The 57,671-nt window shown below is 72.7% G+C and carries 44 protein-coding genes and 2 pseudogenes (1 of these 46 running past the window's edge); 9 read left to right on the top strand and 37 right to left on the bottom strand.

All coding sequences use genetic code 11. From position 1 onward, the window contains the following. Positions 1 to 160: the beginning of a carbohydrate binding domain-containing protein gene (locus FKN01_RS05305; RefSeq protein WP_143616911.1), read on the bottom strand. It extends 2,837 nt beyond the left edge of the window; the window shows 160 of its 2,997 coding nt (coding positions 1-160); it begins with the start codon at positions 158 to 160; the stop codon falls past the left edge of the window. 229 nt (positions 161 to 389) lie between these two features. Further along, a complete protein-coding gene (locus FKN01_RS05300; RefSeq protein WP_143616909.1) occupies positions 390 to 989 on the bottom strand; it encodes a TetR/AcrR family transcriptional regulator in 600 nt (199 codons plus the stop codon). Between the two features lie 158 nt (positions 990 to 1,147). Between FKN01_RS05300 and FKN01_RS05295 the strand changes: the two genes are divergently transcribed. Beyond that, complete coding sequence (locus FKN01_RS05295) at positions 1,148 to 3,439, top strand: glycoside hydrolase family 3 N-terminal domain-containing protein (protein ID WP_143616906.1); 2,292 nt, start codon at positions 1,148 to 1,150, stop codon at positions 3,437 to 3,439. 134 nt (positions 3,440 to 3,573) lie between these two features. Here the strand turns inward: FKN01_RS05295 and FKN01_RS05290 are convergent, their stop codons facing one another. The 6 genes from FKN01_RS05290 to FKN01_RS33680 all read right to left on the bottom strand — a co-directional run bounded on the left by FKN01_RS05290 (position 3,574) and on the right by FKN01_RS33680 (position 11,616). After that, positions 3,574 to 5,889 carry an arylsulfatase gene (locus FKN01_RS05290; RefSeq protein WP_143616904.1) on the bottom strand — a complete coding sequence of 772 codons (2,316 nt, stop codon included), beginning with the start codon at positions 5,887 to 5,889 and terminating at the stop codon, positions 3,574 to 3,576. 52 nt (positions 5,890 to 5,941) lie between these two features. Next, positions 5,942 to 7,798, bottom strand: a complete 1,857-nt coding sequence (locus FKN01_RS05285) for an ABC transporter ATP-binding protein (RefSeq protein ID WP_143616902.1) — start codon at positions 7,796 to 7,798, stop codon at positions 5,942 to 5,944. After that, on the bottom strand, positions 7,795 to 8,682 hold the full coding sequence (locus FKN01_RS05280) for an ABC transporter permease (RefSeq protein WP_143616900.1): 888 nt from the start codon (positions 8,680 to 8,682) through the stop codon (positions 7,795 to 7,797). The genes FKN01_RS05285 and FKN01_RS05280 overlap by 4 nt, the downstream gene beginning before the upstream one ends. Before the next feature lie 5 nt (positions 8,683 to 8,687). Beyond that, positions 8,688 to 9,632, bottom strand: a complete 945-nt coding sequence (locus tag FKN01_RS05275; protein WP_143616898.1) for an ABC transporter permease — start codon at positions 9,630 to 9,632, stop codon at positions 8,688 to 8,690. A gap of 1 nt (position 9,633) precedes the next feature. Further along, entirely contained in the window at positions 9,634 to 11,226 is a 1,593-nt protein-coding gene (locus FKN01_RS05270; protein WP_143616896.1) for an ABC transporter substrate-binding protein, read from the bottom strand. 306 nt (positions 11,227 to 11,532) lie between these two features. Beyond that, positions 11,533 to 11,616, bottom strand: a complete 84-nt coding sequence (locus tag FKN01_RS33680; RefSeq protein WP_361031313.1) for a putative leader peptide — start codon at positions 11,614 to 11,616, stop codon at positions 11,533 to 11,535. A 619-nt stretch (positions 11,617 to 12,235) separates the two neighbouring features. Here FKN01_RS33680 and FKN01_RS05265 point away from each other — a divergent pair. The 3 genes and pseudogenes from FKN01_RS05265 to FKN01_RS05255 all read left to right on the top strand — a co-directional run bounded on the left by FKN01_RS05265 (position 12,236) and on the right by FKN01_RS05255 (position 16,707). Next, positions 12,236 to 13,186, top strand: coding sequence for a TauD/TfdA family dioxygenase (locus FKN01_RS05265; RefSeq protein ID WP_143616894.1), 951 nt, complete (start codon positions 12,236 to 12,238; stop codon positions 13,184 to 13,186). A 280-nt stretch (positions 13,187 to 13,466) separates the two neighbouring features. After that, positions 13,467 to 15,101: a ribosomal protection-like ABC-F family protein gene (gene abc-f / locus FKN01_RS05260; RefSeq protein ID WP_143616892.1), complete on the top strand. Its 1,635-nt coding sequence runs from the start codon at positions 13,467 to 13,469 to the stop codon at positions 15,099 to 15,101. Then, positions 15,098 to 16,707, top strand: a pseudogene (locus FKN01_RS05255) (ABC-F family ATP-binding cassette domain-containing protein). The gene abc-f and the pseudogene FKN01_RS05255 overlap by 4 nt, the downstream one beginning before the upstream one ends. Before the next feature lie 5 nt (positions 16,708 to 16,712). Here FKN01_RS05255 and FKN01_RS05250 read toward each other — a convergent pair. The 15 genes from FKN01_RS05250 to FKN01_RS05180 all read right to left on the bottom strand — a co-directional run bounded on the left by FKN01_RS05250 (position 16,713) and on the right by FKN01_RS05180 (position 30,687). Beyond that, positions 16,713 to 17,530 (bottom strand): IS5 family transposase gene (locus tag FKN01_RS05250; RefSeq protein WP_398931107.1). Its coding sequence is split into 2 segments (ribosomal slippage): positions 16,713 to 17,167 and positions 17,167 to 17,530, totalling 819 coding nucleotides; the frame shifts between segments, so codons are not numbered across the junction. A gap of 567 nt (positions 17,531 to 18,097) precedes the next feature. Next, complete coding sequence (locus tag FKN01_RS05240) at positions 18,098 to 18,550, bottom strand: flavodoxin family protein (RefSeq protein ID WP_143616888.1); 453 nt, start codon at positions 18,548 to 18,550, stop codon at positions 18,098 to 18,100. Between the two features lie 63 nt (positions 18,551 to 18,613). Continuing rightward, a complete protein-coding gene (locus tag FKN01_RS32450) occupies positions 18,614 to 19,342 on the bottom strand; it encodes an NADase-type glycan-binding domain-containing protein (RefSeq protein ID WP_260696779.1) in 729 nt (242 codons plus the stop codon). A gap of 545 nt (positions 19,343 to 19,887) precedes the next feature. Beyond that, positions 19,888 to 20,454 (bottom strand): phage tail protein, encoded by a 567-nt coding sequence (locus FKN01_RS05230; RefSeq protein ID WP_143616886.1) that lies wholly within the window; start codon positions 20,452 to 20,454, stop codon positions 19,888 to 19,890. 2 nt (positions 20,455 to 20,456) lie between these two features. Further along, positions 20,457 to 22,415 (bottom strand): putative baseplate assembly protein, encoded by a 1,959-nt coding sequence (locus FKN01_RS05225; RefSeq protein WP_143616884.1) that lies wholly within the window; start codon positions 22,413 to 22,415, stop codon positions 20,457 to 20,459. After that, the gene (locus FKN01_RS05220) at positions 22,412 to 22,846 is read right to left on the bottom strand and encodes a GPW/gp25 family protein (RefSeq protein ID WP_143616882.1); all 435 of its coding nucleotides are present in this window, start codon (positions 22,844 to 22,846) and stop codon (positions 22,412 to 22,414) included. The genes FKN01_RS05225 and FKN01_RS05220 overlap by 4 nt, the downstream gene beginning before the upstream one ends. Positions 22,847 to 22,852: 6 nt before the next feature. Further along, positions 22,853 to 23,134: a PAAR domain-containing protein gene (locus FKN01_RS05215; RefSeq protein WP_143616880.1), complete on the bottom strand. Its 282-nt coding sequence runs from the start codon at positions 23,132 to 23,134 to the stop codon at positions 22,853 to 22,855. 37 nt (positions 23,135 to 23,171) lie between these two features. After that, positions 23,172 to 25,058: a VgrG-related protein gene (locus FKN01_RS05210; RefSeq protein WP_143616878.1), complete on the bottom strand. Its 1,887-nt coding sequence runs from the start codon at positions 25,056 to 25,058 to the stop codon at positions 23,172 to 23,174. Further along, positions 25,055 to 25,852: a LysM peptidoglycan-binding domain-containing protein gene (locus FKN01_RS05205; RefSeq protein ID WP_143616876.1), complete on the bottom strand. Its 798-nt coding sequence runs from the start codon at positions 25,850 to 25,852 to the stop codon at positions 25,055 to 25,057. The genes FKN01_RS05210 and FKN01_RS05205 overlap by 4 nt, the downstream gene beginning before the upstream one ends. A gap of 5 nt (positions 25,853 to 25,857) precedes the next feature. Continuing rightward, a complete protein-coding gene (locus FKN01_RS05200) occupies positions 25,858 to 26,298 on the bottom strand; it encodes a phage tail protein (protein WP_143616874.1) in 441 nt (146 codons plus the stop codon). Positions 26,299 to 26,314: 16 nt separating this feature from the next. Continuing rightward, positions 26,315 to 28,042 (bottom strand): hypothetical protein, encoded by a 1,728-nt coding sequence (locus FKN01_RS05195; protein WP_143616872.1) that lies wholly within the window; start codon positions 28,040 to 28,042, stop codon positions 26,315 to 26,317. Positions 28,043 to 28,070: 28 nt separating this feature from the next. Then, the gene (locus FKN01_RS32445; protein WP_018099790.1) at positions 28,071 to 28,214 is read right to left on the bottom strand and encodes a DUF6760 family protein; all 144 of its coding nucleotides are present in this window, start codon (positions 28,212 to 28,214) and stop codon (positions 28,071 to 28,073) included. Next, positions 28,211 to 28,645: a hypothetical protein gene (locus FKN01_RS05190; RefSeq protein WP_143616870.1), complete on the bottom strand. Its 435-nt coding sequence runs from the start codon at positions 28,643 to 28,645 to the stop codon at positions 28,211 to 28,213. Before FKN01_RS05190 ends, FKN01_RS32445 begins: the two co-directional genes overlap by 4 nt. Then, on the bottom strand, positions 28,645 to 29,088 hold the full coding sequence (locus FKN01_RS05185) for a phage tail protein (RefSeq protein WP_143616868.1): 444 nt from the start codon (positions 29,086 to 29,088) through the stop codon (positions 28,645 to 28,647). Before FKN01_RS05185 ends, FKN01_RS05190 begins: the two co-directional genes overlap by 1 nt. Positions 29,089 to 29,148: 60 nt before the next feature. Continuing rightward, positions 29,149 to 30,687: a phage tail sheath subtilisin-like domain-containing protein gene (locus tag FKN01_RS05180; protein WP_143616866.1), complete on the bottom strand. Its 1,539-nt coding sequence runs from the start codon at positions 30,685 to 30,687 to the stop codon at positions 29,149 to 29,151. A 290-nt stretch (positions 30,688 to 30,977) separates the two neighbouring features. Between FKN01_RS05180 and FKN01_RS05175 the strand changes: the two genes are divergently transcribed. Further along, entirely contained in the window at positions 30,978 to 34,619 is a 3,642-nt protein-coding gene (locus tag FKN01_RS05175) for a hypothetical protein (protein ID WP_260696778.1), read from the top strand. Positions 34,620 to 34,688: 69 nt separating this feature from the next. Then, positions 34,689 to 35,447 carry a hypothetical protein gene (locus tag FKN01_RS05170; protein ID WP_143616864.1) on the top strand — a complete coding sequence of 253 codons (759 nt, stop codon included), beginning with the start codon at positions 34,689 to 34,691 and terminating at the stop codon, positions 35,445 to 35,447. Between the two features lie 42 nt (positions 35,448 to 35,489). Here the strand turns inward: FKN01_RS05170 and FKN01_RS05165 are convergent. The 6 genes and pseudogenes from FKN01_RS05165 to FKN01_RS05140 form a co-directional block, all read right to left on the bottom strand. Then, positions 35,490 to 36,764: pseudogene (locus tag FKN01_RS05165) on the bottom strand (cytochrome P450). Then, a complete protein-coding gene (locus FKN01_RS05160) occupies positions 36,761 to 37,561 on the bottom strand; it encodes an alpha/beta fold hydrolase (protein WP_398931220.1) in 801 nt (266 codons plus the stop codon). The pseudogene FKN01_RS05165 and the gene FKN01_RS05160 overlap by 4 nt, the downstream one beginning before the upstream one ends. Positions 37,562 to 37,698: 137 nt before the next feature. Next, entirely contained in the window at positions 37,699 to 39,756 is a 2,058-nt protein-coding gene (locus FKN01_RS05155) for an ATP-binding protein (protein WP_143616861.1), read from the bottom strand. Beyond that, complete coding sequence (locus FKN01_RS05150) at positions 39,753 to 40,502, bottom strand: DUF4255 domain-containing protein (RefSeq protein ID WP_143616859.1); 750 nt, start codon at positions 40,500 to 40,502, stop codon at positions 39,753 to 39,755. The genes FKN01_RS05155 and FKN01_RS05150 overlap by 4 nt, the downstream gene beginning before the upstream one ends. Before the next feature lie 16 nt (positions 40,503 to 40,518). Continuing rightward, positions 40,519 to 42,588, bottom strand: coding sequence for a VWA domain-containing protein (locus FKN01_RS05145; RefSeq protein WP_143616857.1), 2,070 nt, complete (start codon positions 42,586 to 42,588; stop codon positions 40,519 to 40,521). Positions 42,589 to 42,744: 156 nt separating this feature from the next. Next, complete coding sequence (locus FKN01_RS05140; RefSeq protein WP_143616855.1) at positions 42,745 to 43,371, bottom strand: response regulator transcription factor; 627 nt, start codon at positions 43,369 to 43,371, stop codon at positions 42,745 to 42,747. Between the two features lie 208 nt (positions 43,372 to 43,579). Here FKN01_RS05140 and FKN01_RS05135 point away from each other — a divergent pair, with 208 nt between their 5' ends. Next, positions 43,580 to 44,911 (top strand): hypothetical protein, encoded by a 1,332-nt coding sequence (locus FKN01_RS05135; RefSeq protein WP_143616853.1) that lies wholly within the window; start codon positions 43,580 to 43,582, stop codon positions 44,909 to 44,911. A gap of 7 nt (positions 44,912 to 44,918) precedes the next feature. Here the strand turns inward: FKN01_RS05135 and FKN01_RS05130 are convergent, their stop codons facing one another. Further along, on the bottom strand, positions 44,919 to 45,764 hold the full coding sequence (locus FKN01_RS05130; protein ID WP_143616851.1) for a DUF4157 domain-containing protein: 846 nt from the start codon (positions 45,762 to 45,764) through the stop codon (positions 44,919 to 44,921). Positions 45,765 to 45,990: 226 nt separating this feature from the next. Between FKN01_RS05130 and FKN01_RS05125 the strand changes: the two genes are divergently transcribed. Then, the gene (locus FKN01_RS05125; RefSeq protein ID WP_143616849.1) at positions 45,991 to 46,401 is read left to right on the top strand and encodes a VOC family protein; all 411 of its coding nucleotides are present in this window, start codon (positions 45,991 to 45,993) and stop codon (positions 46,399 to 46,401) included. A 240-nt stretch (positions 46,402 to 46,641) separates the two neighbouring features. Here the strand turns inward: FKN01_RS05125 and FKN01_RS05120 are convergent, their stop codons facing one another. From FKN01_RS05120 to FKN01_RS05090, 7 genes are read right to left on the bottom strand one after another with little or no spacing between them, the layout of a single operon-like run. Further along, on the bottom strand, positions 46,642 to 47,250 hold the full coding sequence (locus tag FKN01_RS05120; protein WP_143616847.1) for an endonuclease: 609 nt from the start codon (positions 47,248 to 47,250) through the stop codon (positions 46,642 to 46,644). A 19-nt stretch (positions 47,251 to 47,269) separates the two neighbouring features. Further along, a complete protein-coding gene (ligD, locus tag FKN01_RS05115) occupies positions 47,270 to 48,154 on the bottom strand; it encodes a non-homologous end-joining DNA ligase (protein ID WP_143616845.1) in 885 nt (294 codons plus the stop codon). Between the two features lie 4 nt (positions 48,155 to 48,158). After that, positions 48,159 to 49,163 (bottom strand): SDR family oxidoreductase, encoded by a 1,005-nt coding sequence (locus FKN01_RS05110; protein ID WP_143616843.1) that lies wholly within the window; start codon positions 49,161 to 49,163, stop codon positions 48,159 to 48,161. Continuing rightward, on the bottom strand, positions 49,160 to 50,944 hold the full coding sequence (locus FKN01_RS05105) for a glycoside hydrolase family 15 protein (RefSeq protein ID WP_143616841.1): 1,785 nt from the start codon (positions 50,942 to 50,944) through the stop codon (positions 49,160 to 49,162). The genes FKN01_RS05110 and FKN01_RS05105 overlap by 4 nt, the downstream gene beginning before the upstream one ends. Positions 50,945 to 50,969: 25 nt before the next feature. Further along, a complete protein-coding gene (locus FKN01_RS05100) occupies positions 50,970 to 52,097 on the bottom strand; it encodes an enolase C-terminal domain-like protein (protein WP_143616839.1) in 1,128 nt (375 codons plus the stop codon). Beyond that, positions 52,094 to 53,899: a thiamine pyrophosphate-requiring protein gene (locus FKN01_RS05095; protein ID WP_143616837.1), complete on the bottom strand. Its 1,806-nt coding sequence runs from the start codon at positions 53,897 to 53,899 to the stop codon at positions 52,094 to 52,096. Before FKN01_RS05095 ends, FKN01_RS05100 begins: the two co-directional genes overlap by 4 nt. Before the next feature lie 11 nt (positions 53,900 to 53,910). Further along, positions 53,911 to 57,030 carry an FAD-binding and (Fe-S)-binding domain-containing protein gene (locus FKN01_RS05090; protein WP_143616835.1) on the bottom strand — a complete coding sequence of 1,040 codons (3,120 nt, stop codon included), beginning with the start codon at positions 57,028 to 57,030 and terminating at the stop codon, positions 53,911 to 53,913. A gap of 294 nt (positions 57,031 to 57,324) precedes the next feature. Here FKN01_RS05090 and FKN01_RS05085 point away from each other — a divergent pair, with 294 nt between their 5' ends. Then, complete coding sequence (locus FKN01_RS05085; protein WP_143616833.1) at positions 57,325 to 57,651, top strand: plasmid stabilization protein; 327 nt, start codon at positions 57,325 to 57,327, stop codon at positions 57,649 to 57,651. Positions 57,652 to 57,671: the final 20 nt, after the last annotated feature.

Genomic DNA, 57,671 nt, shown 5'->3' with positions numbered 1-57,671 from the left:
TCTTCGTGTAGTAGAAGACGGTGGTCGTCGCCTCGGAGGCCGCGACGGGCCGTGCGTCGAGGCCGGAGTCCGGCAGTGCGGTGAGCAGCCCGCACACCGCGGCGGCGGCAGCGGCGGACGCCAGGGTGCGTCTCAGCAGCCGGTGGGCGTTGCGTTTCATGGTGTCTCCAGGGAAGGGCCACGACGGCGGCGAAAGCCGTGGCGTCCGAGGCGCGGGAGGTGGGGCCCGCGCGATCTGGCCGGAGACCCTGACGCGCCTCAAGGTCCGAGCGAGTTCGTAAATCAAGCCGGAATTTTGCTGCAATCTCTTGCAGGAGCGAAGTTACCGGCACATGACAAGCCCGTAAAGAGGCGTGGGGACGTCGTCTCGCGACGCCCGGCGCATCCGCTCAGAACGGCACCGTCAACTGCGCCTGCACATGCGCGTGCAGCACCCCGGCCATATCGGTCGCACCGTCGCTGAGCAGCCACTGGGTCTGCAGTCCGTCCATCAGCGCGATGAGCTGCTGCGCCGCCGCCCGCGGGTCGACGTCCTCGCGCAGCACGCCCTTCTCGCGCGCCTCCGTGTACGAGACGGCGGTGGACAGCACCGAGCACCGGTACCGCTCCACGAAGTAGGCGTGGGCCGGGTGGTCGGCGGAGGTGGCCTCGGCGGACAGCACGCAGAACAGCTCGACGATGCCGCGCCGCTCCGCGTTGAGCGCCGCGAGTCCGACCAGCCGGCGCAGCCGGTCGACGCCGGTGGGGCGGCCCGCCTCCAGCCACTGGCCGTCCACGGCGTCGCGGTGTTCCAGGACGGCGAGCAGCAGGGATTCCTTGGTCGGGAAGTGGTGCAGCAGTCCGGGATGCGAGATGCCGCAACGGGTGGCGATCACCCGCAGCGAGGCGCCGCGGTAACCGGCCTCACCGAACATGGCCATGGCCTGGTCGAGGATTTCGCCGCGTTTGGCCCGGCCCTTCGCGTACCCGCGCCGCTCGTCGCCGGTCACTCTCCACGCTCCCCGGTCGTCCCGGCAGGCCCTGCCGCATATGTTCGCATCCTACTTACTTACCACTAGGTCGGTATTCGGCGTACGGTGGTCCCGGAGCGCACAGCCTCCGCACACCGCCCGATGAGAACGTCGCCGACGTCGTGAAAGGAAAGCCCGTGGGCTCCTCCCTGCCCTATCTCGACCCCCGCCTGTCCGTTCCGGAGCGCGTCCGCGACCTGCTGGGCCGGATGACACTGCCCGAGAAGGTCGGCCAGATGCTCCAGCTGAACGCCAAGGACGGGGTACGGCAGCACATCGAGGACATGCACGCGGGCTCGATCCTGCACGCCTCGCCCGAACGCGTCCTGGAGGCCGCCGAGCTGACCCGCCGGACCCGGCTGGGCATCCCGCTCCTGGTCGCCGAGGACTGCATCCACGGGCACTCGTTCTGGGAGGGTGCCACCATCTTCCCGACGCAGCTGGGGATGGCCGCGAGCTGGGACCCGGAGCTGCTGGAGCGCGTGGCGCGGGCGACCGCCGTCGAGGTGGCCGCGACCGGCGTGCACTGGACCTTCTCGCCGGTGCTGTGCATCGCCCGGGACCTGCGCTGGGGGCGGGTCAGCGAGACGTTCGGCGAGGACCCGTTCCTCATCGGCGAGCTGGCGTCGGCGATGGTGCGCGGCTACCAGGGCGAGGGGCTGGAGGACCCGACGGCGATCCTGGCCTGCGCCAAGCACTTCGCGGGCTACTCCGAGACCCAGGGCGGCCGGGACGCGAGCGAGGCCGACATCTCGCGCCGCAAGCTGCGCTCCTGGTTCCTGCCGCCCTTCGAGCGGGTCGCCAGGGAGGGCTGCCGTACCTTCATGCTGGGCTACCAGTCGATGGACGGCGTCCCCGTCACCGTCAACGGCTGGCTGCTCGACGAGGTGCTGCGCGGCGAGTGGGGCTACACCGGCACGCTGGTGACCGACTGGGACAACGTCGGGCGCATGGTGTGGGAGCAGAAGGTGTACGCCGACCACACCGAGGCGGCCGCCGCAGCGGTCCGGGCGGGCAACGACATGGTGATGACCACGCCCGACTTCTTCGAGGGCGCCCAACGGGCCGTGGCGGCCGGACGGCTCGCCGAAGCGGACATCGACGCGGCGGTCGCCCGCATCCTCACGCTCAAGTTCGAGCTGGGCCTCTTCGAGAACCCGCGCCACCCCGACCGGGACCGGCAGCAGGCGGTCATCGGCAGCGCCGGGCACACCGGACTGAACCTGGAGGTGGCCCGCCGCTCGCTGGTGCTGCTGGCCAACGACGGCACCCTGCCCCTGGACGGCGGCTTCGAGGCCGGGGCGGACGGGCGGGCGGTCGCGGGCGCCGGCGCGGCACCGCGTACGGTCGCCGTGATCGGCCCCAACGCCGATGACGCGCAGACGCAGCTCGGGGACTGGGCGGGCTCCTCCGGCCAGGCGGACTGGCTGCCGGACGGCCATCCGCGCGCCATGATCCGTACCGTCCTCGACGGCTTCCGGGAGCATGTGCCCGCCGGCTGGACGGTCACCCACGCGCGCGGCGCCGGCATCCTGACGGTGGGCCCGGACCCGGAGGGGGCCTTCTTCCCGGACGGGCAGCCGCGCCCCGAGGTCGTCGTCCCGTGCGAGCCGTCCGAGGAGCTGATCGCGGAGGCCCTCGCCGCGGCGGAGGCCGCCGACCACGTCGTCGCCGTGGTGGGCGACCGCATCGAGCTGATCGGTGAGGGGCGCTCGACCGCGACCCTGGAGCTGATCGGCGGCCAGATCGCGCTGCTGGACGCGCTCGCCGCGACGGGCAAGCCGTTCACGGTGGTGGTCATCGCCTCGAAGCCGCTGGTGCTGCCGCCGTCCGCGCACCGCGCGGCGGCGATCGTGTACGCCTTCAACCCGGGCATGCAGGGCGGCCGCGCGGTGGCCGAACTGGTCCTCGGCCTCGTCGAGCCGTCCGGGCGGCTGCCCGTGTCCTTCGCGCGCCATGCCGGACAGCAGCCCACGTACTACAACCAGCTGCGCGGCCAGCACGGTTCGCGGTACGCGGACCTGACCCAGCGGCCCGCGTTCGCCTTCGGCGAAGGTCTCAGCTACACGACCGTCACCTATACGGACCTGGAGGTGCTGACCGACGTCCTGGGCGCGGGCGACACGCTGCGGGCACGCGTCACCGTGAGCAACACCGGCGGGCGGCCCGCGCTGGAGACCGTACAGGCGTACGTGAGTGACGTGGTGACGTCCGTGACGTGGGCGGAGAAGGAGCTGAAGGCCTACCGGCAGATCCGGCTGGCTCCGGGCGAGTCCCGCGAGGTGACGATCGAGCTGCCGGTCGCCGCGTGCGCGCTGGTGGACGCCGGGGGCCGGCGGATCGTGGAGCCGGGGGCCTTCGAACTGCTCGTCGGTCCGTCGTCGCGCGACGACGACCTGCTGCGGGCGGGCTTCACCGTCAAGGGCTGACCCGGCCGCTTCCGCGCAGGCATTCCCGGTCCGGGGCCCGAAGCCGGGCCGCGCCCCGGACCCCGCGCCTCACAGGCCGGCGGGGCCGGGAGTCCGGGGCGGAGGGGCCGGGGCGCGGGGTCTTCGGGGTCCGCTCATTCGAATGCCGCCGCCGCCTCCCTCAGCGCCTGCGCCACCGCCTCCGGTGAGTCCGGGCCCGGGTCGCCCGGGGCGTAGGTCACCGAGCACAGGCGGCCCCGGAACGGGAAGGAGCGGTGGCGTTCGAAGAGGGGCCAGGAGACGGGGGACTTGCGGTCCACGCCGATGCTGATGCCCTGGAAGGGGGCCATGCCGATGAGCTGGTGGACGCTGGGCGGGGTGGCCCGGGTCTCGCCGTCCGCCTCGACGCCGAAGCTCCAGCGCAGGCCGCGCTCGGCGGTGGCGACGAGCCGGACCGTGTGCCCGCCCGGTGCGAGGGGCCCGGCGTCCGTCTCGTGGAGGACGCCGTACTCGTTGTACGCGAAGCGCAGGCGGCCGTCCTCCACGTACAGGCTGTAGCCGCCGCCCTGGTCGCCGTGCGAGACGAGGACGCCCTCGCCCGTGTCCTCGATCGCGACGGTGACCTCGAAGGAGCGCAGGGAGACCAGCCGGGAGGAGCGGTAGCGCTCCAGTTCGGGGGTGCCGGGCAGCAGGGTGAGGGGGCGTGACAGCCGGCCTTCGGCCGGGTTGCGGCGGGCCAGGGCGCCGCTGCCGTCGGAGAGCGGGAAGACGCCGTTGCGCCGGGCGGCCTTCTCCCAGGCCGCCGAGAGCTCCTTGACCAGGCCGGGGTGTCCGGCGGCCAGGTCGTGTATCTCGGTCGGGTCGGTCCTGATGTCGTACAGGGCCCACTCGGAGTCGTCGTACGGGGCTCCGGGGCGGTGCAGGGTGACGAGTTTGCGGCCGTCGCGGTAGTAGCTGCGGTTGCCGGTCATCTCGCAGTACTGCTCGGGGTGGGTGGAGAGGTGTTCCGGGTCGGCGAGCACGGGGGCGAAGGTGACGCCGTCCGGTTCCTGGAGCGGGACCCCGCGCCGGCGCTCCGGGCGTCGCAGACCGGCGAGTTCCAGGAGGGTCGGGGCGATGTCGGTGACGTACTGGTACTGCGGGCGCGTGCCCGGGGTGAGCCGGCCTTCGCGTACTCCTCGCGGCCAGGACAGGACGAAGGGGACGCGCACCCCGCCCGCGTACGTGTGGCCCTTGTAGAGCCGGAACGGGGTGTTGGAGGCCATGCCCCAGCCGCGCGGGTAGTGCACCAGGCTGCGCGGGCCGCCGATCAGCTCGGGGTCGCGGTCGACGTCGGGGGTCCAGTCCTCCGGCAGGGCGGGGTGGTGGACGAAGCGGCTGAAGTAGGAGCGGGTGCCCTCGGCGCCGCCCTCGCCGGTGCCTCCGTTGTCCGAGGTGAAGACGATGACGGTGTTGTCGAGCTCACCGAGTGCTTCGAGGGCGGCGGTCAGCCGGCCGAGGTTCTGGTCGATGTTGTCGACAAGCGCCGCGTACACCTCCATGTAGCGGGCGTACAGGCGTTGTCGCTCCTCGGTGAGGCTGTCCCAGGCGGGCACGTCCTGCCCGGCCTCGCTGTTGCGTGCGGGGAGTTCGGTGCCCGGCGGGAAGAGCCCGTCGGCGATCTGGGCGGCGAAGCGGCGTTCGCGCAGCGCGTCCCAGCCGTCGTCGTAGCGGCCCCGGTGGCGGGCGATGTCCTCCTCCTTGGCCTGGAGCGGGCCGTGCACGGCGTTGTGCGCGAGGTAGAGGAAGAAGGGCTTGTCCGGGTCGTGGGCGCGCAGCGACTTCACCATCGAGATGGCCTGGTCGGTGATGTCGTCGGTGTAGTAGTAGTCGTCGGGGAACTCGTCGATGTCCAGCGGGCTGTTGTCGCGGACGAGCTGGTGCGGGTGGAAGAGGCTGGTGAGCCCTTCCAGCACGCCGTAGTACTGGTCGAAGCCCTTGCGCAACGGCCAGTTGTCGCGGTCGTCGGCGGCGTTGGACGCGGAGTCGCGGACGAGGTGCCATTTGCCGACGGCGTACGTGGCGTAGCCCGAGTCGTGGAGGAGCTCGGCGAGGGTGGGGATGTCGTCGGCGATCTCCATGCCGTAACCGGGAAAGCCGGGGTCGGAGTTGGCGACCATGGCGTAGCCGACGCGGTGCGGGTTGAGGCCGGTGAGCAGGGCGGCACGGGCCGGGGAGCACAGCGGCATGGTGTGGTAGTTGCTGAGCCGTACGCCGTCCTCGGCGAGGGCGTCCAGTACGGGGGTGGGGATTTCGGAGCCGAAGGGGCCGATGTCGCTGTAGCCCATGTCGTCCACGAGCACGACGACGATGTTCGGGGCCTTCTCCCCCGGTGTCCGGCGCGCCGGCCAGGCCGGGTCGGAGGTGGCGAAGGTGCGGCCGATGCGGCCGGGGAAGCCGTCGTAGGGGTCGCGGCGGGTGCTGGTGGTCATCGGCGGGTGGCTCCGTCACGGGTCGGGGCGGGCGGCTGAGGGGTGCGGTGGGTCATGCGAGGGCCCCCGTCCTCTCGGCGTGCTCCGCACGGGCCGCCGGGGGTACGGGTTCGGGTGCGGCGGCGAGCAGGGCGCGGGTGTACGGGTCGCGGGGGTGCTCGCACACCTCGTCGGCGGTGCCGGTCTCCACGATCCGGCCCCGGTGCATGACGGCGATGCGGTGGCTGATCTGCCGGACGACCGCGAGGTCGTGGGCGATGAAGACGAGGGAGAGGCCCAGGTCGCGCTGGAGGTCGGTGAGCAGCCCGGTGATCTGGGCCTGGACGGACACGTCGAGCGCGGAGACGGGTTCGTCGCAGATCAGGACGGACGGCGCGGGGGCGAGGGCGCGGGCGATGCCGATGCGCTGGCGCTGGCCGCCCGAGAAGGAGCGGGGGTGGCGTCCGGCCACGGCCGGGTCCAGGCCCGCCAGCTCCAGGAGCTCCGCCACCCGCTGCCGGCGTGCCTCGCGGTCCCCGATGCCGAACGCGACGAGGGGTTCGGCGACGATCTCGCCCACCGTCATGCGCGGGTTGAGGGAGGCGTAGGGGTCCTGGAACACCATCTGCACCTGGCGGCGCACCGCGTGCAGCGCCCGGCGCGAGGGCCGGGTGACGTCCTCGCCGCGCAGCCGCAGGGTGCCGCCGTCGGCGGTGTGGGCGTGGGCGAGGACCCGGGCCAGGGTGGACTTGCCGGAGCCGGACTCGCCGACGATGCCCAGCGTCTCGCCCTTCCTGAGCGTCAGCGACACCCCGTCGAGGGCGGGCACCCCGCGCCGCCGGGCGCCGCGTCCCGCGTACGTCTTGGTGAGGCCGTCCGCCTGCAGGACGACCGCGCCGGGCGCGGGGCGGTCGATGCGTGCGGGCGGGGCCGGGGCGGGCAGGGGTTCGGTGCGTCCGGCGGCGGGCAGGCAGGCCACCCGTACGTCCCCGCTCACCCGCGTCAGCGGCGGGGTCGCGGTGCGGCAGCGGTCCTCGGCCAGGGTGCAGCGGTCGGCGAAGGCGCAGCCGTCCCCGAGGAGCGTGAGGTCGGGCGGGCTGCCGGGGATGCCGGTGAGCCGGGTCCCGGACGGGGTCGCGAGGCGCGGGACGGCGGCCAGGAGTCCGGCGGTGTACGGGTGGCGGGGGCGGGTGAGCACTTCGGCGGTGGGCCCGTCCTCGACCACGGTCCCGCCGTACATGACGAGGACGCGTTCGCAGGCGCGGGCGACGACGCCCATGTTGTGCGTGATGAGGACGAGGGCGGTGCCGGTCTCGCGGTTGAGGTCGCCGAGCAGGGTGAGGATCTGGTCCTGGACGGTGGCGTCGAGCGCGGTGGTCGGCTCGTCGGCGAGGAGGATGTCGGGTTCGCCGGCGAGGGCCATGGCGATGAGGATGCGCTGGCGCTGGCCGCCGGAGAACTGGTGCGGATGGTCGTCGGCGCGCCGGTGCGGGTCGGGGATGCCGACCCGGTCCAGGAGTGCGAGGGTGCGGGCGCGGCGGGCGGCCTTGTCGTGGTTGCCGTGGGCGCGCAGGGCCTCGTCGATGTGGCGGCCGGCCGTGAGGACGGGGTTGAGGGCGGTCATCGGGTCCTGGAAGACCATGCCGATGCGGGCGCCGCGCACCGCGCGCAGCTCGGCCTCGCCGGCGGCGGCCAGGTCGCGGCCGTCCAGCCGGACCGTGCCGGTGGTGATGCGGCCGGTGCCGGGCAGCATGCGGTTCAGGGCGAGCGCGGTGGTGGACTTGCCGGAGCCGGACTCGCCGACGACGGCCAGGGTCTCGCCCCGTTGCAGGGTGAAGGAGACCCCGCGCACGGCGCGCAGCGGTGACCCGTCGGGGGTGGTGAACTCGACGCCGAGGTCGCGGACCTCCAGCAGTGCGGGGACGGTCATCGGCGTATCTCCCGGTTGAGCGCCTCGGCGATGAGCGAGAGTCCGAGGACGAGCGCGGTCACGGTGATCAGGGGGCCGGCGGCGAAGTGCGGGGACTGGGCGAGGTAGGGCATGGACTGGCTGAGTACGGCTCCGAGGGTGGGTTCGGGCGGCCGGACGCCGACGCCCAGGAAGCTCATCGCGCCCTCGATGAAGACGGCGACGGTCAGCGAGACGGCGATCTGCACGACGAGCGGGTCGGCCGCGTTGGGCAGGATGTGCCGGACCAGCACCCGGCGTCCCGAGGCGCCGCCGACCCGGGCGGCGGTGACGTACTCGCGTTCCCGCTGTACGAGGACGCCGCCGCGCAGCAGCCGGCCGAAGACCGGCACCTCGGCGAGGGCGATGACGAGCACGACCGGGATGCGTCCGGGGCCGAGGATCGCGGTGACGGCGAGCGCCAGGATCAGCCCGGGGAACGCCAGGAGCAGGTCGAAGACGCGCTGGACGACGGTGTCGGCGAGGGGGTGCGCGGCGGCGGCCAGGGCGAGCAGGCAGCCGAGGGCGGCACCGGCGGGCACCGCGATCGTGATGATGGTGAGGTCGGTGCGGATGCCGTACAGCACCCGGCTGAGCAGGTCGCGCCCTAGGTCGTCGGTGCCCAGGAGGTGTCCGGCCGTCCCGGGCCCGGCGAGGCTCCGGCCGCTCTGGTCGGTGGGCCCGTGCCCGGCGAGCAGCGGTGCGAGGAGTCCGGCGAGGACCACCACGCCGACGAGGACGAGGCCGGTGCGGGCCCGGGCGGTGGACAGGGCGGCGCGGTAGGGGTGGCGGGGGCGGGCCGTGGCGCGCGGCTTCCGGGCGGCCGGGGGCGGCGCGGCGGTGACGAGGTCGGTCGTCTGGGTCATCAGGGTCACTCCCACCTGATCCGGGGGTCGAGCCAGGCGTACACGAGGTCGGTGAGCAGCTGGACGAGGACGTAGACGGCGACCAGGAGCAGCAGCAGGTCCTGGACGACCGGGTAGTCGCGGCGTTGGAGGCCCTGTTCGGCGAGTTGTCCGAGGCCGGGCCAGGCGAAGATCGCCTCCACCAGGACGGCCCCGCCGAGCAGGTTTCCGACCTGCATGCCGAGCAGGGTGACGACGGGCGGCAGGGCGTTGGGCAGGGTGTGGCGCCACAGCAGGCGGCGCGGGGCGACCCCGGCGGCGGTGGCGGTGCGGATGTAGTCCTCGGCGAGGCCGCGTTCGATGCCGTCCTTGAGGTAGCGGCCGAGCACGGCGGCGCTGGGCAGTGCGAGGCAGAGCGCCGGCAGCACGAGGTACTGGGCGGCGAGGTCCGGAGCGGTCAGGAAGGCGACCCGGCCGCCGGGCGGCAGTACGGGGAGCGCCACGGCGAAGACCAGGACGAGCAGCACACCGCTGACGAACGGGGGGACGGCCAGGGCCGCGGTGGTGAGCACGCGCACGGCGGCGGACAGCCACCGGTTGCGCGAGGCGGCCCCGATCACGCCGAACGCCGCGCCGAGCACGATCACGAACAGGAGGGCGGCGAGGGTGAGTTCGGTGGTGGCGCCGAGTCCGTCGCCGATCAGGTCGGCGGTCTGCCCTCCGATCGCGTACGAGGGTCCGAGGTCGCCCTTGAGGAGCGAGCCGGTCCACCGGGCGTACTGCGAGAGCAGGGGCGCGTCGAGGCCGAGCCGGTGGCGGATCGCGGCGACGGTCGCCGCGTCCGCGTCGGGTCCGGCGAGCGCGGTGGCGGGGTCGCCGGGGACCAGCCTGAGGATGGTGAAGATCAGGAAGGAGGCGGCGACCAGGACGAGGAGGGCGGACGGCAGCCGCCGGAGCAGGTAGCTGCGCATGTCACACCAGGTAGGCGTTGTCGAGGTCGAGGTAGGAGAACTTGTTGAGCGTGACGCCGTGCAGCCGGGTGGCGGAGACCTGGACCTGTCCGCGTACCACGAGGTCGATGATGAACGCCTCGTCCAGCAGGATGGAGGAGATCTTCCGGTGCAGGGCGTTGGCGGCGGCCGGGTCGGTCTCGGGTTCGGTCCAGGCTTCCCGTACGACCTTCGTGTAGGCGTCCGAGCGGTACTCGGAGGTGTTCTTCGCCTCGTTGAAGGGGTACGCGCTGACGGCGAGGGTGGAGGGCTGCACCTGGGCGAATCCGTGGCCGAGGGACCACAGGGCCGGCATGCCCTGGGAGATCAGCTTCTTCTGTGCGGTGGCCCCGTCGGTGGGCTGGAGCGTGACGTGGACGCCGACCTGCTTGAGGTCGTACTGGATGGACTCGGCGATGGCCGTCTCGCCGGGCAGGGCGATGTGCAGGAGAGGCAGGTCGAGCCTGGTGTGCCCGGCGGACTTCAGGAGTTCGCGGGCCTTCGCGGGGTTGTGGGTGTAGTGGGTGCGGTGGGATTCGCTGTACGCGGGTGAGGACTTGGGCCAGGGCGCGGCGGAGGCGAGGCCGTATCCGCCGAGGGTCTGGGCGACGAGCCGGTCCCGGTCGACGGCCCAGGCGAGCGCCTGCCGGACGGTGCGGTCGTCGAGCGGGGCGACCGTGGTGTTGACCCCGAGGTAGACGGCGCCGGCGCCGGTGTCGTAGTCGCTGATGGTGAGCCCGTTGGCGGCCTCGACGACGCCGAGGCTCTTGCCGGGCACGTCGAAGGAGAGCTGGGACTGGCCTGAGCGCAGTGAGGAGATCAGCGCGTCGGCCTGGGCTATGACCCGGAGTTCGACCCCGTCGAGGTAGGGGCGGCCCGGCTGCCAGTAGGCGTCGTTGCGGGTGAGGCTGAGACCGGCGCCCGGGCTCCACTTCTTCAGCTGGAACGGGCCGGTCCCGATGAGCTTCTTCCCGGCGACGGCGTCCTCGACGCTCTCCGAGTCCGCGATGATCATGAACTCGAACAGGTCGAAGAGGTTGTTCACCGGGTGCGCCAGCTTGAGTACCAGCTCGTGGTCGCCGCGCTTCTCGAACCCGGTGATGGTGGCGGCCGTGCTGCGCAACTGGGCTGCCCGGGCGGGGTTCTGAAGGTTCTTCACCGCGAAGATCACGTCGTCGGCGGTGAACGCGCGGCCGTTGTGGAAGGTGACGTCGTCGCGCAGCCGGAGCGTGATGCCGCGTCCGTCCTTCGCGTACGTCCAGGAGGTGGCGAGTTCGGGTTTCGGGCGGAGGCGGTCGTCGTAGCGGGTGAGGGTGTTGTAGATCAGCCGTTGCTGAAGGGACTGGCCACTCTGCGCGAACAGCAGGGCGGGTGTGAAGTCGGCGTTCACGGCGACGTTCAGCACACCGCCGCGCCGGGGTTCGGCACGCGCGCCCCGCGCGGCGGACGCGGTCTCCGACACGGCCGAACGGCAGCCCGCGAGGCCCAGTCCGAGAAGCAGGGCGCCGCCGCCCGCGGCGCGCAGCGTGGAGCGCCGGGACGGTCCGGAGGGCGTGAAGGGGTACAGCTCGGTCATCGATGCCTGCCTGTGACGGTGGGAAAAGGGGAAGGGCGTGAGCGCGCGCGGCGGAGCACGTACGCGCGGTCGCTCCGCCGCGGAAGGAGCGGAGCGGCGGGGATGCGCTGCGCGAGTGGCGCACCTGGCCGAGGCCGCTGCGGCGGCCCGTACGGAATCGGCGCGGGTGGGCGTGACGGGGCTCCCGCGGCGCACGGGGGCCGGGGGAAGCCGAACGGTGAGTCGATTCCCGGGTCTCAGCGGGTTGTTGTCACCCGTGAGGGGTCAGCGGGGCGGGGCCATGCGGGCTGCCCGCCGCGATCCGGGTCAGCGGCGGACGGCACAGACCGCGCTGGCCTGTCGACAGAGGTCGACGTGCCTGCGGGAGACGAGGCGCTTGTCCGGGTTCACGGGAGCAATATGACAGCGGCCTCGCCGGACGGTCAACCGGCGTTGTCCGCATCCTGGTACGCGGCGTCCGGGCCCTTCCGGTGGCCGGCTGCCGGGCCGGCGCCCGCAACGTTACGGCGGCGTGAATTCGCCCGGGCCGGTGACCGGGCCCGGCGGCGGGGCCCGCGCACCGCTGAGCCATTCGCGCGAACTCGCAGGCCAGAGGCGGTTTACCGGGGCCCCGCAGGAGTGTCCGGCGACCCTGTGCGGGCACCGGCCGGCCCGTTGCCGTGCGCCCCGTGGGGTGCCGGCGGGCGCTTGACGTATCCGGCGGGGCGCTGCGAATCTCCGGAACATGTTCGCGACGGCAACCACCGATGCGCGGCCCGCCCGCGCCGGCCGCCCCGCACTCCGGCCCGGGTGTCCGGGCCGCTGTACCGCCGCCTGACCTCACCGGCGTACCGGCCACCGCGCTCGCCGTACGAAGCGGGCCACCCCGCGCACCGTCGCTCTGGGCGGTGCGCCGTCTCTGCCCGTGGGCGCGTCCCGCCCCGGTCGATTCCGCTCCACCATCCATCGGCTCGCCGCCGGCCACGCCCTTGCGCCCGGCCGCGACGAGCACGTCCTCGAAGGGAACCCCATGTCCTCCACCACCACCGTCCCCGCCGTCACCGTCCAGCAGCTGGGCGGCCGTATCGGCGCGGTCATCTCGGGCGTACGGCTCGGCGGCGACCTCGACCCCGAGACGGTCGCCGCCGTGCGGGCCGCGCTCCTCGCCCACAAGGTCGTCTTCTTCCGGGAGCAGGACCACCTGGACGAGGACAGCCACGAGGCGTTCGGCCGGCTGCTCGGCACGCCCGTCGCCCATCCGACGGTGCCGTCCGCCGACGGGCGGTACTCGCTCGGCATCGACTCCGACCACGGCGGCCGGGCCAACCAGTGGCACACCGACGTCACCTTCGTCCCCGCCTACCCGGCCTTCTCCATCCTCCGGGCCGTGGTGATCCCGCCGTACGGCGGCAACACCCTGTGGTCCAACACGGCCGCCGCCTACGCGGAGCTGCCCGAGCAGCTGCGCACCCTGGCGGACGGGCTCCGGGCCGTCCACTCCAACGACTACGACTACGCGGCGGTGCGGCCCAACGCCCTGCCGGAGGCGCTCGAGCAGTACCGCGAGGTGTTCACGTCGACCAAGTTCCTCACCGAGCACCCGGTGGTCCGGGTGCACCCCGAGACCGGTGAACGCGTCCTGCTGCTGGGCAACTTCGTGCAGCGGATCAGCGGGCTGACCGGGCGCGACTCGCGGGCCCTGGTCGACCTGTTCCAGTCGCACATCGAGCGCCCGGAGAACACCGTGCGCTGGGACTGGCAGGTGGGCGACGTGGCGATCTGGGACAACCGCGCCACCCAGCACTACGGCGTGGACGACTCCGACACCCACGAGCGCAAGCTCCGCCGCGTCACGATCGACGGTGACGTCCCGGTCGGCGTCGACGGCCGCTCCTCCACCCTGATCAGTCCCGAGGCGGTGCCGGACCCGTCCTTCGGGATCGCGTCCGGCGCGTCCACCGCCGGGGCGGCGGCTGTCTGAGGGGGCCGGAGCACCCCGCAGGCGGAGTGAGGCGGGGGGCCGTCGGGTGGCGCCGCCCGACGTCCCCCGCCCCGCCGCCTGCTAGAATTATGGGGCCGTTCAGCGTGTACGAGGAGACCAGACATGGCAGGCGACGACGACATCTCCGGGTGATCCCGGAGCCCCATAGCCGCAGCGGGCGCCCCGGGCGCAGCCGCAGTGGCCATGTCGTTGTTCCCTCTGGCCATTCCTCCGGGGCCGTGGCGTCCGCCGTCCCCGGATTCACACGCGAGGTCCCCGTATGTCCGACGCATCTCTCATCTGCTCGAACCTCTCCTTCTCCTGGCCGGACGACACCCCGGTCTTCTCCGGCCTGTCCTTCAGCGTGGGCAGCGGCCGTACCGGTCTCGTCGCCCCCAACGGCTCCGGGAAGAGCACAATGCTCAAACTGCTGGCGGGCGAGCTGCGCCCGGCCGCCGGCTCCGTCACCGTCGACGGCACGCTCGGCTACCTCCCGCAGAGCCTTCCCCTCACCGCTGACCTCTCGGTCTCCGAGGTCCTGGGCGTCGACGCGGTGATCCGCGCGCTGGACGCCGTGGAGTCGGGTGACGTGGACGAGAAGCACTTCGCGGTCATCGGCGACGACTGGGACATCGAGGAGCGCACCCGCGCCCAGCTCGACCGGCTCGGCCTCGACGGCCTCGCCCTCGACCGCAGCATCGGCACGCTCAGCGGCGGCCAGGTCGTCTCGCTCGGCCTCGCGGCCCAGCTTCTGAAGCGGCCGGACGTCCTGCTCCTCGACGAGCCGACGAACAACCTCGACCTCGGCGCCCGGCACCGCCTCTACGACACGCTGGAGTCGTGGAACGGCACGCTGCTGCTCGTCAGCCACGACCGCGCGCTCCTGGACCGCATGGACCGCATCGCCGAACTCGGAACGTCGGAACTGCGGCTGTACGGCGGCAACTTCACGGCGTACGAGGAAGCCGTGCGGGCCGAGCAGGAGGTGGCCGAGAAGAACGTCCGCAACGCGGAGCAGGAGCTGAAGCGGGAGAAGCGCGAGATGCAGCAGGCCCGTGAGCGGGCCGAGCGGCGCGCGAGCAACGCGGCCCGCAACCTCAAGAACGCGGGCCTGCCCCGCATCTTCGCCGGGAACATGAAGCGGGGCGCCCAGGAGGCGGCCGGCAAGTCGGGCCAGACGCACGCCGCACGGGTCGGCGAGGCGCAGGCCCGCCTGGACGAGGCGGGGCGCGCGGTACGCGACGAGCAGCGCATCACCCTCGACCTGCCGGACACCGATGTCCCCGCCGGCCGCACCGTGCTCCTCGCCGAGCGGCTGCGGGTGCGCCTCGGCGGCCGGGAGCAGTTCTCGGGCGAGGGCGTCGACCTGACGATCCGGGGCCCCGAGCGCATCGCCCTGACCGGGCCCAACGGCGCGGGCAAGAGCACGCTGCTGCGGCTGGTCAACGGCGACCTGACCCCGGACGGCGGGTCGATCAGGCGGGCCGACGGGCGCATCGCGTACCTCTCCCAACGGCTCGACCTCCTCGACCTCGGGCGCACGGTGGCCGAGAACTTCGCCGTGTACGCCCCGCACCGGGAGGAGGCCGAGCGGATGAACCTGCTCGCGCGCTTCCTGTTCCGCGGCGACCGCGCCCATCTGCCGGTCGGCGTGCTGTCGGGCGGCGAGCGGCTGCGGGCCACGCTGGCCTGTGTGCTGTGCGCGGAGCCGGCCCCGCAACTGCTGCTCCTGGACGAGCCGACGAACAACCTGGACCTGGTGAGCGCCGGCCAGCTGGAGAGCGCGCTGGCTTCTTACCGGGGCGCGTTCGTGGTGGTCAGCCACGACGAGCGGTTCCTGGAACGGATCGGCGTGGGCCGGTGGTTGCGGCTGGCGGACGGGGAGCTGCGCGAGACGGGGGCGCCGGAGGCATGAGCCGCGCACTCCTCGCCCACGACCTGGTCCGCGTCCTCGGCACGAAGCGTGTCCTGGACGGGGTGTCGCTCACCGCGTCGCCCGGCGACCGCATCGGCCTCATCGGTGAGAACGGTGTCGGCAAGTCGACACTCCTGCGGCTGCTCGCCGGGGTGGACGAGCCCGACGCCGGCCAGGTCGTCCGGCCCGCCGATGTGGGGTTCCTGCACCAGGAGATGTCCTTCGACGCGGACACCACCGTCGCCGGTGTCCTGGACGACGCGCTCCGCGCGGCGCGGTCCGATCTCGCCGAGCTGGACCGCCTGTCCGGTCTGCTCTCCCGTACGCCCGAGGACTCCGCGGAGCACGCTCAGCTCCTGGAGACGTACGGCGCACGACTCGAACAGGCCGAGGAGCGGGAGGTCTGGGACGCCGACCGGCGTGCGGCCGTCGTGCTCGCCGGGCTCGGGCTCGGCTCCCTGCCGCACGGGCGGACGCTCCGCTCGCTCTCGGGCGGGCAGCGCGGCCGGCTGGCGCTCGCCGCGCTGCTGGTGCGCCGGCCGGCCGCCCTGCTGCCGACGAGCCGACGAACCATCTGGACGACGAGGCCGCCGGGTTCGTGGAGGAGCAGCTGCGGACGATGCCGGGGCCGGTGGTGATCGCCGGCCACGACCGGGCGTTCCTGGACGCCGTCTGCACGGACCTGATCGACCTCGATCCGGCGGTCGACGGGCCCGTGCGGTACGGCGGCGGGTACAGCGCGTACCTGGCCGAGAAGCGGGCGGAGCGGGCGCGCTGGGAGCGCCGGTATGCCGAGGAGCAGGAGGAGATCGGGGAGCTGCGCCGGTCGGCCGCGGTGACCGCGCGCCAGGTGGCACCCGACCGGGGGCCCCGCGACAGCGAGAAAATGGGGTACGGGCTGCGGGCGGGCCGGGTGCAGAGCCAGATCGCGCGCCGGGTGCGCAACGCCACCCGCCGCCTGGACGAGGCGGAGCGCCGTCAGGTCGCCGAGCCGCCCAGCCCGTTGCGGTTCCGGTATCCGGAGCGCGCCGAGCCGTCGGAGCCGGGCACGCTGGTCTCCTTGCGCGGGGTGCGGTTCCCCGGCCGGCTGGCCGTGGACGCGCTCGACGTCGAGGCGTCCGACCGCCTGCTGGTGACGGGCGGCAACGGTACGGGGAAGTCGACGCTGATCGCGGTGCTCGCGGGCCGGCCGGTGGCGGCCGGCGAGGTGGTGCGGCGGCCCGGCCTGACCGTGGGGGTGCTCGCGCAGGACAGCGTGTTCGCCCGGCCGGACCGCACCGTGGGCGACACCTACGTGCGGGTGCTCGGCGCCGAGCGGGCGGAGCTGGTGCCGCTGGCCTCGCTCGGGCTGCTGCGCGAGGCCGACCTGGACAAGCAGGTGCGGCAGCTGTCGGCGGGCCAGCGGCGCAGGCTCGCGCTCGCCCTCCTGATGGCCCGCCCGCCGGAGCTGCTGCTGCTGGACGAGCCGACCAACCACCTCTCCCCCGCGCTGTGCGACGAGCTGGAGGAGGCGCTGGGGCCCGGGCCGGGCGCGGTCGTGGTCGCCAGCCACGACCGCTGGCTGCGGCGTCGCTGGCGGGGGCGCGAAGTGCGGCTGGGGGCTTAGAGGTCCTAACAAAGGCGTTTCACGTGCCGGTGTGTGATGAGGCAGGTGGCGAGGCCGAGGAAGGCTTCGTGGATGTCGTCTCGCCGCTCCCAGCGGATGCGAAGACGTCGGAAGCCGTGCAGCCAGGCGATGGTGCGCTCGACCACCCAACGGTGAACACCGAGGCCGGATCCGTGCGCGACACCGCGTCGGGCGATGACTGGTTTGATGCCCTGCGCCCAGACGAGCCGACGGTACTTGTCGTGGTCGTAGCCGCGGTCGCCGAGGAGGACGTCGGGCCGCCGGCGCGGCCTGCCGACGAGCCCGGGAACCGAGGGGATCTTCGCCAGGAGCGGTAACAGTTGGGTCACGTCATTGCGGTTGCCGCCGGTCAGCGACACCGCGAGCGGGATGCCCTGGCCGTCAACGAGGACGTGGTGCTTGCTGCCCGGCCGTGCGCGGTCGACCGGGCTGGGGCCGCTTTTGGGCCGCGCCGAGCAGCCCGGACGTGGGAGGAATCGATCACCGCCCGCGACCAGTCGATCTGCTTCGCAGCCCGCAGCCTCGCCAGCAGGATCAGGTGCAACTGGTCCCAGTCACCGGCCTCGTTCCAGGCCGCCAGCCGACGCCAGCACGTCATGCCCGAACCAAAGCCCAGCTCCTGCGGCAGGTACTCCCACTGAATCCCGGTATGTAGCACGAACAAGATCCCGCACAACGCCTGCCGGTCTGGCACCCGCGGCCGCCCCGCTACCAGCTTCGGCCCTGGCTCGGGCAACAACGGCTCGACGAGCGACCACAGTTCGTCCGACACGACCCACGGCCGCGACTCCCTCTTCCCCACGTACCAATCAACGAGCGATCAAGCTGACCGTCACACCATCAGACACTTCTGTTAGCGGCTCTTAGGGGGCGCGTCCTCCGTCGCTCGCGGGACGCGGCCCGGGCGGATCGGCGGCTCCCGTCGGCGTCCCCCGGCGCGTGCCGCACCGCCCGGCCCGGTGCGCACCCGGACCGGGACCGGGTTCGTCCGGAGCGCTTCGGCGGCGGCGTGCGTCGTCGCGGTGCGGGCTCCGGTGCGGGTGTCCGGCGCGTTGACCCGCACGGTGAGGGTGCCGCCGGCCTCGGCGGTGGCGGCGGCGGTGGAGCGGCCGGCGTCCGTCCGGCGGGCGGTGTCCCGGCCACCGGGTGTACGGGGCCGGCGCGCGGACGGTCCCGGGGCGCGCCTCGGAGTCGTACCGCGCGAGCGCGATCGTCAGGCCGGGGCGCAGCGGTCCGCGCGAGGCGGTCCCCCGCATGTGCCGGTGCGGCGGGTCCGGTGCCAGGTGCCGCGGGTCGGCACGTACGCGGGCGGCGCGTTCCCGCCCTTGCGTGCGAGCCGGCGGCACGGCGGACTCGCGCACGCGCAGCCCTATTCGGTCAGGCCGGCCGCCAGCGTGGCTCCCAGTTCCCAGCAGGCCTCGGTGTCCGCCCTGGCCGGCTCGCCCGTCACCTTCACGGCCTCCGCCGCCCGGCGCCAGCCGAGGCCGGTGGTGATCGTCTCGATGCCGCGCACGGCGCCCGTGACGTCGTTGCCTCCGTGCACGTAGTAGCCGAAGGGGCGGCCCCGCGTGGTGTCGAGGCACGGGTAGTAGATCTGGTCGAAGAAGTGCTTGAGCGCCCCGGACATGTATCCGAGGTTCGCCGGGGTGCCGAGGAGCAGCCCGTCCGCTTCGAGTACGTCGGAGGCCGTCGCGGCGAGCGCGGCGCGCCGTACGACGCATACGCCCTCGATCTCGTCCGTCGTCGCGCCGGAGACGACGGCCTCGAAGAGGGCCTGGCAGTTCGGCGAGGGCGTGTGATGCACGATCAGGAGTGTGGGCACAGCACCGAACCCTGCCGTCCGCCTCCCTCCGTCGCAAGCCGGGCGCACGGTGTGTGGCCGGGGTCAGGAGCGGTGGCCGAAGAACTCGACCTCGGCGATCGCCACCCGCCTGCCCTTTCCGGTGCCGTAGGCGGAGTCGACCGTGAGCCGGACGCGGACGGTCTGGGAGCCCCGCAGGTCGAACGTCTGCTGCCCCGCCTGGTCGGCGAGCCGGATCGTCTTCGTGCTCCTGCTGCCGTCCCGCGCGGTCAGTTCGGCGACGAGCCCGGCCGGCCGGGCCTGCGTCAGATACTCGTCCGTACGTGTCGACGTGCCGGAGAACACCACCAGCTTCCGCAGCCGGACCGGCGCGTCGAATGTGCACTCGAGGAATTCGCCCGCTCCGCCGCCGGTGGCCTTCGGCGCCCAGTAACGGTTGTTGAAGCCGTCCACGGCGGCGCCCGCCGCGTGCCCGGAAGCCGCGCTCGACGCGTGGCACGCGGACGGCGGCATCGACTCCGGCGCGCCGGTCTCCTCCTTGGCGAGGCCGAGCAGCCCGGACAGGTGCGGCAGCGCGAACCACACCCCGGCCAGGACGAGGAGCAGCGCGAGGGGGATTCCGAGCCGCGGCCCCCGTCGGCGGCGTCGCGGGCGCGCCCCGGCCTCGTGGCCCCGCGCCCGGCCCCGGCGAAAGAGGCGGCGCCACCAGGGCGGGCGCGCCTCGGGCGGGGCGCCGGGGTCGAGGAGCAGGGCGCACCGGACGCACAAGGTGCGGTCGGGTGCGTTCTCGGTGCCGCAGCCGGGGCACCGCACGGGCGCGGTGGCCCTGGCCGGCGCGGCGGGCGATGGTTCGTGCCCGGACGCGTCGGGCCCCCAGGCCGCGGGGCCGGGAGGGGTGTCGGGCCGGTCCCCGGGGCGCCGGGGGGCGGCGCGGGCGGGCTGTGCGGGGGTGGGAGGCGTACGGGGTGACGGGTCGGGGCGGTCCGGGTCCTGGGCGCGTGACGCGGAGGCCGGCGGGCGCTGCGGGGGGATGGCGGGGAGGCGGTCCGCCGCGTGGGGCGGGTGCGGCGGGGCGGGGGCCGGCGGGCGGGCCGGGTCCGGAGTCCCGGCGGCCGGAGACACGGGGGCCGGAGTCCCGGCGGCCGGCGGCCCGGCGGCCCGTCCCGGTTCGGGAGCGACGGGCGGTGGCGGGGCGGGCGCCGGCGGGGCGGCCGGTGCGGGCGCACGAGGCGCGGGGGGCGTGGGCGCACGAGGCGCGGGGGGCGTGGGTTCGTCGTCCTCCTCCCACGCCAGAAACGCCTCGCACGACACACAGAATTCGCGCCCCGGTTCGTTCCTCGTCCCGCACGACTCGCAGATCACCGCGTCGCTCCCCCCACGCCCCCGTCCGAGGGCAGGATTTCCAGCGTGAAGCCCACGTGGGCCGGCACCTCCGTGCCGATGAGTTCTTCCAGCCGGGCCCGGTCGACGGGCCGGCCGCTCCCCTCCCGGACCCGGACGGTCACCCAGGGGCGCGGCGCGCCGGGAAGCGTGGTGCCGGTTCCGGTGGACCAGGCGGTGCCACCGCTCTCCGTGATCTCGGGGTCCTCTCCGGTCGCCAGGCGTACCGCCTCGGCGAGGCCGCCCGCCGTTCCGCGCCGGGCGTGCCGGGCCACCGCACCGCGTACCGTCTCCCGGCGCCGTTCGGCCGGCCCGTCCTCGGGGGACTCCGCCGCCACCCACTGCGCCAGCCAGGCCAGGAAGTCGTCGGGGGCGCTGCGCGGGTCCAGATGGGCGGGGAGGTTGTCGATGGTGAGCAGGACCGGGGCGAGGACGTCGTCCAGCGCGGTGAGGAAGCGGCGGATGAAGTCCTGTTCCAGGTAGACGGCGGGGAGCTGGTCGATGAGGGGGTGCGGGGTGGGCAGCCCGGGGACGCCGGTGCGCATGGTCAGGCTCCCCTCACCCGGAGCTGGTGCTCGTAGCTGAAGACCAGCGCGTGCCGGTCGAGCGGGATCTTGGTGGTGGCGTCGGTGCGCTCGCCGGTCACCGGGTCGGCGCGGTAGAGGCGTACGTCCTCCACCAGGTCCACGCCCGGCACCCGCTGGAGCACGGCGAACGCCTCGCCGGACTGGACCGGGCGCCCGAACGGCCATCCCTGCCCGTTGGGTCCGCCGGTCAGGGGGTTGAAGTACCCGTACAGCGCGGCCAGTGCCGCGTCGCGCACGCGGTCGCGGTCCGCGCCGGGTTCGGCCTGGACCGAGGCGACGACGGTGACGCCCTGGTAGAACGGCGGTTCGACGACGAGGCGGGCGCCGATCGGGCGGCGCTCGTCCAGGTGCCCGGCGATGAGGCGCAGGGTCCGGGCCGGCGGGACCAGCTCGTCGAACTCGATCCGGCCCTGGTCGTCGCTGCGCCCGGCCGGTACGACGAGGAGCCGTACGCCCTGGGCGGAGTCGTCGGCCCCGGCCCGGATGCAGTGGACGCGGGCGGCGTCCGGGGCGACCTCCCGGGCGAGGAGTTCGTAGTCGTGCGGGACGACGGCCCGGTGCAGGGTGCGCAGGGTCATCGGGCCGCGCACCCGGGCGCTGTCCACGCTCTCCCCGTCGACCCCGCCGAGCGCGGGTCTGCGGTTCTCGACGCGGGCCACGTACGGGATCGCGCTGCGCAGGATCTTCAGGGTCGAGCGGGCGACGTTGCCGCGCAGCCCGCCGCCGGTGCGATACGAGCGCACCCGGACCGTGGCGCCCTTGGCGGGGACGGCGCCGTAGTGGCGGACGGAGCCGTCCCGTTCGCGGACGGCGGGGCCGAACTCGACGCGGCCGGAGTTCGGGTCGAGGGTGATGTGCCGGTCCTCGGGGCCGGAGTGCGCGAAGTCGTCGACCCTGGTCCAGCGGGTGTACTCCGGTTCGGGGCCGCTCGCCGGGTCCGCGACCTCGACCACGAAGTCCCCGGGTACGACGGGCGAGCGGGCCAGGGTGAAGGTCTGGCCCGGTACGCCCTCCGCCGCGCCCAGCACCTCGTCGGTGATGGTCTCGGCGTGTTCGGCGGCGACGGTGGCGCCGATGGTGAAGGCGGTGACGGAGCGGACCACGGGCGGCGCCAGGTAGGTCGGGCGGCCGGGCTCGGCCTCGATCAGGCGGCAGCGCAGCCAGCCGCCGGTGCGCCGGACGACGGCGGCCGGGGTGTGGGTCCTCGGCAGGTGCAGGATGAGTTCGCCGGACCGGTTGAAGCCGCCGGTGTCGTCCTTCTCGACCTCGCAGGCCGCCCAGGTGGTGCCGTCCCACGCCTCCCAGACCAGGGGCGGACGGAGCGGGTCCACGCCGACGCCCTCGACGCGGCAGTCGAGCCGCAGGACGACGACGCCGGCCGGCACGGCGGCGGACAGGCCGACGTAGAGGCAGTCACCGGGGGCGGGGGTGGCGCCGAAGCAGGCCACGTCGCGCCCGATGGCGAGCTGTTCGGTGCGGTCGGCCACCTCCCCGGCGGCGGGCCAGGTCGCGAGGTGGGCGAACGAGCAGGGCACGATGGTCAGTTCGGACGAGGTCGTGAAGACGACCGCCTCCTCCGTCTCCGTACGCACGGTCGCCACCTCGGTGCCGGCGCGCACCGAGACGGGGTCGGGGCGGGGTGCGGACAGCCGGAAGGTCACCTCGGTGCGTGCGGCCGTCGGGGGGTGCAGCCGTACGCCGATCAGGTCGAGGAAGGTGAGGTAGCTCTTCTCCGGCACCCGGTTCACCCGGTAGACGAGCTGGTCGACCATCGTCGCGAACGCCTCGATGAGCGTGACTCCCGGGTCCGACACGTTGTGGTCGGTCCACTCCGGGCAGCGCTGCTGGACCAGGCGCTTGGCCTCGTCCACCAGGCCCTGGAAGCGGCGGTCGTCCAGATTCGGACTGGGCAGCGTCACGCGCCGGCCTCCTCGTCGTCGGGGTTCGTCTCCGGCCCGTGCGGGGGGATCACGTAGAACGGGAAGACGAGGTTGCGCGGGTCGTTGGAGCCGCGCACCGTGTAGCCGATGTCGATGTAGAGCACCCCGCTGTCCGCCGCGTCGAACCGCACGGTCACGTCGGCGACCTCGATGCGCGACTCCCAGCGTTCCAGGGCGAGGCGCACCTCGTACGCGAGCTGCCCGGCCGTTCCGGCGTCGGCGGGGGCGAACACGTAGTCGTTGACGGCGCAGCCGAACTCGGGCCGCATGGGTCGCTCGCCGGGCGAGGTGGCGAGGATCAGCCGGATCGACTCCTCCAGTTCGCGTTCGCCGCGCACCAGGGCGATGGAACCGGTGGCGTCCGTGCGCGGCGGGAAGGCCCAGCCGGCCCCGATGAACTGCTCTCCCATGTCCGTTCAGCCTCCGATCAGCACCGTGGCGCAGCCCGCCAGGATCGGTGCCCCGCAGCCGCTCAGGTCACCGACGCGGGCGGCCGGCCTGCCGCCGATGAACACGCTCCGGCTGCCCGGGGGCGCGATCGGGGACGGTGGGTGGCCGAGCGGCGACGCGCACTGGTGGAGGGTGCCGACCGTGGCCGCGGGTCTGCCGCCGATCAGCACCGAGACCACCCCGGGCGGCCCGACCGTGCCCGGGTGCCCCGTGGGGTCGCCGACCCGGGCGGCTGCTGCTGACGGCATGCGGTGCGCTCCTTTTCGCTGGGGTCGTGGTGGTACGTCAGTTGAGCTGGATCATCGGGGCGTTGACGGAGACCGAGCCACCGCTCTTCAGGTCCGTGCGCCGGCTGCCGTCGACCGTGACCTGGCCGCCGTGCACCTCCACCGCGCCTTCCGTGGACAGGGCGACCCTGCCGTTGCCGCCGTTCAGGGCGAGCCCGTCGCGGGAGGTGAGGGTGACGCTCTCGCCGGTGAGCTTCAGCTCCCCGCGTCCGGCGTCCAGGCAGACTCCCTTGGCCGCGGTGACGGAGACCTGCTCCTTGGCCTCGATGGTGACGCTGCCGTCGCTGCTGATGACGACGGCGGTGCCGCGGCGGTCCAGGTCGATGGTGAGTTTCCCGTCGCCCGTGCGCAGCCGTACGCCCTGCGGGCCGTCGGCCGCGTCCAGCAGTTCGAGCTGGTTGCCGCTCCTGGACGCGAAGGCGCGGCGGTTGACGGCGCCGGTGGTGGGGTCGACCAGGTCGCCGCCGCCCGGGGCGTCCGGGGCGCCGGCGCCACCCGCTCCCCCGCCGGGCCGGTCCTTGCCGTTGTACAGCCCGGCCAGCACGTAGGGCCGGTCCAGGTGCCCCTGCTCGAAGCCGACCAGCACCTCGTCGCCGACCTCGGGGATGAACGCCTCGCCGCCGCCCGTACCGCCGGACTGCGCGGTGCGCGCCCAGTCGCTCGCGTACTCGTCCGACAGCCAGGGGAAGCGCACCTTCACCCGGCCCGAGCCCTCCGGGTCCTGGGTGTCCGTGACCGTCCCGCTGACCAGTCCCGCCCAGCGCGGACCGCTCCCGGACGCGTGCGAGGCCGCCGTGAGCCCGAGCAGGGAGCGCTCCTGCTGTCCGGACACGGTGATCCAGGTCTCGTAACCGCGTACGGCGTCGAAGACGTGGCGTGAGGAGGTGACCGTGTAGCGGCCCTCGAAGGGCGCGCCGACCGCGTTGAGGGCGACCGCGCTGCCCGCCGTGACTTCGGGGTTGCCCCGGATCACGGCCTCCAGTTCCGCGAAGGAGCCGGCGATGCGTTCGGCCAGCGCCTTCGCCGCCTGGTCCACCTGCGCCTGGGTGCCGTACGCGGCGTCGGTGACGACGAACCGCGCCTCGCCGAAGGGGGCCGTGACCTCGGCCGCCGTGAGGCCGAGGTCCAGCGTCGCCGACTGCCCGGCGGGCGACCGGCCGACCAGCGGCTCCTTGGCCCCGATGTCCCAGCCGCGCACCTCGACCTCGGAGACCTGTTCGGCGGCCGAGACGCCGGCCCGGCAGCGCAGCAGGTTGCTGCCGAGTTCGAGGACGAGCGGGTCGCGGTCGGCGCGCGCGGAGCTGTCCGGTGCCCCGCTCGCCTCGGCGGGCCGGGTGATGTGCAGCCGTCCGTCGCGCACGTATGCCTGGGCGCCCGCTTCCTCGGCGAGTCCGCGCACGAACTCCCAGTCGGTGACGTTGGGCTGGGCGAGGTGCTCGATGACCGGGCCGGCGATGTCCACGGTGCCGGGCTTGAGTCCGGCGCGCTGGGCGACCTGGCCGCAGATGTCGGACAGGGTCATGTTCTGGTAGCTGGCGACGCGCCGGCCCCGCAGCAGGCGGTGCGACTCGTCCAGGCCCCGGACCACGGTGAAGGTGCCGGTCTCGTCCAGCTCCACCTCCAGGGCGGTGACCGCGCCTTCGAGGAGCGGTTTCGGGGCGGTCCCGCCGCCGGCCCGGGCGAGGAGCCGGGCCTCGCTGCCGATCTTCAGGCCGGTCTGTTCGAGCAGGACGCGGTCCGGGTCGCGGAACCGGAGCAGGAAGAGGTCGGGGAGCGTTCGGCTGTCGTCCACGTATCCCTCGACCAGCGTGTTGAGGAACTTCGCGGGCAGCGGCCGGCCGTCGAATTCCACCACCAGGGCGCTGGCGACCCCGGGGCGCGTCATCGCCCCACCCCCCGGCCGCCGCTGTCGTCCAGCCGGCTCAGCTCGTCCAGCGCGGGCAGCAGCAGCTGGGTGCCCGGGGCGAGCCTGATCGGGTCGTCGATGCCGTTCGCCTCGGCGATCACCCGCCAGGCGCCCGCGTCGCCGTACTCCCGGTGGGCCAGCGACGGCAGCGAGTCCCCCGACGCGACCCGGTGCACCCACCGGGCGGCCAGCGCCCCGGATGTCGGGTTCTGCCCGGGCGTCTCGCCGCTGATCTCCTCCATCGTCACCTGGCACACGGCCCGGATCGGTACCCCCGACGTGGTGAACAGCGTGTATTTGGCGGCCACTTGGCTCACGTAGCCGGGGAATCCGGTGAGTCCGCCCCAGTGGAACACCACCCAGGGCGGTGAGGAACGCTGCTGCTGCCTGGTCTCGTTCGTCGGTACGCAGCACGCGAACAGCTGCTCCACCGCCGTCACGACCCTGGTGTCCTGGGTGTCGCCCGCGTCGAAGAACATCTCGACGGTCAGCTTGCTGGGCTGCGAGCCCTGGTACTCCGGCGGGCCCGAGCTCTTCGCCCCCTTGGCCGGGGTGCGCTTCCAGGAGGCCGCCTTCGTCAGGCTCAGCTCCTTGGGGTTGAACTGGAAGTCGATCCGCCCGCACGGGCCACCGGGGGTCAGCCCGCCCCCGGTGGGCGGGGTGCGCAGCTCCAGGTAGGCGTGCTCCAGCTTGGGCCTGGCCGAGCCGCCCTTCGCGGCGGACGCCACCCCGGACGTCCCGGCCGCGCTGAACGCGATGGGTCCCGAGCTCACGCCGCTCAGCCCTCCATCACATAGCCGTGGTGGGCGATCTCGATCGTCTCCATCGCGACCTTCGGCGACTCCGGGGTGAACGAGGGCCCGGTCCAGCGCACCGGCACGACTTCGAGCAGCCCCCACTGGGCGACCTTGCGGCCGTCGCCGGTCCGCGCCTCGATGTGCGCGGTCTTGCGGCTGAACCCGGTCGTCATCGTGGCGAACCAGCGCGCCACCTTCTCCGTCTCCCGGGTGAGCGGACGCGACAGCTTCACGTTGGAGTACTTCAGCCGGGTCGGCAGCTGCCACACGTGCCCGTTGTTGCCGCCCTCCTCACGGGTCTCCAGGACGACTTCGCAGCCCAGCCCGTCACAGGTGTTGAACGACCCGAGCTCAATGTCGTCGATCGTCACGACGAAGCAGACGCTGACTGCGGGGTCGTCCGGGGCGGGGGCGGTGGCCATGGCGCGTGCCTCTCGATCAGTGACGGGTGTTGATGAGGGAGCCGGAACGTTCGCGTTCGAGCCGCAGGTCGGCCTTCAGCAGTCTGCTGAGGGGCGCGTAGAGCGCCCGGACCAGCTCGTCGGTGACGGGGGGCGCCTGCGGTGTCCCGTCGGGGCTCACGGACGAGTTCGTGGTCGCCGCCGGTTGTTCCGTGGCGTCCGGCGGCTCGGGATCGGGCCCGGGCTCCGGATCGGGTTCCGGGAGCGGCGGCGGCGGTGGCTCCTCGGCGGTCTCCGAGTCCCGCTGGACGACCGGCCGCGAGGTGCCGTCGCGGGGCGCGGCGGGGAAGACGACGCTCCCGTCGGCCATCCGCTGCGCGACCCCGGCGGCCACGGCGACGGCTCCGGCGTTACGCACGGAGGCGGGGACGCGCGGCCCCCGGCCGGCCGCCGGGTCCGGCCGGGCCGGCGGCGGGAGGGTCTGCCGCTGCACGGGGGGCACCGCAGGCCGGGGCGGTGCCGCCGGTGCACTCGGTGCTCGCTGTACTCGCAGCGCCCCCGGCTCCGCCGATGCTCCCCGCGCTCCCGGCGCGATGCCCTTGTCCGGGTCGGCAGCGACCCATCGGACGGCCACGGCGGGTGGCGGGTCCGGGGGCGGGGGAACGAACGGCGACGACCCGGGAGCGCTGCCGTCGGCGCCGGTGCTCACCGCCGCGCGCTGGACGGCCGGGGCGTCGCCGGGGGCATCTGCGGTACGGAGGGGCAGGGGCCGGTCCCCGAGCAGGGGTGCGGTGGGGCGGTCGGGGGCGGCGGGCGGCGGGGTGCCGGCGCGCTGCACCGGGGCGGCGGGCTGTTGGCCCTCCGGTGTCGCGTCGGGCGCGGGTGCGCCGCCGCCCGGCTTGAGCGGGGCGTCACCCAGGAGCGGTGCGACGGCCTCCGTCCCGCTGGGGGCGTCGGGGCTGCCGGGTACCCCGGTGACCGGCGGCTCGGTGGTCTCGCCGGGGCCGGTCACGGGGTCGGGGGCGTGGGCCTGCGGCGGGGCGCTGTCGTCCTGCGCCCGGGGTGGCTGCGAGGGCTGGACCGCTCTGCGCTGGGCGGTGGGCGGCAGGCCGGGCAGCGGTGCCCCGAGGCCGCCCGTGCGGCGGGACGGGGGCGGCGCCGGCCGGGACGGCCCGTCGGCGGAGGTGCGCTGCACGGACGGGGCGCCCGGCGCCGGCGGACCCGGCGCCGGGACGGCGGGCCCGGTGGCGGCCGCGTGAGGCGCCGGGCCCGCCGGTTCGGTGTTCCCGGCCAGGGGTGCGAGGCGCTGCTCGCCGACCAACTGCCGTACGGGCAGACCGGCGGACGCCGAGGCCGGACCGGCCGAGGTGAGGTTCGGCAGGCCCTCCCCGTACGTCCGCTGGACGGCGACCGCACCGCGCCGCGTACCGGAGCGTGCCGGCGTCGGCATCTCGACGGCCCGCTGGGCCGGCGGGGGCGGGCCTTGCGGGGCGGCGTCGGCCACTCCGCGCACCAGGCCGGCGGGCGCCTCGGGACTCACCAGATGGCCCAACGGCGTGCCCAGCGCCGTGTCCTGACGTGTCGTCAATCCAGCTTCGAAGTGGGTGGGGTTGATCAGCAGGTCCTGTCCCGTGACCGACCGCTGCACCGGTTCCAGCCGGTGCACGTCGACCCGGTCGCCCCGGTCCCGGTGCGGGGCGACCGGGTGACGCGACGGCGCGGACTCGGCGGAACGGCCGCCGCGCAGCCAGGACATCAGCCCCATGGTTCCTCGTCCTCCTCCGTGCTCCTGGCTACTGCCCGTTGAGGCGGGCGACCTGTGCGACGAACTTCAGGCGTTCCGGGTGTTCCAGGTCCAGCAGGTCGTCCAGCGGCCAGTGGAAGTGGTAGGCGAGGTACGCGACCTCCTCGTAGAGCAGGTCGGCCGCGTACGTCACGATTCCCCCAGGCGACCGCCGGCGAGATCCACCGCGAACTCCTCGTCGCAGGACGGACAGGTGACGGCCGCGCGCGTGTGTCCCTCGGCGTTGATCCGGCGGTAGAAGTCCTGGAGGAACGCCAGGTCCGACGCGAACAGGTCCTCGATGACACCCGGATGGATGTCTTCCACCGTCCCGATCCGGGTCACCACCCGGGAGATCAGCACGACCGAGAGGTACGCGGAGTTCTCCCGGACCCGGTCGTCGCGCAGGGGAACCAGCTCGTCCCGTGCGGTCGCCAGCCGCATCACCCCGCTGCGGTGCACGGTGCCCGACTCGTCCACGTAACCGCGCGGCAGCTCGAAGGCGAACTCGGTCCGCAACGGTTCGGACCGGCCCGTGCCCGGGTCCCGTTCCGGTGGCGCCTGGAACTGGACCGTGCGCCGCATCAGTCGAGCTCCATGCTCTCGTACGTGATCGCCAGCTTCTCCGTGAGCACCGAGGTGTCTCCGGCCTTGAGGGTGCCGATCTCCAGGGACTTGGGCCAGGCGTTGATGAGCTTGTACCGCTTGATGGGCAGGCCCTCGTAGTCGTACACGATGACGGCGCCGTTGCGGCGGGCGCTCGTCATGCGGCCGAAGCGGGAGTCCTTGATCCAGCGTTCGAAGCTGTTGTCCTCGGTCAGACCGCGCGTGACGGTGACCTCGCCGGCCTTGGGGCGGCCGGGCAGCTTCTTGATGGCGTACTTGCCGTCGGCGGTGTTCTGCTTGAGCTCGATGACGTCCTGTTCCATCTTCAGACCGCTGACCTCGGTGATCTGCTTGATGACGACGCTGTCGAATTCGAGACCGAAGGAGTGCCCGACGGAACTGTCGAGATCGGGAAGTGGCACCACAGGCTCCTTACGCCAGGTTCGGGAACGGGCCGGTCACTGAGGGGCGGCGCGCGCCGGTCACTCGTCCACGCCTCCGGTGCCACCGGTGAGCTGGGAGAGCCGGAACACGACGAACTCGGCCGGTTTGACGGGCGCGACGCCGATCTCGCACACGACCTGGCCCGCGTCGACGCTCTCGGGCGGGTTCGTCTCCCGGTCGCACTTCACGTAGAACGCCTCGTCCGGGGTCAGGCCGAACAGCGAGCCCTTGCGCCACTCGTTGACCAGGAACGCGGAGACCGTGCGCCGGATGCGGGCCCACAGGGCGTCGTCGTTCGGCTCGAAGACCACCCACTGGGTGCCGGCGAGGATCGACTCCTCCAGGTAGTTGAAGAGACGCCGCACGTTCAGGTAGCGCCAGGCCGGGTCGGAGGCCAGGGTGCGGGCGCCCCAGACCCGGATGCCGCGTCCGGGGAAGGCGCGGATGCAGTTGAGCCCGATCGGGTTGAGCAGGTCGTGTTCGCCCTTGGTCAGCTGCGTCTGCAACGCCACGGCCCCGCGCACCACTTCGTTGGCCGGTGCCTTGTGCACGCCGCGCGAGTCGTCGTTGCGCGCCCAGATGCCGGCGATGTGCCCGCTCGGGGGTACGAGGGTGGCGCGGCCGGACGCCGGGTCGGCGACGCTGATCCACGGGTAGTAGAGCGTGGCGTACTTGGAATCGAAGTTCGCCCGGTCGGTGCGCCAGGCCCGGATCTGCTGTGGCGTCAGGCCGGGTGGCGGGTCGAGGATGGCGACCCGGTCCCCCATCAACTCACAGTGGTCGATGAGCGCTTGCTGCACCGCGACGACCGATTCCAGATCCAGCAGCCCGCGTTCGTACGCGCCCATCAGGTCGGGCACGGCGATCATCGTGACGTCGTCGACCGCTTCGAGGCCGCCGAGGCCCGTACGGCGGTCGGCGTCGCCGACGTACACCTCGGGGGCGAGCGCACCGGCGCTTCCGGCGGGCGGGGCGGCGGGGGCGAGGGTCACCGACTGCGGCGCCGGGCGGGCGGGGGCGGCGCCGCGTCCCGACTCCCGTATCTCGATCAGCTCGGACTGGGCGTTGACCCGGGTGGCGACGTTTTCCTTGCTCCGCTTGGTGGTCACGGACGGATACGTCTCCGCGACCTGGCCGTCGCGCTTCACGATCAGCTGGAACACGTCGGACGGCGGGTCCTCGCCCTCCGCCTCCGCGATCTCGACGCTGATCTCGCCGGCCACCCCCGGCCTCGGCTTGACGGCGTACGGCCCGACCTGGACCTCGGAGCCGGCCGCGAGTTCGCCCTCCGCTCCCCCGGCCACGGTGTCCGAGCCGTCGCCGATGCGGACGACGTAGCAGATCCCGCCGCCGTTGCCGAAGAAGCCGTAGACACTGGAGGCGAGGTAGGTGCCGTCCACGAAGTCACCGAAGGTGCTGACGAACTGGCTCCAGTTCGTGATCAGCGTCGGCTCGTCGAACGGGCCGCGCTGGGCGAACCCGACGAAGGCGGCGACCGACGTGCCCACCCCCTCGATCGGCCGGGAACCGGACTCGACCTCTTCGACGTAGACGCCCGGGGACAAGTACGACGGCATAGGGGGCCTCTCCTCGACGTGCTCCTCGACGTGCTTTCCACCCCGTCGCACGACCGCTGCCCGACCGGGGAACACCGGCGATTCTCGCCACTTCGGCGATCACCGGGAACGGATAGTCGGCCGCCCCGGCGTGCATGGGGGGCTGCCCGATGAGGCAAACGGCCCGCGACCTACGCGTCACGGGGTGTGCCCGGGATGCCTGCCTCACGTCTTGTGCCGCGAGCGGGGCGCGGACAGCACGCTGACCTATCGACCAGGTGCGTGCGGAGCTGTGCTGGGGGGAGGCACGGGTGAAGGCGGTTCCCGGAGAAACCCCCGCCGCCCCTTCCCGCACCAACACCTCTCATGCGCAGGCGGTCCCGGCCCCCGCCCCGGCGCCGGACCGCCGCAGCCTTCAGCGGCTGCAACGGGCGGCCGGCAATGCGGCCGTCTCCCGCCTCGTCGCCCAGCGCTACACGGCCCCCGTGAAGCCGTCGCCGGCCCAGGCGCCGGGCTTCCGGGGCGTCAAGGCGGACATCGCGGCGAAGAAACAGCGGATGGCCCAGCACCGACCGGCCGTGACGGAGTCGAAGGCGTCTCAGGCTGCCGCCGTCGCGCCTCCGGACGACAAGGAGGCGCAGGGCAAGGCGGCGAACGCGGAGAAGATGAATGCCGCGAAGCCCGGCGAGTTCGACAAGAGGGCGTTCATCGACGCGGTGAACAAGGCGATCGACGCCCAGGCCCCGAAGAACCTCGACGACGCCGACAAGTTCTCCAAGTCCGGCAAGGCGGAGCGGGTCAAGGCGGAGGTCGACGGCAAGGTCTCGGACGGCAAGGAGGCGTCGGCCAAGGACATCGACACGGCGACGAAGGCTCCGCCGGACACGTCGGCCGCGAAGGACAAGCCCGTCACCCCGCTCACCCCGGACCAGCCGCCCGGCAACCCCGGAGCGCCGTCCGCGGCGGCCGCGATCCCCGCCAAGCAGCCGGCGTCGGTCACGGACTTCTCCGAGGGGCCCGCGCAGAACGACAAGGCGATGGCGGACGCGGAGGTCACCGAGGAGCAGCTCGCCAAGGGCAACGAGCCGGAGTTCGACGAGGCGCTCAGCGCGAAGAAGACCGCCGAGGCGGACTCCGCGAAGGCCCCGGCGAAGGGCAGGGCGGCCGAGAACCAGCAGCTGGCGGCCGCGAAAGCGGGAGCGGCGGCTTCGGGCGCCTCCGCGATGAGCGCCTTGACCGCGACACGTGCGCAGGCCGGACAGAAGGTGGACGGCGGCAAGGGCGAGACGAAGTCGAAGGACGAGAAGAAGCGCGCCGAGGTCACGGCGAAGCTCCAGAAGGTCTACGACGGCACGAAGAAGGACGTCGAGGCGACGCTGTCCGGCCTGGACCAGAAGGTCGACGCGGCGTTCACCTCCGGGGAGAAGGCGGCCCGGGACGCGTTCACGGCGGACCACAAGCGCCGGATGAAGAAGTACAAGGACAAGCGGTACTCCGGCTGGACCGGCAAGGCCCGCTGGGTGAAGGACAAGTTCGCGGGCCTGCCCGAGGAGGCGAACAACCTCTACCAGGAGGCCCGCAAGCTGTACGTGTCCCAGATGCAGACGGTGATCTCGTCGGTCGCCGACATCATCGGCACCGAGCTGGGCAAGGCGAAGGCCCGGATCGCCAAGGGGCGGAGCGAGCTGAAGGCGGAGGTCGACAAACTCCCGGCCGATCTGCGTCAGTTCGGCGAGGAGGCGGCGAAGGACTTCGCGGGCAAATTCGACGACCTGGAAGCGACGGTCAACGAGAAGTCCGAACAGCTGGTCCAGGACCTGGCCCAGAAGTACACCGCCGCGCTCAACAAGGTCGACGAGGAGATCAAGAAGCTCCAGGAGGCCAACAAGGGGCTGATCGACAAGGCGAAGGACGCGATCGTCGGCGCGATCAAGACGATCAACGAGCTGAAGAACCTCCTCCTCGGCATCCTCGCCAAGGCCGCCGGCGCGATCATGAAGATCATCAAGGACCCCATCGGCTTCCTGGGCAACCTGGTCTCGGCCGTCGGCGCGGGCCTGAACCTCTTCATCACGAACATCGCCGGCCACCTGAAGACCGGGCTCGTGTCCTGGCTGCTCGGCACCGCGGTGAAGGCGGGCCTCGAACTCCCCCAGAAGTTCGACATGAAGGGCATCATCCAGCTCATCGGCTCCCTCCTCGGCCTGACCTGGGCCAACATCCGCGCCCGCGTCACCCGCAAGGGCGTCCCCGACGAGGCGATGACAGCGGTCGAGTCCTCGGTTCCGGTCGCCCAGAACATCGCCCGCGAGGGCCCGGCGGGCGCGGTCAAGGAGATCCAGGCGGAAGCCGGCGACCTCAAGTCCACGATCCTGGAAAAGCTGACGAGCTACCTGATCCCCACCGTCATCATCGCCGGCATCACCTGGATCCTCTCGCTCCTGAATCCCGCTTCCGCGTTCGTCCGCGCGGTCAAGGGAATCATCGACATCGTCACGTTCGTGGTGAACCAGGGCGCCCAGATCGTCGAATTCGTCAACTCCGTCCTGGACGCGGTCGTCGCGATAGCCAACGGCGGCAAGGCCGGCGTCCCGAAAATGGTCGAAACCGCCCTGGCCGCAAGCGTTCCTCTGCTCATCGGCTTCCTGGCTTCCCTGCTGGGGATCGGCAGCCTGGCCGCGAAGGTGAAGAGCGTCTTCCATGCGGTCTCCCGCCCGGTGAACCGAGCGATCGACAAGATCGTAGACTTCATCGCCAAAAAGGGCAGAGCGCTGTGGAACAAACTCAGGAACGGAAAGAAGGACAATAATCCCGGCGGAACCGTTAGCACGACAGGCTCCAGCAACAAGAAAAGAGAGGAGGCACCGGCAGACAAAGAAGCCCGGCTGCGGCGCGCAGTCGCCGAAGTCGAGGCTTTGATGGATAAACCCCACCGCCTCAGCACCATTCTTCGCGCACGCCTTGCCCTGATCAAGCGTAAGTATAAACTGACCTCGATTGAGGCCGTAAAGCCTAGCACTTCTTACGCATGGAATATCTCTGCGAAGATAAACCCTAAGGCCGACTTCACGGTATTCTCTATTCCTGACGAATCCGCACGACTACGCGAAGAAATAGGTCGAGAGCTCATAGTTTTACCGACGCGTGGAGTGCCAGGGGTGTACGACGTCCCCGTGAAAATACAAGATGTGAAGAACAAGGTGAATGACATACCCGCCGTCAAGGAAGCCCAGTCGTGCGGATTCAGGCTTCTGTGGGAACCTCTTACGGACGACGTCTGGGTACTGTACCTCGAAAGTGACGCCAAGGACGCAAAGAATCGAGATGTAATTAAGTTGTCCCCTGTCGGCCAGCTGCGCAGGGCCAGGGAGTTCGTCGAGCTGGACAGGCGCGGCGACCAGGTAATTTTCGCAGGGGACAGCGAGGGGAACGACGAATACGTGCTGGACAAGGAAGGACAGAAGGTACCGCGGTACATCACGCGCAACGTAACACGCGAAGATCGTAAGAACATCGACGCACGACCGTCTCGTGGAATCCCGAAAAAGAAGAACTCTTCCCTCATCAGCGAACTACAGCATGTCGACGGGCACGCGAACAGTCCTTACGTATCCGGATCAAAGATACGAAGTGGCGATATCAGAAACCCCCAGGGCGGGCTATTCGGAAAAAAGGGAGAGCGCATAGAGATAGACTTGTCATACATCTCCCCCGGGAACATCACTGACCTCACGACCAGGGAAGCGCATGACCGGTGGTTCATCACCAATAGCCCTGGAAAGATGGAGAAGGTAGTAAAGGACGTGGTGCGCACGCAGGAGGTCCTCATTTTCGGTGAAGTTCCTGCCGAAGCCATCAAGTGGTTAACGGAGGAGGCCATCAAAGCCGAGCGAGAAAAGTACATCACCCGAGGTGGAAAGATTCTTCTCGTAAGCCCCGAAGAAGACGGGTGAAACCTCACCAGAAGGACTACCCTAAGTAGTTTCCGTGGAGATGCGCCACCGGAAAGGAAGTGCCTACGCATGTACGACTGGGAACAGATCGATCTGGGCGATACGCGCATCGCAGAGGAGCGGGCAGAACTCATTTCCCCTCAGAGTGAAATCGAGGCCGTGCGCGCCTTCCGCTCGCTTCTGCACAGCACTGAAGCCGACGCATCATACATCGCGTTGAGTTATTACCACTACTGCGCTTCCATGTCCCGCCATGGTGGTGAAAATATTCTCGTCGAATACGCCGGGGAAGTTTTGGAGTGTGCTCGACGTGTTCTATCGACGCCCTCATCCAAATATACTCCGGAAAGTCCAAGAGAGGATGGCGACAATCACGCAGCAGCCCTTTACGCAATAGCCACGATCGCCCAATTGGAGGACAGTCGACTGGTCTGTAAGGCCCTGAATGAGTCACATTCTGAGGGTGTTGTGACAGGCGCAGCGCAGGCCGCTTCAACTATCCTTGAGAACAATCCCGACAACCAGACGGAAGAGCACACCCTCGGTGCCTTGACGGAAGCGCTAGCAGGTGTCATGGTCGATGACTCCCTGGTGATAAGCGCACGGTGGGCCGCGATAAACGCGATTGCGCGCTCACATCGCGCCGACGCGGAAAGTTACCTGACTCAAGCACTCGAACTGGAAAACATCGAGTTGCAGGCTGTTGCGGCATTGGCCCTGGCGGATCGGGACGTAGAAAAGTACAGAACCCTGATCGAGCGCCGGATGGCGTCTTGGCCCGACGATCCCCCCTTCCCCGCAGACAGGCTCCCCGACGTCATGGGGTAGCGACACACCAGCTGTGCAGCTTCTCTGCGCGGCCTCAAGCCTTCAGATGCCGGCCACCCGCACAGGCAAGGACTTCAGCCCGTTGATGAAGTTCGACAGCAGGCGGCTCGGTGGGGTGGCGAGGGTGAGGGTGGCTGGAGGCAGGGCGCGGCCCAGTTCCTCGTACAGTACGCGCAGTTGTAGGCGGCCGAAGTGGGCGCCCAGGCATACGTGGGGGCCATCACCGAAGGAGACGTGAAGGTTGGGGGAACGGCTGAGGTTCAGGGCGAAGGGGTTCGGGAAGGCCCGTTCGTCGTGGTTGGCCGAGGCGTGGAAGACGACGACCTTGTCGCCGGCGCGGATGCGCGTGCCCGACAGGTCGTGTCCTGGGTGGCCGTGCGCCGGAAGGTGAGGACCAATGGGTGGCGGCGGAGGAGTTCGTGCACGGCGGTCGCCATGTCCATCTCCTTGTTGTGCAGTCGGTGGTACTCCCCCGGGTGCGTGGCCAAAGTTGGATTCCGCCAGGCGCCGCACTGCGCACCGTGTCGTTTCCCGCGACGACCAGCAGGAAGAAGAACATCTCCAGCTCCGGCGCAGTCATTTCGGCGTCCGTGGCCAGCGCCGTCATCACGTCGTCGGCGGAGTGCCGGAGCTTGTGGGCCGCTAGGAAGTGGGCGTAGTCGAACATGTCGCGCCGGGCCGCCGGAGAACGCGGGTCGACCGGTTCGCCGGCGCGGCCCGGCTGCGGTGTTTTCGCTTGTCCGGGTCCTGGTAGCCGATGACGCGACGGGTCCAGTGGAGGAGCAGCCCTCGGTCCGAGTCCGGAATGCCCAGCAGGTCCGTCACATTGAGCAACGCGTAGTTGTCCGTGACCTCTCTGACGAGGTCGCAAGTGCCATCACCCTCCCGTGCCACGCCCACCGCGCGGCTCAGCAGCGCGCGGGCGCGTTCGCGGGCGACGGTCTCGAACCGGCCGATGCGCTTCGGGGTGAAGGCGCGGCGCACCAGGACGCGCAGCCGCCGGTGGTGCGGCGGGTCCTGGTTCAGCATCAAGCGGCGGATGAACCGCAGGTCGTCCGGGTCGGGGTCGCGGATCTGGGTGGCGCCGAGGTGCGACGAGTAGGCCGAGGAGTCGCGCAGGACCTGGACCACATCCGCGTGCCGGGTGACCGCCCAGAAACCTGGGTCCGCCGGCCGGCCCAGCGCCTCGTGCTCCTCCTGCCACGCGACGGGCCGGTGATCGCGGAGCTGGCGATGGTAGTCGTGCGGGACGCCGAGGGCGTTTCGCCAGGGGTCGAGCACATCGGGAACGGCCCCCGGCAGGACGCGCTCGCTCAGGGCGTCGCCCCGCCATCGGCCGCGTCCGCCCGCAGGAAGTCCTCCACCACCCGGATCAGGTCGAGCGGCGCCTCGTCCATCGCGTAATGGCCGCAGGACGGCAGCTCGACCAGTTCACCGCGCGGGTACCACCGCATCCACGTCTCCCGCTGCACCTCGGCGGAGAGCGCCGGATCGAGCGCGCCGACGATCGCCAGGGCCGCGACCGGCGATCCGTCGATCCGGTCGTGGAACGCCTCGCCCGCCCAGGAGTCCAGCCAGGCCCGGAACGCCCTCTCGTCACTGCACCGGACCGAGCGCCGGACCATGCGGTCCAGCCAGGCCGCCGGGCGTCGGCCTCCTGTGGTGAAGTCCAGGATGGCCCGCCGGTTCTCCGGGCTCGCCGCCGCCCCGGAGAACAGCTCCCACTGCTCGGGCGACAGGGGCAGTCCGGACGCGGGCACCGGCGAAATGCCGACCAGCCTGCGCACACGGTGCGGCGCGGCGGCCAGCGTCCGCTGGATGACGGAGCCGCCCATCGAGTGTCCGATCAGCGAGAAGCGCTCCCAGCCGAGCCGGTCGGCCAGCGCGAGCACGTCCGCCGCGCCCTCGGCCGTCGTGTACGAGCCGGCCACGCCCTTGGCCTCGCCGTACCCCCGCAGGTCCGCCACCGCGTACTCGAACGAGCCGAGGTCGAGGTCGCGCACCACCGGGTCGTACGCCGAACGGTCGGCGAACCAGCCGTGCACCGCGATCACCTTGTGCGGGCCCTCGCCGTACAGCGTGTGAGGCAGAACTCCCTCAGGCAGAACAGACAACTCGGTCACGCCAACTCCCGTCGCCGTAGGGCTCGGCCCCGCCGGGCATCGTCAGACCGGCTCCGACCACGGTGGCTCCCCGGCCCCTTCCGCGCAAGGGTGACACCCGTGTGCGGGTCCCGGGCCCGCCCCTCGGGTCAGGAGGCCAGCAGGTCCAGATAGGGCCCGAACTCCGAAGCCAGCGTCAGGCGGCCCAGTTTCTGGTACTCCCTTTGCACCGCGTGGATCAGCGTCGCCATCGTCACCGCGCCCCCCGCCTCCGCCGCCAGGTAGGCCGCCGTCACCGCGATCGAGCGGATGTTGCCGCCCGCCAGCTCGAAGTTCTCGGCGCAGAAGGCGAGGTCGAGGTCCGCGCCGCGCGGGAGCGCCGTTCCCAGGCAGCGGTCCCAGAGCACCCGGCGCTGGTCCGGGTCCGGGACCGGGAAGTCGATGACCAGGTCCAGGCGGCGGGTGAAGGCGTCGTCCAGGTTGGCGCGGAGGTTGGTGGCGAGGATGGCCAGGCCGTCGAAGGACTCCATGCGCTGGAGGAGGTACGCGCTCTCCACGTTCGCGTAGCGGTCGTGCGCGTCCTTCACGTCCGAGCGCTTCCCGAAGATCGCGTCCGCCTCGTCGAACAGCAGGACCCCGTTGACCCCCGCCGCCTCCGTGAAGATCCGTTCCAGGTTCTTCTCGGTCTCGCCCACGTACTTGTCGATCACCGTCGCCAGGTCGACCGTGTACAGGTCGAGTCCGAGGTCGGCCGCGATCACCTCCGCCGACATGGTCTTGCCCGTGCCGGAGTCCCCCGCGAACAGCGCCGAGACCCCGCGCCCCCGGCCGCCGCCCGGCCGCATCGCCCACTCCCCCAGCACCCGGTCACGGTGCCGGGCGCGGGCCGTCAGTTCGCGGAGCTGGGCGTGGGCGTCGGGCGGGAGGACCAGGTCGTCCCAGGTCACCGTGGGTTCGATGCGGCGGGCCAGGCGGTCGAGGCCGGCCGCGTTCTGGGCGCGGGCCCCCTGGCGTACGTGGTCCGGGGTGAGGGTCCCGCCGTCGAGCCGGGCCGTCTGGGCGGCGCTCAGGGCCGCCCCCCGGACCTGCTCCGGGGTGAGCAGGAAGGGGGCCAGCAGGTGGTCCGGGTCGACGCCGGCGGGCACCGCGCCCGACCCCGTACGCCGGTACGCCTCGCTCCACAGCGCCCCGCGCGCCGACGGCTCCACCCTCGGGGCGTGCACGAGCAGCGGCGGCACCGTGGACCAGGAGGCGTCCCACGGCACCCGGCCCACCATCACCGTGGGCACCGGGGTGGCCGTCAGGAGACGTAACAGGTCGGGGTGTTCGCGCGACACCGCGTCCAGCGGCGCGCACACCAGGCCGGCCCCGGTCAGCCGCGCCTCGCGGACCAGGGCCCGCACGGCGTCGGCGGGGGCCGGGTCCGCCGCCAGGCGGGCGAGGTCCACGCCCAGGACCCTGCGGCCCGACCGCTCCAGCGCCGACGCGGCCAGGGCCGTGCCCGCACCGCCCTGGTCCTCGCTCAGGTAGACCAGAGTGACCCCGTCGGCCAGGACCCCGGCCAGAGCCGCCGGATCGCCGACGCCCGCGACCGCCTCCCACGGCGCCGTGACGTCTGCGAGGCGCGGGTCCCTCGTGTCGTCGCCGAGCAGGTGCGCCGTGACCCGGTCCGGCACGCGCAGCGCCCGGCTGAGGAACGGGCGGTCCAGGTCCTCGGCCAGCAGCAGCCCGGTGTCCCGGAGCGGGGCCGCCGCCGCCAGCCGGCCGCGCGCGACGGCGTCGGCCGGGGAGACGCCGCACAGGCCGAGGGCCAGGCCGATGGACGGGCGCCGGCGGGTCACGTCGTCGTTGAGGTACCCGTAGAACGCCTCGAAGCGGTCGTCCAGGTCGGGAACGAGCGCGATGAGCAGGATCTCGGTGTCGAGCGGGGTGAGCCCGAAGTCCGTCTCCAGCGCGGTGAGCCGGGACGGCCCGGCGGCCCCGCCCTGCTCCCCCACCGGGTCCGGGAAGCCCCGCGCCCCCTCCTCGTTCAGCAGCCGCGCGATGTTCTCGTCCGTCAAGTACAGGCCCCGGAAGGCGTCCTCCGGGTCCGGGTCCGTGCGCTGCCGGGCCTCCACCGCCCGGCGGACGCGTTCCTCGACAGCGGTCGCCCGGGCGAGGAGATGGCGCAGGTTCAGGTCGTCGTGGGGGTGGCCCGGGAAGGTCATGCGGTGGGGTTCTCCTCAGTGCCGGTGGCGCCGTCGGCCGCGCGCTTCTCCGTGATCCGCAGCCCGAGGCCGCGACGCGCCGCGGAGGCCGTCGGCTCCTCCCGTACCGGACGGCCGGGACGGCTCCCGTACACCGGCAGACCGCCGCTCCGCACCGGCACGGGAGGTTCCGGCATGTCGCCGAACCGTGCGTGCAGGCCCTCGTCGCCGACCGGCGGTCCCGCCGGGTAGGTCGGCGAGGCCGTCACCGGCACGCTCACCACCAGGTCGAGCGACGGCTTCAGCTCGCCGCCGAGCGCGCTCCACACGTCGGCGAAGGAGCGGTCCTCCGGCGGGGGCAGGGCGATCGACATCGGTACGGCGGCCCCGATCCCGGCGAGGGAGCCGGCCAGCCGCTCCGGCGGCAGCGCCTCGTACGCCAGCAGGCAGGCGAGGAGGGAGGAGAGCAGCCGGTGCTCGTCCTCCGGCCGTTTGGTCCACGCGGTGATCAGGTACGACAGCTTGAAGTAGCGCGGCGGCCGGCGGCGCGCCACGACGGCGCCGCGTTCGTCGTACTCGTTGTGCAGGCCGCGCTCGCGCCGCCGCATGTCCTCGCGGATGTCGTACAGATAGAGGTTGACCATGGGGGCGTTGACCTTGGCCGCCCACTCCCGGGTGGGGGCGTCGAAGACGACCGCGATCTGGCCGCCGCCGAGCACCTCCGCCCGGATCAGGGACCGGAGTACGTCGTCCACCTCGTGGATCACCTGGTGCCCGCCCCTCTCACGTACGGCCCTTGAAGTCCGGTGGCTGAAGGTTGCCCTGGACCACCAGCACGGGCTCTTGCAGCCGGGGGAGTCCGGTGATGTCGGCGCGCAGGACACGCGGTCCGAGGGTGTCCTTGCGCAGCACCAGGACCTGCACCTCGAAGGTGCCGTCGCGGCCCACGCGTACGCCGGTGCGGTCCGCCGTGATGCCGGTGTTCCAGGTCAGGCGCACGGTCTCGCCCGGCGGGTAGTCCTTGCCGCGCGCCACGACGGGCTGGCCGGGCCTGGCGACCTGCGGGGTGACGGTGAGGGAGGGCCTGAGGACCCGCAGCCCGGCCGTGTCCTTGTCGTTGACGGGGTACCGGTCGCCCAGCATGCCGCTCACGGTGGCGCGTACGTCCCCGGTGACCGGCGCACGGTAGGTGCCGGTCTGGGTCACCTCGATCCGGCCGCCGGGCGGGATGGTGCAGGGGGCGGCGGCGGTGCAGCGGCCGGGGGAGGTCAGCGTACGGTCCTTCGCCTTGCCGGCCTTCGGCCAGCTCGTGGTGAGGACGACGTCCCTGGCGGTGTCCGGCCCCGCGTTGGTGACGGTGAACCGGGCCCGGGCCTGGCGGCCGATGTACGTACGGCCGGGGCTGATGTCGGTCTGGACGGCGACGTCGGTCGCGGGTGGCGGGGGCAGCGGCGGCGGGGGCGGCTCCAGCACCCGGAACACTGCGGTGTCGGTGCCGGTGTTGCCCGCCGCGTCCGTGGCGGTGCAGGTGACCGTGGTCGAGCCGACCGGGAAGAGGGAGCCGGAGGCAGGGGCGCAGGTGACGGGGAGGCGGCCGTCCTGGGCGTCCCTGGCGGTGGCCCAGTAGCTGATCTTCGTACCGTCCTCGTCGTCCGCCCTGGCGATGCGGTCGTCCACGGTGACGACGGGCGCGTTCACGTCGTTCACTTCGATGGTGATCTTCTGCTGGAAGCCGGGGTCGGGCGCGGCCGTGGGGGCGAGTCTGTCCGTGCCCGGGATCTGCGGGCCGAGCAGGAACTGGACGGTGCAGGTGAGCCGTGCGCCCTGCGGGGCGTCGGCCGCGACGTCGATGGTCTCGGCGAAGTGGGCGGTGTCGCCGCTGGTCACCCGGCGGGTGGGCGGGTCGAGCGCGACGGTGAGGTAGGGACTGCAGTCGCTGAGCTGGTGGCCGACGGAAGTGGGGAGGTTGTCCATGCCGTCGACGATGGCCTGGGCGACCGCGTCGCCCTGGATGCCTTCGAGCAGCCGGCCCTGGGTGGCTTCGATGATGCGGGTGGCCTGGCCGGGGGTGGTCGGCGGATTCTCGATCTGGTCCGGGTAGTCGGGGTTGTGTGCGTTGCCGGTGCCGTTGAGCCCGTCGCCGATTTCGCTGTCCACGTCGACGCCGACCACCCGGATTCCCTTGTCCTGGAGGGCGAAGATCGTGTCGTCGATGGTGTGGCCGTTGCTCGGTGAGTGGCTGGACGCGTCGCTGACCAGCACGATCACCGGGTTGGAGCCCTCGCGGAAGGCCGTCTCGCCGCCGGCTCCGTTGGCGATCTGCCAGAGTCCGTTGATCCAGTCCTCGGAGGGGCCCATGCTGTAGGCACCCAGGTCCGTGGTGAGCGCGTCGACACCGTCCTGCACCTTGTCGAGGTCGTTCGTCAGCCCTTGCAGGACCTTGAATCCGGCTTCCGGATCGACCTGCTGGTCTCCGAAGGTGGCGACGGCGAACCGGGACTCGCTCTGCTCGGCGAGGACCTTCTCCGTGATGTCGGACAGGTTCTCCTGCACGCTGGCGATGGGATCGTCCATGCTCCCCGTGCCGTCCACCAGCAGGACGACCTCCGGTTTCGGCGGGATCGCCGGCGTACGCACCGACTTGTCGACACTGGTCGAGCCGCCCGGGTCGAGCGCCTCGTGCACGGTCGCCGGGGTGACCCACGGGTCCGGGGGGACGGGCACGGCGGGGGCGGCGCCGGCCGGGCCCGGCCCGGGGACGAAGGCGGTGGCGAGCAGGAGCAGGGCGAGCGCCGCCGAGCGGCGTGCGCCGGGCAGTCCGGGTGGGCGTCCCGCCGGCCGTATCCACCGCACAGCTTCTCTCCCCCGCACCCGGACCTCCCACCGAAGAACAGCGCCCACACGATCCCCCGTGCACGTGGTGCGCACAGCGGGAGGTCAGCCCTTTCGGCGGGTAGCGCCCGCTGCCCTTTGGGGCAGCCCCCCGGGCCGCGCGGCTCCGGGCTCGCGTCAGATCAGGCCCTGGCGCATCGCGTACGCCACCGCGTGGGAGCGGTTGCGCAGTTGCAGCCGGGTCATCACGGAGTGCAGGACGTTCTTGATGGTGCGTTCGGAGTAGGCGAGTTTGGTGGCGATGTCGGCGGTGTCGTAGCCCTCGGCGACGAGGCGCAGGACGTCCACCTCGCGGGCGGCGAGCCCGGTGAAGTGAAGGCCGCGCGGCGCGAGGACCTGGCCCTGGAGCCGGCCCACCTCCGCGAGGAGCCGGCCGAGCAGGTCCGAGGGGAGGTGTCCCTCGCCCCGGGCGACCGTCTCGATGACGTGCACCAGGTGCTCGGGGGTCGACTCGGCCCGCCTGATGACCCCGGCGACCCCGCACTCCGCGGCGCTGACCAGTTTCTGTTCGTCGATGTCCGTGGTGACGAGCACGGCGCGGGTGTCGGCGGTCCGCTGGATGTGGCGCAGTGTCGTCAGCACGTCCTCCTCCACGGCGTCGACGACCATGACGACGACATCGGGCCAGGGCCCCTCCTCCACCCAGTCCACGACGTTCACTTCGGGCCGCGACCTCAACTGGCTGGCCACTCCGGCCTGCGAGATCGGGTCCTGGGCCCGTAACGCGACAGTGGTGCGCTCCATATCGTGCTCCCCCTGTGTGACGGCCGGAAGCACTCATGACACACGCTTCGCAGCCGTGTTCGTGCGCCTCACTGGTGAGGAGGCGGACAGAAGATGCCCTGGTTCATCGAGGAGGAAACCATACTGCTTGGCCGGGGCACCGGATGTGCCCGAAAGTGTTCCTTCACGGCCGATGTACGACCTGGGCGGCGACCTTACGGTCCGCCGTATGAGTCTCACCGCAAGCCTCGACGCGTCCACCGTCAGCGCCGCTCCGGGCGCGGAGACGGCTGTCCCCCTCCAGGTCCGCAACTCCGGCCGGACCGTCGAGGAGTACCGCTTCGAGGTGGTCGGCGCGTGTGCCGCCTGGGCGGCGGTGGAGCCGGCCGTGCTGTCCCTCTACCCGGGCGACTCGGGCACCGTGTCGCTCATGCTCCGGCCGCCCCGCGACGCGACGGTTCCGGCGGGCGAGACGCCGTTCGGGGTGCGGGTGGTGCCGACCGGTGAGCAGGGTGAGACGGTGGTGCCCGAAGGCCGGGTGACCGTGCTGCCGTTCACCGAGACGACGGCCGAGCTGGTTCCGCGCGGTTCGCACGGCGCGCTGGCCGGCCGCCACCAGCTGGCGGTCGACAACCGGGGCAACACACCGGTCACGGTGCGCCTCGGCGCCCAGCCCGGGACCGAGCGGGCCCGCGTCGTCTTCGCCGCCCCGGAGCTCCACGTGGCGCCCGGCAAGGCGGAGTTCGCGAAGCTGCGGGTGCGCCCGGTCCAGCGGATGTGGCGCGGCACCCCGGTCACGCACCCGTTCCAGGTGTTCGCCGCGACCCAGGTGCCCGAGGGGCAGGACCCGGTGGAGCCCGTCCTCGTGGACGGGAGTTACGAGCAGGAGCCGCTGCTCCCGCGCTGGCTGCCCCGCGCCCTGATCACCGCGGCCGTCCTGGTGCTCGCCCTGGTCGGCCTCTGGTACGCGCTGCTGCGCCCGGCCGTGAAGTCGGCGGCGCGTGAGGCGGTCACCCCCGAGGCGGTGCGGTCCGCCGCCGCGGCCGACAAGAGCACGGCGCCGGAACAGGGCGGCTCGGGTGGCTCCGGGGCGGGCGGGGGCGACTCCGCCGGGAGCGGTTCGGGCGGGGGCGGCGAGTCGAAGCCCACGCCGAGCCCGAGCCCGTCGGCGGCGGCCGGCGCGGGAGCGGCCACGCCGACGAGTGCGCAGGTCAGGGTGCAGGACTCGCTGGGCGGCGGGACGAACACGGGGACGGCGCTCACCGTGCCGGCCGGGAAGACGTTCCAGCTGACCGACATCGTGGTGCAGAACCCGCAGGGCGACGCCGGGACGCTGGTCGTCTCCGCGGGCCGGGAGACCCGGGTGCTCAGTCTGGGCCTGGAGAACTTCCGGGACTCCGACTACCACTTCGTGACGCCGATCGTGGTCCCGGCGGGCGGCAAGGTGACCATGACGATCGACTGCCGCAAGGTGGGCAGGCCGGTGGGGGCGCAGGCGCCCGCGCGGTGCGCGGAATCGATGTTCCTGGGCGGCACGATGCGGAACGCCGACGGAGGCTGACGCCGCGTCAGGCCGGCGGGTCCGCCTCTTCCTCCTCCGGGTTCTTCTCCTCCGCGCGCTGTACGAACGAGCCCTGCACGTCGGCCGGCTGCTCGTCCTCGTCCTCCGTGGCCGCCCGCTGGACGGCGGGTGCGGCGGAGGGCGCCGCGGCGGAGGCCGCCGGTGTGGCGGCGGGGGCCGGGTCGGAGAGGACCCGGTCGGCGTTGGCGACGGCCTCGCGTTCGAAGCGGTCGGAGGGGTCGCTGACCCGGATGCCGCCGGGCGCCTCGGTGCCTTCCACGGGCCCGCTGCGCTGCTGGATGACGTGGGTCAGCTCGTGCGCCAGCGTCGTACGGCCCTGGGGCGATGACGGGTCGTAGGCGTCGCGCTGGAAGACCACGTTGTTGCCCACGGTGTAGGCGTGCGCGCCGACGCCCTTCGCCGATTCGTGCGCGGCGGCGTCGTTGTGGATGCGTACGTCGGAGAAGTCGGCGCCCATCCGGTTCTCCAGGTCGGTCCGGGTCTCGGTGTCGAGGGGGGTGCCGCCGCCGGAGGAGATGACGTCGTGGACGGGCGAGCGCGGCTCCGCCTCCTCGGCCTGCTCCGGTGCCGCCGCCCGGGCGCGCTGGATCACGGGGCCGAGCGCGGCGTTGCCGACGGTGCGCTGGAGGACGCCCATGCCGGAGCGGCCCACCACGTCGGTCCGGCCGGTGGCGGCGGCCCGGAAGAGGTGGTGGGCGTCGGAGCCGGCGGGCGCCTCGGCCGTCGCGTCGTGCGGGGGGCCGGCCGGCAGCCGCATGTGGTCCCGCCCGGCCTCCGGGGGCTTCACGTGGTGCTCGTGCTCGTGGTCGTGGTCCTGTGCGTTCACCGTCATCTCCCCTGACCGCACCGGGGGCGGTCGCGGCGGACCGCCCGCTCCTGCCGGCCTTCCACCCTGGGGGACGCGTCGCTGCCCCGTCCAGCCCCGCCCTGTCCGGCGCGGGGCACGGCGGGGTGCCTCTTCGGGCATCGGGGCGGTCCGGAGAGCCACCGGCCGGGGCGTGCGGAACCGGTCAGGATTCGAGAAGCGCGGCGGTGGCCCGCTCTCTAGCATGATCTCCATGGACATCACCATTCACACCAGCTTCCTCCCGCACGACGACCCGGAGGAGTCCCTCGCGTTCTACCGCGACACGCTCGGTTTCGAGGTCCGCAACGACGTCGGCCAGGGCAGGATGCGCTGGATCACCGTCGGCCCGAAGGACCAGCCGAGCACGTCCATCCTGCTGGCGCCGCCGGCCGCGGACCCGGGGATCACGGACGACGAGCGGCGCACCATCACGGAGATGATGGCCAAGGGCACGTACGGCTGGATTCTGCTCGCCACCCGTGACCTGGACGCCACCTTCGAGAAGGTGCAGGCCGGTGACGCGGAGGTGGTCCAGGAGCCGACCGAGCAGCCGTACGGCATCCGCGACTGCGCGTTCCGCGATCCGGCGGGCAACCTGGTCCGCATCCAGGAGCTCCGCTGAAGCCTCGGGCCGCCGAAGGCTTACGGGTCCCGTGACGTGCCGTGTCCTGAGCGCGTGGCGGGGCCGTGCGCGTCCCGGCGTGGCGGGCCTGGACGTATCCGGCAGCCGTTCGTGGTCCGGCCGCTGCCGGCGGCGGCGCCCCTGCCGGACCGGCGGCGCAGGGGCCGGCTCGTCGTCCGGGCGGCGGTCGCCCTCGCCGTCAGCCACCCGCCGCGGACCGGCCGGTGACGGCGGGCCCGGTCACTCCAGTCCGGTCCGGACCAGGGCGGCGGCCAGCCGGGGCAGGTCCTCGTCGGCGACGAGCCCGGCCAGCTTCTCCGGTGAGCGCGGCAGCCCGAGCCCCTCGGCCGCGTCCTGGGCGCGCTTGTCGAAGGCGGGGCGCAGCTCGGGCCACAGCCCCTGCGCCTCGCGGCTGAAGATGCCGGCGCCCACGGGCCCGATCCGGGGGAACTCCCGCAGCAGCTCGCGCAGTCGCTCCGCGTCCCCGCCGGCCTCCTCGCGGAGCCTTCGCAGGTCCCCGCGGTACCGGTCGAGGGCGAGCCGGGCGCCCTCGCCGAGCGCGGTGGCGGTGCTCTCGTCGTAACGCCGGTAGTGGGCGCGGCCGAGCGCGTCGACCCGGGCCTGCCAGGACGCCTCCACCATGGCGTGGGGGGTGCGCATCCCGGCGGCGAAGAGTTCGCGGGCGGCGGCGACCGCCATGCCGGCCTTGATGGGGACCGAGAACAGCGCGCACAGGGTCAGCAGCTGGTAGAGCGGCATGGGCGTGTCGCGGAGCCGGATGCCGGCTTCCTCGGCGTACGTCCGCCCGTGCTCGTCCAGCAGGTTCCGCACGGTCGTGGCTGTGGACACGGTCGTTCTCCGTTCGGTTCTACGCGGCCGGCGCGTCGAGCAGGGTGCGGGCCCGGCCGAGGGAGCGGGGCCTCGGGGGGTGGTGCCAGGGGTTCCGGTCCGCGAGCGCGTCGGCGTCCCGCAGGGTCCAGCGGCGGGCGTCGAGCGCCGGGTCGCCGATGTCCTCCCAGGCCAGGGGCGCGGCGACGGGGGCTCCGGGGCGGGCCCTGACCGCGTAGGGGGCGACGGCGGTCTGGGCGTAGGCGTTGCGCTGGACGTCCAGGTAGAGGCGGCCTCCTCGGGCCTTCTTCCGGGCCTCGGTGGTGAGGCGGCCGGGGTCGCGGGCGGCGAGCACGTCGGCGACGGCGCGGGCGAACGCCCGTACGGCGTCGAAGTCGTCCCGGCGGTCGAGCGCCACCACCACGTGGAGCCCGCGTGATCCCGTGGTCATGACGAGGGAGGGCAGCTCCAGCTCGTCCAGGAGGCCGTGCAGTGCGAGCGCCGCCTCGCGGACCGGGGCGAAGTCGTCACCGGGCGGGTCGAGGTCGAAGACCAGCCGGTCCGGGTGGTGGGGCCGGTCGGCGCGGGAGAGGAAGCGGTGAGGGGTGATGCTCGCCTGCCCGGCGAGGTGGACGAGCGTGGCGGTGTCGTCGGCGATCGGGTAGGTGACGGTGCCGCCCTCCTTGGGGAGTTCGGCGCGGTGGATCCAGTCGGGGAAGTGGTCGGGCACGTCCTTCTGCATGAAGCCGTGGCCGCCGATGCCGTCGGGGAAGCGTTCCAGCATGAGGGGCCGGTCCCGCAGGTGGGGCAGCATGCGGGGGGCCACCGTGCGGTAGTAGCCGGCGAGGTCGGCCTTGGTGATGCCGTCGTCCGGGAAGAGGACCTTGTCCGGGCGGCTGATCTCCGGTATCCGGTGTGCCGTCACGTGCTCACCGGCCCCGGGTCGCGCGCCTACGGAGGGCCGTGGCGCCGGAGGCGGCCCCCGCCGCCATCACCGCGGCGAGGGCCGGGTGCCGGGAGACCCACAGCTGCGGGTCGCGCCGGTGGGACTCCTGGTCGAAGGTGCCGTGTGCCCCGTGGTCGGTGGCGTCGTCCTCGGGCTGCCACAGGTTGTTCTCGCGGTCGGTGTCGGAGGCGTCGCCGGATTGCTGGGAGTCGAAGCCGGTCCGCGCGAGGTAGCGGTCGAGGAGGCCCGCCGCGAATTTGTTGGCGACGATGGTGGCGACCGTACTGGAGCCCACGTAGTACTGCTTGCGGCCGGGGTGGTCGGCGGCGTGGAGCACTGCCTCGGCGGCGACTTCGGGCTGGTAGATCGGGGGGACGGGCTGCGGGTTGCCGCGCACCCGGGAGAGGACCCAGGAGAACTGCGGGGTGTTGACGGCGGGCATCTGGACCACGGTGACCCGCACACCGCTGCCCTGGTGCATGAGCTCGGTGCGCAGGGACGAGGTGAAGCCGTTGATGGCGTGCTTGGCCCCGCAGTAGGCGGACTGCAGGGGGATGGACCGCTCGCCGAGCGCCGATCCGACCTGGATGACGGTCCCGGCGTCGCGGGGTCGCATGTGTTTGAGCGCGGCGCGGGTGCCGTTGACGAACCCGAGGTACGTGACCTGGGTGACGCGCTCGTACTCCTCGGGTTCGATCTCGGTGAAGGGGGCGAACACCGAGGTGAAGCCGCAGTTGACCCAGACGTCGATCCGGCCGAAGGCGTGCACGGCCTCGTCCGCCGCGGCCTCGACCGCGCGGTGGTCCGACACATCGGTGGGCACGGCCAGCGCGCGCCCGCCGGCGGCCTCCACCTCGCGGGCGGCTCCGTCGAGACCGGCCCGGCCGCGGGCGAGCAGGGTCACGTCGGCCCCGCGCTCCCCGAAGGCCCGTGCCACCGCCCGGCCGATTCCGGCACTCGCTCCTGTGATGACGACGCTCTGGCTCACGGTGTCTCTCCTTCGGTGGGGGCCGGTGCGGCGAGGCGGACGGAGGTTTCGAGCAGCAGGGCGTGGACGAACGCCTGCGGGAGGTTGCCGCGCAGCTGCCGCTGGCCGATGTCGTACTCCTCGGTGAACAGACCCGGTGGCCCGCAGGCCGCCCGGTTGCGTTCGAACCAGCGCACCGCCTCCCGCCCGTTGCCCTGCTGGTGCTCGGCCAGCGCCATCAGGTGGCCGCACAGCAGAAACGCTCCCTCGGCCTCGGCCAGGGGGCGTTCGTCGTGCCGGAAGCGGTACGCGTAGTGGTCGTGGGTCAGCTCGGCGCGGTAGGCGTCGAGGGTGCGGACGGTCCGCGGGTCGCGGGCGGGGAGGCCGCCCCGGATCGCGGGCATCAGCAGGGCGGCGTCGAGTCCGGGGTCGTCGGGCGCGCGCTGCCAGCGCCCGGTCGGGTGGGTGCTGGTGGCCGCCGTCCGGGCGAGGAGCTGGTCGGCGAGCCCGGCCCAGGAGGCGGCCTGCGCGCAGCGGACGTTCGCGGCCATGGCCCGCAGGCCCGCCGCGCAGATGAGCCTGCTGTGCGTCCAGGCCCGGTCGTCCAGCTCCCAGATGCCGGCGTCCGGCTCGTGGTGGCGCCGTTCGATGGCGGCGACCGCGATGTCCGCCGCCCGCCGCCCGTCCGGGCCGAGCCGCCCGGTCCGGGCCGCGGCGGCGAACAGGAGCAGTGCCTCGCCGAACGCGTCGAGCTGGAACTGCCGGTTGACGTGGTTGCCGACCCGGTTCCCGCCGCCCGGGTAGCCGGGGACCGGCAGCGTCTCCTGGTCGGGCACCGGCGCCCCGGTGACGGTGTAGGCGGGTGCGAGCCGCGGGCCGTCCTCGTGGAGGCGGGCGGCGACGAAGCGGACGGCGTCGTCGGTCAGCCGGTGCGCGCCGGCCGCCGCCGCTGCCTGCCCGGCGTAGCACTGGTCGCGGATCCACACGTACCGGTAGTCGTAGTTGCGGCCCGCCTCGGCGCGTTCGGGCAGGCTGGTGGAGGCCGCGGCGACCATGCCGCCGGAGGCGCTGGTGAGGCCGCGCAGCACGGTGTGGGCGTGGCGTGCGTCGTCGGGCGCGAGGCAGTCGGGCAGCGGCTCGGCGGCGCGGGCCCAGGCGTCCCGGGTGGCGTGCCAGGCCCGGTCCGGGTCCACCGCGTCTCCCGGCCGGTCCTCGGAGAGTTCGAGGACCAGGTCGTGGTGGCCGCCCGCCGGCACGGTCAGTTCGGCGGCCAGGCCCGTGCGGTGGCCGTCGCGCACGGGGCGGGCGTCGTCCGCCCCGGTCCACCGCCAGTGCAGGGGGCCGGTGCGCCCGGTCCACACCCCGGGCCGCTCGCGCCGCACGTCCCGCGAGCGGTGCGCGCCGAAGTCCGCGTGCGGTTCGAGGCGTACGGCCACGCGCGCGTCGCCCTCCACGGCGTGGACGCGGCGCAGCAGGACGGCGTGCCGCCGGTCACCGGGGAACGCCAGCGCCTCGTGGCACTCGGTGACCCCGGACTCGGTGACCCAGCGGTTGCGCCAGATCAGCGTGCCGGGCTCGTAGGAGCCGCCCCAGACGAAGCGCTCCCCGGGTGCGACGGTGTAGTGGCCCGGACCGCCGATGAGGGCGGCGAAGACCGCGCCGGAGTCCCAGCGCGGGGCGCACAGCCACGCGATGTCGCCCTGGGGGCCGACGAGCGCGCCCCGCTCTCCGTCGGCGATCAGGGCGTACTCGCGCAGTACGTGGGGCGGCGGGTTGCCGCGCGGCGGGTTCGGGCGGGTCATACGCCTCCTTCCGGGGTCCGGCGGGTCACCGGACGCGGTAGCGTTCCGCGTCCGCGGCGCGCAGTTCCAGGCCGTGTCCGGGGGCGCCGGACGCGCCGGGGCGTACGGTGCCGCCGGCCGGGTCGAGCACCCCGTCGAAGAACATGTCCTCGATGCGGACGTGGTCGTGGAACCACTCCAGGTGGCGGAGGTGGGGAACGGCCGCCGCGGCGTGGGCGTGGACGTGCGGGGCGCAGTGCCCGGACAGGCCCAGACCGGCGGCCTCGGCGAGCGCGGCGGCACGGAGCCAGACGGTGATGCCGCCGCAGCGGGTGGCGTCCGCCTGGAGGCAGTCCACGGCGCCGGCGGTGGCCAGCTGCCAGAAGTACGGCAGGGAGTAGCCGTACTCCCCGGCGGCCACGTCGGCCGTCGTGGCCGCCTTGATCTGGGCGAGCCCCGCCGGGTCGTCCGAGGAGACGGGCTCCTCGTACCAGGTCACGCCGTGCTCCTCGAAGCAGCGCGCCACGCGGACGGCCTGTTTGCGGGTGTAGCCCCCGTTGGCGTCCACGTACAGCTCGGTGCCGTCCCCGATGCTGCGGCGGGCCTTCGCGATCCGGTCCAGGTCGCGCCGCTCCTCGCCGCCCCGGGACCCGCCGATCTTGATCTTGACGCGGGGGATGCCCTGGGCCTCCGTCCAGCCGCGCAGCTGCCGGTCCTGCCGGCTGTCGTCGTACGGGGTGAAGCCGCCGCTGCCGTAGACGGGGACCTCCTGGACGCTCGCCCCGAGGAGCCGGGTCAGCGGCAGGTCCAGGAGGCGGGCCTTCAGGTCCCAGAGGGCGATGTCCACGGCGGACAGTGCCTGGGCGATGAGCCCGGGGCGCCCGGCGTTGCGGACGGCCCGGCTCATGGCCTCGTTGGCGGCCGGCACGTCCCAGGCGCTGCGGCCGGTGACGACCCCGGCGAGCAGCTGGTCGACGGCCGCGGCGGTGGCGGGCGCCCCGTAGGTGTAGCCGAGGCCGCTCGCCGGGCCCGCGCCCACCCGGACCAGGACGAGCGTGGTCTCGTCCCAGGTCAGGGTGGCGTCGCCCTCGGGGGCGTCGGTGGGCACGGTGTAGACGGCGGTCTCCACCCGGTCGATCAGGGGGGTGTCCGCGTCGCCGGGGCGCGGGGTCACTTGTCGGAGGACCCGTCGTGGTGGCCGGGCAGCATCTCCTGGACCTTGGCCTTGATGCCCTGGCGCACCATGCCGGCCCGGTCGCTGTCGCCCTTGAGGACGGCGGACGCGGCGGCCTCGATCTGGTCCAGGCTGGCGTGCGGCGGGATCGGCGGGACGTCCGGGTCGGTCCGGAAGTCGATGACGAACGGCCGGTCGCAGGCCAGGGCGCGGTGCCAGGCGTCCTCGACCTGGTCGGGCTTCTCGACGCGGATGCCGTCCAGGCCGACCGAGCGGGCGAAGTCGGCGTAGCGCACGTCGGGCAGGGACTGGGAGGGCAGGAACTGGGGGGCGCCGGACATGGCGCGCATCTCCCAGGTGACCTGGTTCAGGTCCTCGTTGTTGAGGACGGCGACGATCAGGCGGGGGTCGTCCCACTCGCGCCAGTACTTGGCGATCGTGATGAGCTCCGCCATGCCGTTCATCTGCATCGCCCCGTCGCCCACGATCGCGATGGCGGGCCGGTCGGGGTGGGCGAACTTGGCGCCGATGACGTACGGCACGCCGGGGCCCATGGTGGCGAGCGTGCCGGAGAGGGAGCCGCGCATGGCGCCCCGGAAGCGCAGGTGGCGGGCGTACCAGTTGGCGGCGGAGCCGGAGTCCGCGGCCACCATGACGTCGTCCGGCAGGAGCGCGTCGAGTGCGTGCACGACGTACTCGGGGTTGACCGGATCGGCGTCGACCGCGGCGCGGCCCTTCATGACCTCCCACCACTTGGCGGTGTCCTTCTCGATCTTCTTCCGCCAGGAGCCGTGCTTCTTGCGCTTGAGGCGCGGCAGCAGCGCGTCGAGGGTGGCGCGGGCGTCACCGATCAGGTTGACCTCGAACGGATACCGCAGACCGATCATGAAGGGGTCGATGTCGATCTGCACCGCACGGGCCTGATCGAGTTCGGGCAGGAACTGGGTGTACGGGAAGCTGGAGCCGATCACCAGCAGGGTGTCGCATCCCTGCATGAGCTCGTAGCTGGGGCGGGTGCCGAGCAGCCCGATGGAGCCGGTCACGTAGGGCAGGTCGTCGGGCAGGACGTCCTTGCCGAGCAGGGCCTTGGCGACGCCCGCACCCAGGTGCTCGGCCAGCCGTTCGACCTCGGCGCGGGCGCCGCGAGCGCCCTGTCCGACGAGGACGGCGACCTTCTCGCCGGCGTTCAGCACGTCGGCGGCGCGGGCGATGTCGTCCTCGGCGGGGACCGGCGCGTAGGCGCTCGCGCCGAGGCTGGAGGGCACCATCTTGAACGCGTGGGTGGGCGGCGAGTAGTCCAGTTCCTGGACGTCGGCGGGGATGATGACGGCGGTCACGGTGCGCTTGGCGTACGCGGTGCGCATGGCCCGGTCGATGACGTTGGGCAGCTGTTCGGGGACGGTGACCATCTCGCAGAACTCCGAGGCGACGTCCTTGTACAGGCTGAGCAGGTCCACCTCCTGCTGGTAGGAGCCGCCCATGGCGCTGCGGTTGGTCTGGCCGACGATCGCGACGACGGGCACGTGGTCCAGCTTGGCGTCGTACAGGCCGTTGAGCAGGTGGATCGCCCCGGGGCCGGAGGTGGCGGCGCAGACGCCGGCCTTGCCGGAGAACTTGGCGTAGCCGACGGCTTCGAACGCGGCCATCTCCTCGTGCCGCGCCTGGACGAACTTCGGCTTGTTCTCGGCCCTCCCCCAGGCGGCGAGCAGTCCGTTGATCCCGTCGCCGGCGTAGGCGAAGACGTGGTCGACGTCCCATTCGCGCAGGCGCTGAAGGACGTAGTCGGAGACCTTGGTCGCCATGGTTTCCTCTCCTATCGGTGGTGCGTCGTGCTTCGGTTGCGGCGCAGGGCGGCGTACGCGGCCGAGCCGAGCGCGGTCAGTGCGGTGAGCGCGGCGCCCGTCACCAGCCGGCTCGCTGCCGGGGCCGGGCGGCCGGGGCGGGCGGTGGCCTTCTCGGGGTGGTCGGCGGGCAGCGGTCCGTCGAGCCCGAGCGCGAGCGCTTCGGCCAGGTGCATGGCGCGGCGGCCGGTCCCGCCCTGCTCGATCTGCGTACGGCAGCTGAAGCCGTCGGCGACGACCAGGGCGTCGGGTGCGGCGCCCCGGACGGCGGGCAGGACGCCCTGTTCGCCGATGTCCATGGACAGGTCGTGGTGGCCGCGTTCGAAGCCGAAGTTGCCGGCGAGCCCGCAGCAGCCCTCGTCCAGGACCTCGGCGTCGAGCCCGGCGCGGCGCATGAGTTCGCGGTCCGCGTCGAACTTGGTGACGGCGTGCTGGTGGCAGTGCGTCTGCACGGTGGCCCGCCGGGTGAGGACGGGTGGCCGCCAGTCGTCGGGGGCGTCGTTGACCAGGAGTTCGGCGAAGGTGCGGAACTGCCCGGCGAGGCGCTGGATGTCCTGGTCGTGCGGCATCAGCTCCGGCGCGTCGGACCGGAAGACGGCCGTGCAGGACGGCTCCAGGCCGACGATCGGGGTGCCGGCCTCGATCCACGGCCGCAGCACCTCGACGGTCCGGCGCAGCACCTTCTTCGCGGTGGCGGGCTGCCCGGTGGAGATCCAGGTGAGCCCGCAGCACACGGCCTGCTCCGGGACGGCGACCCGGAAGCCGGCGTCCTCCAGGACGCGGACCGCCGACCGGGCGATGCCGGGGTGGAAGGAGGAGGTGAAGGTGTCCGGCCACAGCACCACGGTCCGGGCGTCCCCCGGGTCCGGCTCCGGAAGCCCCCGCGCCCGCCACCACTCGACGAACGACTCGTCGGCGAACGCGGGCGGCTGCCGCTCGTCGGCGACGCCGGCGACCCGCTTGGCGACGCGGCCGAGCCCGGGGGCGTCGAGCGCGGCGTTGACCAGGCGGGGTGCGATGCGGGAGAGCCGGGCCCACAGGGGCAGCCAGCCCAGTGAGTAGTGCGCGGTGGGGCGCAGCCGGCCCGCGTAGTGGTGGGCCAGGAACTCCGACTTGTACGTGGCCATGTCGACGCCCACCGGGCAGTCGGACTTGCAGCCCTTGCAGGCGAGGCAGAGGTCGAGCGCGTCGCGGACCTCGGTGGAGCGCCAGCCGTCGGTGACGGGCGTGTCCGGGTGGCCGCCCAGCATCTCGAAGAGCAGCCGGGCCCGCCCGCGGGTGGAGTGCTCCTCCTCCCTCGTGGCCCGGTAGGAGGGGCACATCACGCCGCCGCTGTGGGAGCGGCAGTTGCCGATGCCGACGCACCGCATGACGGCCCGGTTGAAGGAGCCCTCGTCGTCCGGGTAGTGGAAGTGCGTCTCGTCGTTCGCGGGGCGCCAGTGCGGGCCCAGCCGCAGGTTCTCGTCGGTGCGGTACGGGTCGGTGATCTTGCCCGGGTTCATCCGGTTGCCGGGGTCCAGCAGGGCTTTGACCTGGCCGAAGGCGGCGACGAGCCGATCCCCGTACATCCGGGGCAGCAGCTCGCCGCGCGACTGCCCGTCGCCGTGCTCGCCGGAGAGCGAGCCGCCGTACGAGACGACGAGGTCGGCGGCCCGGAAGAGGAATTCCCGGAAGGAGGCGACGCCCTCGGCGGTCTTGAGCTCGAAGGGGATGCGGGTGTGCACGCAGCCCTGTCCGAAGTGGCCGTAGAGGGAGGGGTGGTCGTAGTCGAACTCGGCGAAGAGCTTCTTCAGGTCGCGCAGGTAGTCGCCGAGCCGTTCGGGCGGAACGGCGGAGTCCTCCCAGCCCTCCCAGGTCTCCCGTCCGTCCGGCGGCCGGGCGGTCACGCCGAGCCCGGCCTCCCGGGCCTTGAGCATCCGGCGCTCGCGCGGCGGGTCGTCGGAGAGGGCCACCGCGGGGTCGTCCTCGTCGCGGTCGAGCGCCTTCAGCAGGTCGCGCGCCTGCCGGTCCACGTCCTGCTGGGTGTCCCCGCTGAACTGGAGCAGCAGCCAGCTGTCGCCCTCCGGGAAGGTGTCCAGGGACGCGACGTGGCTGTCCTCCTCGCGCATGAGCTGCGCCATCCGCCCGTCCAGCGCCTCCAGCTGGGTCGGGGAGCTGTGTTCCAGCAGGCGCGGCACCTCGTCGGCGGCCGCGCAGATGTCGGGGTAGCCGAGGACGAGCATCGCCTCGTGGGGCGGGACGGGGACCAGGTCGAGCTCGGCGCGCAGGACGGTGACGAGGGTGCCTTCGCTGCCGACGAGGGCCCGGGCCACGTCGAAGCCCTTCTCCGGCAGCAGCGAGTCGAGGTTGTAGCCGGAGACGCGGCGCGGGATGGCGGGGTAGCCCCGGCGGACGTCGGCCAGATGCGCGTCGATGATCCGGCGCAGGCCCTGGTACACCTCGGCGCGGCGCCCGCCCGCTGCGACGATCTCCGCGAACTCCTCGTCCGAGGTGGGGCCCACCCAGCAGCGCAGCCCGTCGTAGGTCAGGATCTCCAGCCGGCGCACGTTGTCGACGGTCTTGCCGTACGCCTGGGCGGAGGCGCCGCAGGAGTTGTTGCCGATCATGCCGCCCAGCGAGCAGTGGCTGTGCGTCGAGGGTTTCGGGCCGAACCGCAGGCTCCGGTCCGCCAGCTGCCGGTTCAGTTCGTCCAGCACGATGCCGGGCTCCACCACGCAGGTGCGGGCGGCCTCGTCGACGGAGACCAGACGGTGGCAGTACTTCGTCCAGTCGATGACGACGGCGGCGTTGGTGCACTGGCCGGCGAGGCTGGTCCCGCCGCCCCGGGACAGCACCGGTACGCCGTGCCGGGCGCAGACGGCTACCGCCTCGGCGCCCGCGTCCACCGTGCGGGGGACGACGACTCCGATGGGCACCTGCCGGTAGTTGGAACCGTCGGTCGCGTAGGCGCCCCTGCTGCCCGCGTCGAAGCGGATCTCGCCGTCGACGCGCCGTTCCAGCTCGCTGCGGAGGGCCCGCACGCCGGGCGCCGGATTCCTGTCCGTATCCGTGCCGTGCCGCCCGTCCGCGGCGGCGTTCCCTCCCGTGGTCATCCGCTGCTCCTCCTCGTCGTCCGGCGTGCGCGCCGGGGTGGCCCGGCCTCGCAGAGACCCCGGTACCCGAAGTCGGCGGGTTCACTTATGGGCGGTTCGGTGAGTGACCCCGATCGGCCCCGCACAACCGGTCGGCCGGGCGTACGGGCGGCCGTGGCCGTCACCCGAGCGCGCGGCCCGGTGGGCGGGCCCGCCGCGGCGGTGCCATGTTTCGGACGTGGGCGCCCGGCAACCCGGGTGGTGACCCCGGACCGGGCCCGAGTGGCCGAGGACGAGAGCGAGGAGGACGGCGTCATGCCGGCAGGATCGAGCCCCAAGCGTGAGCGTCAGTACGAGCACGTGAAGGAGAGCGCGGAGAAGCGCGGCACCTCCGAGAAGCGTGCCAAGGAGATCGCCGCCCGCACGGTGAACAAGGAGCGTGCCCGCTCCGGCGAGTCGAAGACGGCGAGCAAGACGTCCACGCGCGACCCCAAGTCGGCCTCCCAGCGCGGCGGTGAACGCTCGCACAAGGGGGCACAGGGCCGTACGAAGGACCAGCTCTACGAAGAGGCGAAGAGGAAGAACATCGAGGGCCGCTCCACGATGAACAAGGAGCAGCTTCTGAAGGCCGTCGGCCGCTGAACCGGCGGGGCGTCGCCGAA

The sequence above is a fragment of the Streptomyces sp. 130 genome, assembly GCF_007096885.1.
GTDB lineage: Bacteria > Actinomycetota > Actinomycetes > Streptomycetales > Streptomycetaceae > Streptomyces.
This window is presented reverse-complemented; position numbering and strand designations above follow the sequence as displayed.

Excerpts from the sequence above, each read along its gene's own strand:
- FKN01_RS05290 (WP_143616904.1), bottom strand. The coding sequence starts at position 5,889 with ATGACCACCAGCACCCGCCGCGACCCCTACGACGGCTTCCCCGGCCGC.
- FKN01_RS05285 (WP_143616902.1), bottom strand. The coding sequence starts at position 7,798 with ATGACCGTCCCCGCACTGCTGGAGGTCCGCGACCTCGGCGTCGAGTTC.
- FKN01_RS05280 (WP_143616900.1), bottom strand. The coding sequence starts at position 8,682 with ATGACCCAGACGACCGACCTCGTCACCGCCGCGCCGCCCCCGGCCGCC.
- FKN01_RS05275 (WP_143616898.1), bottom strand. The coding sequence starts at position 9,632 with ATGCGCAGCTACCTGCTCCGGCGGCTGCCGTCCGCCCTCCTCGTCCTG.
- FKN01_RS05270 (WP_143616896.1), bottom strand. The coding sequence starts at position 11,226 with ATGACCGAGCTGTACCCCTTCACGCCCTCCGGACCGTCCCGGCGCTCC.
- FKN01_RS05265 (WP_143616894.1), top strand. The coding sequence starts at position 12,236 with ATGTCCTCCACCACCACCGTCCCCGCCGTCACCGTCCAGCAGCTGGGC.
- abc-f (WP_143616892.1), top strand. The coding sequence starts at position 13,467 with ATGTCCGACGCATCTCTCATCTGCTCGAACCTCTCCTTCTCCTGGCCG.
- FKN01_RS05230 (WP_143616886.1), bottom strand. The coding sequence starts at position 20,454 with ATGCGCACCGGCGTCCCCGGGCTGCCCACCCCGCACCCCCTCATCGAC.
- FKN01_RS05220 (WP_143616882.1), bottom strand. The coding sequence starts at position 22,846 with ATGGGAGAGCAGTTCATCGGGGCCGGCTGGGCCTTCCCGCCGCGCACG.
- FKN01_RS05215 (WP_143616880.1), bottom strand. The coding sequence starts at position 23,134 with ATGCCGTCAGCAGCAGCCGCCCGGGTCGGCGACCCCACGGGGCACCCG.
- FKN01_RS05210 (WP_143616878.1), bottom strand. The coding sequence starts at position 25,058 with ATGACGCGCCCCGGGGTCGCCAGCGCCCTGGTGGTGGAATTCGACGGC.
- FKN01_RS05200 (WP_143616874.1), bottom strand. The coding sequence starts at position 26,298 with ATGGCCACCGCCCCCGCCCCGGACGACCCCGCAGTCAGCGTCTGCTTC.
- FKN01_RS05195 (WP_143616872.1), bottom strand. The coding sequence starts at position 28,042 with ATGGGGCTGATGTCCTGGCTGCGCGGCGGCCGTTCCGCCGAGTCCGCG.
- FKN01_RS05190 (WP_143616870.1), bottom strand. The coding sequence starts at position 28,645 with ATGCGGCGCACGGTCCAGTTCCAGGCGCCACCGGAACGGGACCCGGGC.
- FKN01_RS05180 (WP_143616866.1), bottom strand. The coding sequence starts at position 30,687 with ATGCCGTCGTACTTGTCCCCGGGCGTCTACGTCGAAGAGGTCGAGTCC.
- FKN01_RS05170 (WP_143616864.1), top strand. The coding sequence starts at position 34,689 with ATGTACGACTGGGAACAGATCGATCTGGGCGATACGCGCATCGCAGAG.
- FKN01_RS05155 (WP_143616861.1), bottom strand. The coding sequence starts at position 39,756 with ATGACCTTCCCGGGCCACCCCCACGACGACCTGAACCTGCGCCATCTC.
- FKN01_RS05140 (WP_143616855.1), bottom strand. The coding sequence starts at position 43,371 with ATGGAGCGCACCACTGTCGCGTTACGGGCCCAGGACCCGATCTCGCAG.
- FKN01_RS05135 (WP_143616853.1), top strand. The coding sequence starts at position 43,580 with ATGAGTCTCACCGCAAGCCTCGACGCGTCCACCGTCAGCGCCGCTCCG.
- FKN01_RS05130 (WP_143616851.1), bottom strand. The coding sequence starts at position 45,764 with ATGACGGTGAACGCACAGGACCACGACCACGAGCACGAGCACCACGTG.
- FKN01_RS05125 (WP_143616849.1), top strand. The coding sequence starts at position 45,991 with ATGGACATCACCATTCACACCAGCTTCCTCCCGCACGACGACCCGGAG.
- FKN01_RS05105 (WP_143616841.1), bottom strand. The coding sequence starts at position 50,944 with ATGACCCGCCCGAACCCGCCGCGCGGCAACCCGCCGCCCCACGTACTG.
- FKN01_RS05095 (WP_143616837.1), bottom strand. The coding sequence starts at position 53,899 with ATGGCGACCAAGGTCTCCGACTACGTCCTTCAGCGCCTGCGCGAATGG.
- FKN01_RS05090 (WP_143616835.1), bottom strand. The coding sequence starts at position 57,030 with ATGACCACGGGAGGGAACGCCGCCGCGGACGGGCGGCACGGCACGGAT.
- FKN01_RS05085 (WP_143616833.1), top strand. The coding sequence starts at position 57,325 with ATGCCGGCAGGATCGAGCCCCAAGCGTGAGCGTCAGTACGAGCACGTG.